Source organism: Streptomyces sp. NPDC050674, assembly GCF_040654575.1.
GTDB lineage: Bacteria > Actinomycetota > Actinomycetes > Streptomycetales > Streptomycetaceae > Streptomyces.
The window spans coordinates 167,826-223,319 of record NZ_JBFAIG010000012.1 but is presented as its reverse complement, the minus strand read 5'-3'; the positions used below and the strand labels follow the sequence as shown (position 1 = coordinate 223,319).

Below are 55,494 nucleotides of genomic sequence, written 5' to 3'. Positions count from 1 at the left end.
CCGACCGGACCTCCTTCACGGCGTACCAGCGGTCGCGCCAGTAGTGCTCCGTGAAGACGTCCCCGGGCTCGAAGCGGACGAACCCGAAGTCGCGGACGCCGGAGCCCGCCCAGGGCGCGCGCAGGGCGACGCGCGTGCCGTCGTCGGCCAGCAGCTCGCCGGTGTAACGGATCTTCGTACGGCCCGCCTTGACGAGGACGACGTCCAGTCGGGCGGACGCGTCAGCGGAGTTCGCGGACATAACGCACCTCCTTCGCGCAGAACTCGTAGCCGAACCACTTGTTGATGGCGATCATCGGCTCGTTCCCGGTGTCGTTGCCGGTGAAAGCCTCCGTGTACCCCGCGGCGCGGGCGCGGTGCAAGGAGTCGTTCTTGGCGAGCTTCGCCAGGCCCCGGCCGCGGAAGGCGCGGGCGGTGCCGGTCATGGCGGTGCCGTAGCGCCAGGCGCCGTCGGTGTGCGCCACGCTGAAGGCGGCCGGGCGGCCGTCGACGAGCACGACGGTGGTCAGGTCGCGGTTCAGCAGTGGGTGCTTCCAGTGCTCGTCGAGCCAGGCCTCGTAGTCCGTGAACGCCACGTCGATGTCGCTCGGTTCGTCCGACGAGGTCTCCGCGTCCAGTTCGAACAGCGGGCGCGGGTCGTCCGCGAAGCCGGCGGCCGTGCGCAGTTCGACGCCCGCCGGGGGGTCCTGGCGGGGCGGCAGGGTGCCGGCCGCCAGGTCGAGACGCAGGAACCAGGCGGAGCGGCTGGCCCGGAAGCCGTGCCGCTCGGCGAAGGCGCGGTTGTCCGGCTCGTCCAGCACCCAGGCGAACAGCTTCGTGACACCCAGGCGTCCCAGGCGCTCCTCGGCGGTGCGCAGCAGCAGCGAACCGGCGCCGCGGCCCCGGTGGCCGGGGCGCACATAGATGTTGGCGGAGCCCTGGCCGGGTTCCGGGCTGTCGTGGGCGACGGAGACCTGGGCCGTGCCGATGATCTCACCGGCCTCCTCGGCGACGAGCTGCCCGAAGTGGGCGTCCGGATGTGCGTGCGTCAGAGTGTGCACCACGGACTCGGGTGTGGAGAGCATGTACGGAAGGGCGAGCCGGCGGGTGGTCGAGAAGCCCTCGGCGTCGGCTCGGACGCCGGGGCGGAGGTCGCGCACGATCACGGTCATGGAGGCGCACGTTACGCGGGGACCCGTCCCGGGTGCCTCTCATTTTCCGTCGGGTGCGCGACAATCGGCCTGTGACCTTGAAGATCGACATCGACGACAGCGCTCCGCCCTACGAGCAGGTGCGGGCGCGGATCTCCGAGCAGGCGCGGTCCGGCGCGCTGCCGGTGGGGTACCGGCTGCCGACCGTGCGGGGGCTGGCCGAGTCGCTGGGCCTCGCCGCCAATACGGTCGCCAAGGCCTACCGGGCGCTGGAGGCGGACGGGGTGATCGAGACGCGCGGCCGCAACGGCACCTTCGTGGCCGCCGCCGGCTCGGCGGCGGACCGCGAGCTGGCCACGGCCGCACAGGCCTACGCGGAGCGGGCCAGACGGCTCGGGCTGGGGGAGGACGTGGCGCTCGCCGCGGTCCGCGACGCCCTGCGGGCGGCTCACGCCGAGTAGGGGGCCCCGGCCCGGCGCCTCAACCGGAGGGCTGCGTAAGGCGCTGCGGTGTCCGGGTGATGTCCAGCCCCGCCGACCTTCCCGCCCGTGCGAAGGCCATCGCGTCCTCCACCGCGGCCCCGCCCGGGTCGTTGTTGAAGTACGTGTAGACGTCCTCGCCGCCGGGCCAGGTCGTGGCGATGCGGTCGAGCCAGGTGGCCAGGGAGCGCCGGCCGTAGCGGGGCCAGGGCCGGGCGCGGCCCTGGTGGAAGCGGACATAGCCCCAGTCGGCGGTGCGCCACAGCGGCGTGACCGGGCGGGCCAGTACGTCGGCCCAGCACAGGGCGGCGCGCCGGGACTCCAGGACCCGGCGGACCTGCGGCGTCCACCACGAGTCGTGGCGCGGCTCGACCGCGACCCGGGTCGAGGCCGGGAAGCAGGCCAGACACGCGTCCAGCAGGCCCGGGTCGGCGCGCAGGGTGGGCGGCAGCTGGAGGAGGACCGGGCCCAGGCGGTCGCCGAGGCCCGCCGCGTGGCTCATCAGCCGGTGCACCGGCTCCTCGGGGTCCTTGAGCCGTTTGATGTGGGTCAGATAGCGGCTCGCCTTGACCGCGACGACGAAGTCCCCGGGCACCCGCCCCCGCCAGTCCTCGAAGGTCTCGCGGGCCGGCAGCCGGTAGAAGGCGTTGTTGATCTCGACGGTGGCGAAGTGCCCCGCGTACTCCTCCAGCCAGAGCCGCATCGGCAGCCCGGACGGGTACAGGACGTCCCGCCAGTCCTTGTACTGCCACCCGGACGTGCCGACGAACAGGGTCATATCCCCATCAAAGCACCACGCGCCCCGAAGGGCGGCAGGAGCGGCCCGGTCCTCCGGGCCCCCGCTACGCGTCCCTACGCGTGTGGAAGCGGTAGAACAGCAGCAGGAAGACGCCTGCCGTGACCAGCAGCGTCGTGATGACCACCGGACGCGGGTCGTCGCCCGTCTGGCTGTAGAGGAAGCCCAGAGCGGCGCCGGCGAAGACGGCCCGGAGCAGAGCGTGCAGGGCGTGCAGCTCGCGCCTCAGGCGCCGGGTCACCTGCACCAGGGCGACGCAGACCGCCACGAAGGCGAACGCGCTCCACACCCCCCACGCCAGATCCGAACCGGTGATCGGGCCGCCGTGACGCCGGTTCACCGCCACCCAGTTGCCGTAGACGACACCGAGGACGACGGGCAGGACCCACCGCGCGAGGCGGTGGGCGGGTTCGCTGAACACGGTGGGTGCCGTATGTGCCATCAGGCCTCCTCAGTCCCGGCGCAGCGCGGTGCCGCCGCCGCGCACACCCTGGCACGCCCGGGTAACAGGGAGGTGAGAGGCGGTTGTGTGCGCACCGGGCTACAGGTACAGCCCCGCGTCCGCACCCTCACGCGGCTCCGGCAGGGCCGTCGGGGACGTGCCCCGGCGCAGCGCGTACAGCTCCGCAAGGGTCGCGCCCTCGCGGCCGACGCCCTCCTCGTGCCCCAGCCAGTTCACCGCCTCCCGGCGGGTCAGCGGGCCGACCTCGATCCGGGCGAGGCAGCGGCCGGGACGGACCACGGCCGGGTGCAGGCGCTCCAGGTCCTCGTTGGTCGTGACCCCGACCAGGACGTTGCGGCCCTGGCCGAGCAGGCCGTCCGTCAGGTTCAGCAGCCTCGACAGGGCTTGGCCGGCGGTGTGTTTGGCCTCGCCGCGGATCAGCTCGTCACAGTCCTCGAGGAGCAGCAGCCGCCAGCGGCCCTTGCCCGTCCCGTCCTCCTCGCCGATGGCGATGTCCATGAGGTAGCCGACGTCCGAGAACAGCCGCTCGGGGTCCAGGACGCAGTCCACCTGGCACCAGTCCCGCCAGGAGCGGGCCAGCGTCCGCAGCGCCGAGGTCTTGCCGGTGCCCGGCGGGCCGTGCAGCAGCAGGAGACGGCCCGCGATGTCCTCGGGGGTCGTCTTCATCAGGCGGTCCATGGCGTCCGCCACCGGCGCGGTGTAGTTGGGGCGGACCTCGTCCCAGGTGCCCGCCGCGATCTGGCGGGTGGTGCGGTGCGGGCCGCGGCGCGGGGAGACGTACCAGAAGCCCATCGTGACGTTCTCCGGCTGCGGTTCGGGCTCGTCCGCCGCGCCGTCCGTGGCCTGGTCGAGGATCTTCTTCGCCAGTTCCTCGCCGGTCGCCGTCACCGTGACGTCGGCACCCCGGTTCCAGCGGGAGACCAGCAGCGTCCAGCCGTCGCCCTCGGCGAGGGTAGCGCTGCGGTCGTCGTCCCGGGCGGCGCGCAGCACCCGGGCTCCGGCCGGGATCAGGGTCGCCCCGGAGCGGACGCGGTCGATGTTCACCGCGTGGGAGTACGGCTGCTCGCCCGTCGCGAAGCGGCCGAGGAACAGCGCGTCGATGACATCGGACGGGGAGTCGGAGTCGTCGACGTTGAGCCGGATCGGCAGCGCCTCGTGCGGGTTACCAGACATGCCGCCATGATCCGGCACGGGAGCGCCGCGTGCACCCGGTTTCCGGGTGCACGCGGCAGGGAACTCCCGCGCAGGTCAGCCCGCGGAGCGAACGACCAGCCGACGTGCCTGCCGGGCCCTGCGCAGCACGGCGTACCCCTTGGTCAGGGCACGGTCCCCGGCGAACGAACGGGCGAGGGCACGGCCTTCGATCAGCCGCTCGAACTCCTCGGCGTCCGTGCTGCGGCGCACCGTAACCCGCCGCAGGGCGTACGGCCCCTGCGCCCGGCGTGCGAGGCCGTTGCCGACCGCGAGGGCCTGGGCCCAGCCCGTCTCGCGCACCGCCTGCCGGACCCGGCGGCTGGAGTAGCCGTAGGGGTAGGCGAACGAGGCCGGCACAGGCCCCAGTTGGTCCGAGATGATCTCCTTGCAGTGGATCAGCTCGAACCGCAGCGTGGCGTCGGAGACCTGGTCGAGCTGCGGATGGCTGTGGCTGTGCCCGCCGATCTCGACGCCCGCCGCCGCGAGTTCGCGGACCTGGTCCCAGTCCAGCATGGTGTCCAGACCGCCCCCGGTGTCGTACGGGCCCCTGAGCCACCCGGTCGAGACGAACAGGGTGGCCGGGAAACCGTGCTTGGCGAGCGCGGGGAGGGCGTGCCGGTGCACGCCCTCGTAGCCGTCGTCGAAGGTGATGAGGACCGGCCGCCCGGGCAGCGCGCGGCCGGAACGCCAGCACGCCGCCAGTTCGGCCGTGGTCACCGGTGTGAACCCCCGGTCGGCGAGGACCGTCAGCTGCTCGGCGAACGCCTCCGGGGTCACCGACAGGGCGCGCGTCGCCTCGTTCGGGTCGGTCGCCACCGCGTGGTACATGAGGATCGGGACGCGCACGTCACTCACGGGCCGTCACCTCCACCTCCGGCACCCGGAACGTGGTCCCGCCGCGGCGCGCCCGGACACTGCCGACGACGTAGCCACCCGCCGCCGTCAGCACCCCGGCCACGATCGCGCCCGCCCGTCCCGCACCGCCCGGCCTGGCCAGCAGGGCGTCCCGCAGCCCCCGGGCCACTCCGGCCGGCAGGACCCGGGTGGCGTACCGGCGCTCGGACTCCAGTCCCTTGCCGGCTCCGACGCTGCGCGCCACCAGAGCCTTGGACAGGCCCTCGGCGTAGGCGCGGGTGCGGAAGTAGCGGAAGTGCTCCCGGATCTCGGGCACCCGGTGGTGGATGACCGCCCGGTCGTCGATCAGCAGGACCGCGTCGGGCCTGGCGCGGCCGAGGCGGATGCACAGTTCCGTCTCCTCGCAGCCCAGCGGGCGTTTGTCGCCGTCCCGGCCGATGCCGGTGGCGAAGCCGCCCGCCGCGTCGAAGGCACTGCGGCGGAACGAGGCGTTGCCGCCGAGCACGTTGCGCACGCGCACGCGGCCGCGGGGCAGGCCCCGGTAGGTGCAGCCCACCACCCAGTCGAACTCCTCCGGGAACCATGGCGGCCGCCGCCCCGACGCCCAGACCGGCACCGTACGCCCGCCGACCGCCATCACCCGCGGATCGTCGTACGCCTGGGCGAAGTGCCGCAGCCAGTCGCGCTCGGCCACGGCGTCGTCGTCGAGGAAGGCCACGATCTCGCCGCGGGCCGCGGCGATGCCGGTGTTGCGGCCCGCGGACAGGCCGCGCGGGCCCGCGTTGGCCAGCACCCGCACGTCACCGGCCTCCTTGTACTCCTTGCCCAGGCGGTCCAGGAGCGTCTCGTTGTGGTCGACCACCAGCAGCGTCTCCAGCGCGGGCCGCGACTGCGCCCGCACCGAGGAGACCGCCGCGAGGATGTCCTCCCAGCGGTCCTCGGTGTACGCGCAGATCACGACGGAGATGCCGGGACCGCTCAAGACACCTCTCCCCGCATCGCGGCCGGCATCCCCGACCGGGACGAACGCCGGCGCAGCGCACGGCGGTTGGAGCGCTCCTGGAGGATCACCCGCAGCACGCGCAGCCCGTCCCGCACCGCCCGCAGATTGCTGACGCCGTGGATGCGCAGGTACTCGTGGCTCGGGATCTCCTGCACCTTGAGCCCGGCCTTGACGACCCGGATGTTCATCAGGGTCTCGACCTCGAAGCCGGTGCAGTCGAGGTCGATCTTGTCGAGGCAGTGCCGCCAGAACGCGTTGTAGCCGTAGCACAGGTCGGTGTAGCGGGCGCCGAACTTGCGGTTGACGGCCGTGCACAGGGCCCAGTTGCCGAGCTTGCGGATGAACGTCATGTCGTCGGTGCCGCCGCCGTTGGCGAAGCGGGAGCCCTTGGCGAAGTCCGCGCCGGAGACCAGCGCGGAGACGTAGGACAGGATCTCCCCGCCGTCCGCCGAGCCGTCCGCGTCGATCATCACGATGATGTCGCCGGTGCAGGCCTGGAAGCCGGTGATCAGAGCGTCGCCCTTGCCCTTGCCGCGCTGCTCGACGACCTTGACCTCGGGCCACAGCTCGCGGGCCACGGCGACGGTGTTGTCGGTGGAGTTGCCGTCGACGAGAACCACTTCGTGGATCCAGTCGGGCAGGGTCTTGAAGACGTACGGAAGGTTCTCCGCCTCGTTCATGGCCGGGATGACCACGCTCACCGGTGGCGCTATGGCCAGGTGCGAGGAGACGGGCCGGTACTTCCCGGCGGTCGGCGGATGCGGGTCCGTCGCGGCCGGCTGCAGTACGGAACTCATGAGTCTGGTCCCTCTCGTCCGGTGGACCGCCCCCCCAGGGCAGTCCGGATCCAGTCCGGTTCGAAAGGGGGGTTCTCACCCGGGGCAGGCCGAGATGGAGCTTCGGCACGCCGGGTGAGCTGGCAAAGCTGACCGGCCGCGGAAAAACGGCAGCCGACCGCGCGGCACGGCCCGGAGACAGTTGCGGTCACCGAGCACGGCACCCCCCTACCGCGCCCCGCGCCGGTTCGTCGCGGTCCTTGAGCCCTCCCCTAGAGCCGCGTACTGACGGACCGATGCGGGTGAGATGTACGACGGTATTGATGATTGAACCCGTATGGCAAGACCTGGAACGGCCTCTCACGTTTTTGTTGGTTTGGTCGTTGTGGCAGACATTTTGTGTGACGCAAGTTGCGAGTTCCCGTCACATAAACATGCGTTCCCCGGAGGCGATCAGGGCCTCCGGGGAACGCGTGTTCAAGTGCTGGTGCGGGCGTCGGTCACTGCACGATCTGAAGCAGCCGGTTCGGCGAGCCCGAACCCGCGCTGGTGACCTTGCCGGTGACGGCGCCGTTCACCAGGGCCGTGGCGACCTGGGCCGGGGTGGACGAGGTGTGGCCCGCCAGGTAGACCGCCGCCGCGCCCGCGACGTGCGGGGTCGCCATCGAGGTGCCGGAGATGGTGTTGGTCGCGGTGTCGCTGGTGTACCAGCCGGCCGTGATGGAGGAGCCGGGCGCGAAGATGTCCAGGGCGGAGCCGTAGTTGGAGTAGCTCGCCTTGGCGTCGGTGCTGGTGGTGGCGCCGACCGTGATCGCCTCGGAGACCCGGGCGGGGGAGGACGAGGAGGCGGTGGTGCTGCTGTTGCCCGCGGCGACGGCGTACGTGACGCCGCTGGCTATGGAGTTGCGGACGGCCGTGTCCAGGGTGGCGGAGGCGCCGCCGCCGAGCGACATGTTGGCGACCGAGGGGCCGGAGTGGTTCTGCGTCACCCAGTCGATGCCCGCGATCACGCCGGCCGTGGTGCCGGAGCCGCTGTTGTTCAGCACTCGGACGCCCACGATCTTCGCCTTCTTGGCGACGCCGTAGGTCGAGCCCGCGATCGTGGTGGCCACATGGGTGCCGTGGCCGTTGCCGTCGGAGGCGGTGATGTCGCCGTCGACGGCGTCGTAGCCGTACGAGGCACGGCCGCTGATCTGCTGGTGGGTGATGCGCACACCGGTGTCGATCACATAGACCGTCACACCGCTGCCCGCGCTGTCCGGATAGGTGTAGGTGCCGGACAGCGGGAGCGAGGCCTGGTCGACGCGGTCCAGGCCCCAGGGGGCGTTCGTCTGGGTGGCGGCGAGCGTGACGCGCTGGTTCTGCTCGACGGTGGCCACCGCCGGGTCGGCGGCGAGTTGCCTGGCCTCGGTGGCGGAGAGGGTGGCGGAATAGCCGTTCAGCGCCTTGCCGAACGTCTTGTCGACCGAGCCGCCGTACTCCTTCACCAGGTCCTTGCCCGCGGCCGAGGACGCCTTCAGGCCCGCGCTCTTCTTGAGCGTGACGAGGTAGCTGTCCTTGATCGCGGTCGGTGAGTCCGCAGCGAGCACCCGGCCCTCGGCGGGTGCGGCCTGGGCGGGAAGCGTGGTGAGCCCGCCCATGAGGGCGGCGGTCGCCAGTGAGGTGAGTGCGGCGAACCCGAGTCTCTTGCTACGCAGTTGTGCCATTACGAGGGAGTCCTCCTCTAGGCGGCGCGCGCCTGGGTGGGGCGCGCGTCAAGTGGGGGATGTGCGCGTGGCCGCGCACACAGGCCGGGGAGCGTCGCGTTCCGCTCCCGGCCGGAGTAAAGCGTCGGCCAACTACCGGCGTGGAACAAGAGAGTTGAGCATCAGTCAACAAACCTGTCATGGGCACGTAACAAGAGGGTCCGTCGCGTAACAAGAGGCGTGGGGAACGCGCCAGGAATCCGGGGAGGGGCCGAAAAAGCTTGGCATGGACACTTCCTGTCAACACGCGTAGCTGCTACGACGGTTACGGCAGAGATCCTGCTAAAGGGAGGTTCCATGAGACGTTCCCGACTTGTCGTCCTCGTGAGCTCGCTCCTCCTCGCCGTCGGCACCGCCCTCACCGGGGCCGCGACGGCGCAGGCGTCCTCACTCGCCGCAACTGGCGGCTATGTGGCCCTCGGTGACTCCTACTCCTCCGGAGTCGGAGCCGGCAGCTACATCGCTTCCAGCGGCGACTGCAAGCGCAGCACCAAGGCCTATCCCTACCTCTGGGCCGCCGCCCACTCACCCTCCACCTTCGACTTCACGGCCTGCTCGGGCGCCCGAACGGGTGATGTTCTGGCGAGTCAGCTCGCCCCGCTCAGCGCCTCCACCGCCCTCGTCTCCCTCAGCATCGGCGGCAACGACGCCGGCTTCGCCGACGTCATGACGACCTGCGTGACCCAGTCCGACAGCTCCTGCGTCTCCCGCATCAACACCGCCCGGGCGTACGTCGACTCCACGCTGCCCGGCAAACTCGACAGCGTGTACACGGCGATCCGCTCCAAGGCCCCCACGGCCCGGGTCGTCGTCCTCGGCTACCCCCGCTTCTACAAGCTCGGCACCACCTGCCTCGGCCTGTCCGAGACCAAGCGCAAGGCCATCAACGACGCCTCCGACCACCTCAACACCGTCATCGCGGGGCGGGCCGCCAACCACGGCTTCGCCTTCGGTGACGTCCGCACCACCTTCACCGGCCACGAGATCTGCTCCGGCGACTCCTGGCTGCACAGCGTCAGCTGGCTCAACATCGGCGAGTCGTACCACCCGAAGGCCCCCGGCCAGTCGGGCGGCTATCTGCCGGTGCTCAACAACAACGACTGACCGCTCAGCCGGAGCCCGACTCCGAGTTCGATTCAGAGTTCGACTCGGAGTCCGACTCCGGATCCGTGCCGGAAGGAGAAGGGGAGGCCCCGCCCGACGGGGTCTCCGTCTCGCAGGTCACCGAGAACGGCACCGACTCGGACGTCGTCCGCACCGGCTCGCGCACCTCGACGCTGATCTCGTTCTCGAACCTTCCGGTCTTCTCCTGGGTCGTCACCCGGATCGTGTCCCGCTTCGCACGGCCACCGCCCTCTGCGAACGACAGCGTCTTCCAGCCCCCGTCCAGTACCTGGCCGTCCCGCGTCACCCAGCGGTAGCTCACCTCGGCCGGCAGCCGCCCCACCGTGAGCGTCGCGGTGAACTCGGGCGCCTGGGCGTTCGGTGGCGGGCACGTCCCCGCGTAGTCCGTGCGCCGCCCCTGGAGGGTGACCCGCACCGACTGCGCCGGCGCACTGCTCTGCTTCGACTCGCTCGGCGTCGGCGACGGGCTGGACTTCTCCGTCCCGGTGTTCCGGGGCGGGCTCTTGGTCGCGGTGGGCGTACTCTCCCCGGCGCCCTGGTCATTGCCGTCGGAGCCGTCCCCGTTGTTCAGCAGCGCGTACGTCAGTCCGCCCACCGCGAGCGCCAGCGCGATCACGCCCGCGACCAGCACCCGGCCGGGCCGGCGGTCCCGGTGGTCCCGGTGGTCCCGGTCGGGTCCGGTGGCGGGCGTGGCCGCGCCCGTGCCCTCGCCGAAGGCCGCCGAGCGCCCCGGGAACGGCATCGGGGGCGTCGGCGCGGGTTCGTGACGACCCGCGACCGGCGGCGGGAAGGGAACCGCCCGTGTGGTGTCCGCGCTCGGCGCGCCGCCCGCGGCGACGACCCGCAGGTCCTGCTCGGCCCGCTCGGGCGGCAGCCGCTGCTCCGGGTCCTTGCGCAGCAGCCCCTCGATCACCGGGGCGAGCGGACCGGCCCGGTACGGCGGCGGCAGTTCCTCGTCGACGATGGCCCGCAGCGTGCTCAGCGGGGTGTCGTGACGGAAGGGCGAGTGGCCCTCGACCGCCGCGTACAGCAGCACCCCGAGCGACCACAGGTCGGACTCCGGCCCCGGTGTACGGCCCAGCGCCCGCTCCGGGGCGAGGAACTCGGGCGAGCCGATGACCTCCCCGGTCATGGTCAGCGCCGAACTGCCCTCGACCATGGCGATGCCGAAGTCGGTGAGCACGACCCGGCCGTCGTTCGAGATCAGGACGTTGGCCGGCTTCACGTCGCGGTGCAGCACCCCGGCCTCGTGCGCGGACCGCAGCGCGGCCAGCACCTCGGCGCCGACGTGCGCGGCACGCTGGGGTGCCATCGGGCCCTCGGCGTCCAGGATCTCGGCCAGGGAGAGGCCGCGGACCAGTTCCATGACGATCCACGGCCGTCCGTCGTCCGTCGCCACGTCGTACACCGTCACGACATTGCGGTTGGTGACCCGGGCCGCCGCCCAGGCCTCCCGCTCCAGCCGCGCGTACATCCGCCGCACGTCGTCGCCCGCCAGCCCGGCCGGCGCACGCACCTCCTTGACGGCGACCTCGCGGTGCAGCACCTCGTCGCGGGCGCGCCACACCGTGCCCATACCGCCCTCGCCGAGCGGTGCCAGGAGCCGGTAGCGGCCCGCGATCACACGCTCATGGCCCGGTTCTTCGAACACGGCGCCCCCATTCGCAGCCGGGCGAAATCTCCATGAGTGGTCTTTTCCCCATGAGGTCGGTTTTCCTCACGACGTCCGCCGTTCGTCGCGTCCGCTGCTTCTCGAACGTAACTCAGCCGAGTGCGGATGCCGCCCCCTTGAACACGAGTCCGGCTCCGAGGACCACCACGGCGAAGGCCGAGCCGAGGGGTGCGGTCCGGCGCACCAGGGCCGCCACCGGGCCCGCCGTCCAGCGCGGGCGACGGTCCAGCAGCCGGGTCATGCCGCTGCCCGCCTTGACGACGGCGTACCCGGCGGCCGTGAGGGTGAGCGCCAGTCCGACGCCGTAGGCGACGACGAGCAGCAGACCGAACCAGGCCTGCCCGAGTGCCGCCGCCCCGACCAGCACCACCACGGCGGACGGGCTGGGCACGAGCCCGCCGGCGAACCCCATGAGGACGGTGCCGCGCAGGGTGGGGGCGACGGGGTGGCTGTGGGTGGAACCGCCGTGGGTGTGCTCGACGGTGTGGGGGTGGGAGTGGGAGTGATCGTGCGGGTGGTCGTGGTCGTGGTCGTGGTCGTGGTCGTGGGCGTGGTGGTGATCGTGACTGTGCTCGTGCTCGTGCTTGTCGTGGGTGTGGCTTCCGTGGCTGTCATGGTGGCCGTGATGATGACCGTGCGGGTGGTGGCCGTGCGCCCGGTTGCGCAGGGCCCGGCGGAGCAGGCTCGCGCCCGCCAGGGTCACCAGCAGACCGCTGGCGACACCGAGCCAGGCGATCACCGAGGGCGCCGCCGCCGAGCCGGCCGTGACCAGCAGGCCCAGGGCGACCACGCCCAGGGTGTGGGTGACCGTCACCGACGCCGCCATGGGCAGGACGTCCTTCATCCGGGCCTGACCGCCCCGGGCCGCCGCCGTCGCGGCCATGATGGTCTTGCCGTGGCCCGGGGCGAGCGCGTGCATGGCACCCAGGACGACGGCGATGAGGAGGGCCAGCGCGGCGAAGCCGGCCGTGAGGTCCTGGCGGGCGACCAGGTCGTCCAGGGCACGCGTCCAGCGGTCCGCGCCGCGCGGCAGCACGGAGGCCGCGGGGGCGTCCGACTCCTCCTCGGCGAGGGCGGCGCCGCCGGGGCGCACCCGCAGCGCGGCCGACGCGGTGTCGGCCGGTGAGGACAGCAACTCCTCCGGGTAAAGCGTCAGTTCGCCCGATACCGACTTCTCCGGCACATCGGAAGCGGCGAGCGTCATACGGTCGCCCCGAGCCGTGATCTCCCGCCAGCCCGGGCCACCGGAGGCACCGGCGCCACGGAAGCCCAGGCTCAGGGTCTTCTCGTCCGAGGGGAGAGGAGCGGTCAGCTCGCACTCCACCCGCAGGGTGTCGAGCCCCGCCTGCCCGGGCCGCACGCGCGCGTGGCCGCGCTCGGCGGTGAGGGCGACCCGGCGTCCGCCGACGCTCGCACGGCTGTCCTCGGCGGCCGTGGCGCACCGTTCGCGGGCCCAGCGGTCGATGCCCAGCCGCTCGATGTCCGGCTTCGCCTGCGTCGCCGGGATCTCGGCGAGGTCCTCCACATGGTGGACCCGCAGTTCACCGGGGGCGGCGACCAGGCCGTCGTAGCGGTTGACGGTGAAGTTGCCCAGCGGGTGGGCGCTCGCCGTGGCGGCGGGCAGCAGGGTGAGCGCGCAGGCGGCCGTGAGGACGGCGGCGCCGGACGCGAACAGCCGGCGCAGGGTCACCGGTTGCCCTCCAGGTCCTTGAGTGCGGCACGGGCCTCGCGCGCGCCGAGGGGCGAGAAGCCGGGGTTCAGGTCCAGCGCGGCCTTCAGGTGCGTGCGCGCCGCGCCTTCGTCACCGGTGGCGCGCTCGATGACGCCCCGGTGGTAGAGGAAGACGGCGTTGCGGTAGCCGGTGGCGGTCGCCCGGCGGGCGTACGGCAGGGCCTCCTCGTCGCGGCCGTTGACGTGCAGGGCCCACGCGAGGGCGTCGGCGGTGTGCACGGTGTGGCGGCGGTCCCACTCGGCGCGGGCGGCGCGCAGGGCCTCCTTCTCGTCGCCGTGGTCGGCGGCGGCCATCGCCGTGTCGAGGTCGACGTTGACCCCACCGGCGCGGGCGAGGGCGGTCCAGGCGTCGACGAGGGCGTACTGGTCGCCGGCCTTCGCCCGGTCGCCGTGGTCCTCGTACAGCTCCCCGAGGGCGACGAGCGGGCCGGGCAGCGGGAACCGGGTGACGACCTGCTCCAGCCCCTGCACGGCGGCGGTCCGGTCACCCCCGGCCGCCTGGGCGCGGGCACGGCCCTCCAGGGCGGGCAGATACGTGTCGTCGGCCGCGAGGGCACGGGCGTAGTGGCCGAGGGCGGTCTTGTACTCACCCTGGTTCCACGCGAGTTGGCCCAGGGCGGTGGCGACGTACGCGATGTCGGCGGGCGCGTTCGCCGAGTCCAGGGCGCGCTCCAGCACGGCACGCGCCGTGCGGACGTCGCCGCGCAGCTCGCGCACGTACGCGTACCGCGTGAAGGCGGGGACGCCCGGGCGGCGGTCGTCGGCGGTGTCGGCGGCCTCGGCGGCGTCGTCGTACCGGCCGAGTTCGACGAGGGCGTCGATACGGGTGCACAGGGCGCGTTCGTTGTAGGGGTTCTGCCCGAGCGCGCGGTCGGCGTACGCCAGGGCGCCCGGGAAGTCGTGCCGGGCGGCGGCGAGGGCGGCCCGGCCGGCCAGGGCCTGGTCGTTTGCGGGCTTCAGCGCCAGGGAGCGCTTCAGGGCGCGTTCGGCCTGCGGGTAGCGGGAGGGGTCGCCCTTCGTCCGGGCCTGCTCGACGTAGGCGACGCCGAGCGTGGCCCAGCTGCCGAAGTCCCTCGGCTGGGCGCGCAGATGCTTCTGCAGGGACGCGATGCCGGCGTCGAGGTCCCCCCGGGCCAGATCGCCGGGCGAGAGTGCCCCGGCCGCGGACACGGCGGCGACGCCGGTCCCGCGGTCCCGCACGCCCCCGACGGCGATGGCCCCGCCCGTGACGGCGACCGCCAGCAGCACGGCGCACCCGGCCAGATGCAGCCCCCGCCAGCGCCGGCCCCCGTCGGCGGCCCGCCGCAGCGCGGCGACCCGCTGAGCAACGCCGGGCCCGAGGCCGGAGTCGCTCCCGGTGTCACCTTCCCGCTCCCCGGTGCACCGGGGTTCCGGGTCCGTCGACGGCGCGCGGTCGTCGTCGCGCCTCTCCGGTGTGCTGTCGGTCGTACGCGCAGGCATGACCTCTCCTCGTCGGATGGGGTGGGTGCGGCGGAGGGGGGCGCGGCCCGTCGCCGTGGGGGCCGGGGGACGGGCCGCGCCGGTCGGGGGAGCGGAGCGGGTCAGTACGCCCGGTTCCGCATGCGGCGCCACCACATCAGGGCCGCGCCGATCAGGACGATGCCGCCGGCACCGGCCCCCGCGGAGGCGGCCATCAGGCCCATGTCGTCCGAACCCTCGGCGCCTGCGGGCTGGAGCGCGTCGCCGAGCTGGCTGCGGACGTCGTTGCCGCCGTCCACGCCCTTGGCGAGCGGGCCGCGTGAGCCTTCCGTCGGCAGGGCGACGTACGGGAAGTACTTCTCGAACTTCTTGTCGTTCTTGTCGACCGCGTCACCGAGGTCGTTCTTCGCGCCCAGCAGCTCACCCTCGACGACCTGGAGCGAGGCGTCGATGACGTCGTCGGTCAGGCGACGGCCGTTCGGGAAGCCCGCGTTGTCACCGTCCAGGACACCGAGCCGCTTGGGCTTCGCGGCCGGCTTGATGGACGTGTTGAGCCGCAGCTGCTCCGACGGCGTCACGTGCGGGGGCTGGTTGAGGTCCTTGACGCCCTTGAGGAAGACGTCGACCAGGTCGTTGCGCGGCTCGGCCGGCGCCGGGATCTTGTAGATCGCCTCGATGAGCTTGGGCAGCTCCGGGTTGGTGACGTTCTTCAGGAACTGCGCGTCGTCCCGCGGCGCGGACGCGTTGAACTTGTCCTTGTCCTTCAGCGGGTTGACGACCTCGTTGACCAGCGGGTTGCCCAGGCGCGAGACCTGCGAGAAGTAGCCGCGGGCGTTCTTGCGCTGCGTCGTCGACCAGACGCCGACGACCGGCTGCTCGTGGGACTCGGTGATGAAGCTGTTGGGGACCTGGAGGGCGATCGAGTTGACGTTGTAGCCCTTGAGGGTGTCGTTGCCGACCTCGGAGAGGTTCCCGCCGTACAGCAGGTCGAAGACGCGCAGGTCCAGGAAGAACGGGTCGTCGGCCTGCCCGGCGAACGTCTGGGCGCCACCGGCGAGTTTGTGCACCGCCTGCGCGCGCAGGGCGCCGTAGTCGGGCATCGACGCCTTGCCGACGTTCGACGGCGCCACCGGCACGTCGTCGGCGACCTTGGTCTTCGACACGGCCTTCAGGTGCCTGAGCTTGATGAGCTCGAGGTCGTACGTCTGCGTGATGTTGAGATCGGGGTCGTCGAGGCTCTCGACCGGGCCCGTGTTGTAGAGGAACGTCTTGTCGTTCTTCGTGTGCGTCTTGAAGGTGTACCGGAACACCAGGTCTTCCTGCGCGTCGCCGTTGCTGTCGATGCGCAGGTCGTACTGGGCGTCCTCGGCGAACGGGAAGAAGTTGGGCCCGCCGGCCGGCTCCTCGAAGGGGATCCAGTTCGCGACGATGGTCGTCGTGTCCGGCTTGTCCGGGCTGACGAACGCGTACACGTCCGTGTTGTCGTACTGCGGGGTCCCCGAGATGAGCGGGGCCTCGCGGTGGCTGGAGGCGGAGGCCGCCTCAGGTTCCAGCGCTGTCACACCGGCGGCCGCGAGCCCGCCGGTGGCCAGCGCGCCACAGATCACGGTCGCGATGCTCGCGCGTCCCGCACCGGTCCTGGAGATAGGTGTCATGCCGTCCGTCCTCCGTGCCAACTTGCCTGACACACGCCATTCGGAGCGGTCGGCGAAGCGGATTGGTCGAATCTCAAACGTTCTTACGGCGAGCAGGGGAAGTTGTTTCATCGCCGGGCCACCCGCGTTTTCGGCGCGCCGATCCGTAACTCCTGCCGGAGGTGTGTGCGTTGCGAATGCCTCGTGTGAGGGGACAGGCCCGGTGCGGCCTCGGGAAGGGGGACCGAGTGGAGGCGGACGAGCTGCTGCTGCGCGTGGCGGGCGGGGACCAGCAGGCCTTCGAGGACTTGTACGGACTGGTGTCCGGCCCCGTGTTCGGACTCGTACGGCGTGTGGTGCGCGACCCCGCCCAGTCGGAGGAGGTGGCGCAGGAGGTGCTGCTCGAACTGTGGCGGTCGGCGGCGAGGTTCGACCCGGGACGGGGCAGCGCGATGTCGTGGATCCTCACCCTCACCCACCGCCGTGCCGTCGACCGGGTGCGCAGCGCCCGCGCGGCCGGGGAGCGCGAGCAGCGCGAGGCCCTGCGCGCGAACCAGCCCGCCTTCGACCAGGTCACCGAGGAGGTCGAGGCCGGACTCGAACGCGAGTGGGTGCGCCGCTGCCTGGACCGGCTCACCGTCCTGCAACGCCAGTCGGTCACCCTCGCCTACTACGAGGGCTACACGTACCGTGAGGTGGCCGAGCAGCTCTCCCTGCCGCTCGGCACCGTCAAGACCCGCATGCGCGACGGGCTGACCCGCATGCGCGAGTGCCTGGGAGGTGTGGCATGAGCCTCTTCCGCCGCGAGGATCCGCACTCGCTCGCCGCGCCCTACGCGCTCGACGCCCTGGAGCCCCCCGAGCGGGTCCGCTTCGAAAGGCACCTGAGGAGCTGCGGCCGGTGCGCCGCCGAGGTGCGCGCCCTGGGCGAGGACGCCGTCCGGCTGGCCTGGTCGACGGCCGCCCCGGCCCCCGCCGCCCTGCGTGACCGGGTCATGCTCGCCGTACGGACGACGCCGCAGGACCCGGCGCCGCAGGGCGCGGCGCGTGAGCCGGCCCCGGCGCGTGCGACGCAGCTGCCGCCGCACGTGTGGGGCGCGCAGCCGCCGCCCCGGCAGCGGCAGCGGCGCCGCGTCCCGCTGTTCGTGCCCTTCGCGACGGCCACCGCCGCCGCGGCCCTGGTCGTCGCCTCGCTGTTCGCCGTGCAGGCCGACCGGGCGCAGGACCGGCTGACCGCCGAGCAAGATCGGTCACGTGAGATCGCACACGTTCTGGCGGCTCCGGACGCCCGCGCGAGCAGCGGCCGGGACGTGCGGGGCCGGACCATCGGAGTGGTCGCTTCCGCCACGGAGGGGAGTGCGGTGGTCACCCTCGGCGGATACGGTGCCCCGCCGGGCGGCCGCGTACACCAGTTGTGGCTCATGCGTCCGGGCGCGCAACCGCGCTCCCTGGGCCTCTTCGAGGGCGACACGCCCCTGGTCGCGACGGATCTCGGAACCTCGTCGACGTCACTGGCCGTGACCGTCGAGCCCGCCGGGGGATCGCCGCGGCCCACTACACAGCCGATCGTCCAACTCGCCCTGAAATCTGTTGGATTCGGAGAGTAGTCGAAGACACATCGTCAACCCCCTTGTGGGGAAGGTGAATCCTGTGACCGCGATACACGCGTGCCCGGACGGGGCGATAGGGTTAACCTGCCCGGGCCGGGTGGACTCGTACGGGTGGGGAGTGACATGGATCAGATAACAGTGCGCAGCAGGGCGAGGGTCCCTGCGATCACCTGCGGGAGCAGCGCGACCAGTTCGCGCCTCGACCGCCACCTCTCGGTGCTGGGCGGTCCCGCCGTCCCTCAGCGGGAGACGGTCGAGGCGACATCGCTGATGCGGGAACTGACCGCGCGTCAGCCGCACGACCGCAGTGGCAGGGGTGCCCGCGTGCGTCGCGTCTCGCTCTTCGCGCCGCTGCGCCGGCTGCGCCGCTCGCTGTTCGGCAGCAGGTAGGGGCCCGCGCTCGGGCGGTCACACCGCCCTTCGGCGCAGCGCTGCGACACCCGTCGTCCGTCACCCCGCGGCACGCAGCGGCGCCAGGTGTGTTCCCGAGCGCGGCACGCCCTCTGTCGGTGCCTCATCCCCGCCCGGCAGTGACCGGGGGCGTACGTCCGCTCACCGCTCCCCGTGCGCGTACCGGCGCACGGCCAGTGGTACGAACACCCCGAGCAGCACGGCGCACCACATGAGCGATCCCGCGACGGGATGGGCCACCGGCCAGGCCGCCCCGTCCGGCACGGGCGCGTTGCCCAGAAGGTCACGCAGGGCCGTGGCCACCGCGCTGATCGGATTCCACTCGGCGACCGTCCGCAGCCAGCCCGGCAGCCCGCTCGTCGGGATGTACGCGCTGGACAGCAGCGGCAGCAGGAACGTCGCCCCGCCCAGCTGGCCGGCCGCCTCCTCGTTGCGGGTGAGCAGGCCGAGGTAGATCCCGGCCCAGGTGCACGCGAACCGGAACAGCAGCAGCAGCGCGAACGCCCCCACCGCCGCCGGCGGGCTCCCTTCGACCCGCCAGCCCACGGCGAGCCCCACCAGCAGGAACGGCACCGTCCCCACGGCCGTGGCCACCAGGTCCGCCGCGGCCTGCCCCAGCGGAACGGCCGCCCGGCTCATCGGCAGTGTCCGGAAGCGGTTCATCACGCCCCGGTGCGTGTCCACGGCCGCCTGGAACATGCCGGTCATGATCCCGCCCGAGGCGGTCGCCACCAGCAGGCCCGGCACCAGGAAGGACCGGTAGGCCTCGCCCGGCACCGCCAGCGCGCTGCCGAAGACATAGCCGAAGAACAGCAGCATGCTGATCGGCATCGTCTGGGTGAGGATCAGCAGCCCCGGGTTGTTCCGCATCCGCAGCAGCTGGCGTCCCAGCATCGCGGTCCCGTCGTACGCCAGCATGCTCATGCGGCACGCTCCTTCTCGTCGGTCGTCCGGGTCGTGGTCCCCGTCAGACGCAGGAACACGTCGTCGAGGGTCGGTCGGCGCAGGCTCACGTCCAGCAGCGGCACCCCCGCCGTGTCCAGGGCGCGCACCAGCAGCGGGATCGTGAGCGTCGGGTCCTTGCTGACCGCGGCGACGGCGTGGCGCTCGTGGTCGAACGACGGCTGCGCGCCCGTCAGCCGGTCGAGCACGGCCGCGGCCTCCGTGAGGGCGTCCCCGTGCGCCACCACGACCTCGGCGTGCGCCCCGACCAGGGACTTGAGCTGCTCCGGGGACCCGGTGTGCGCGACCCTGCCCCGGTCCACCAGGGCGATGTCGTCGGCCAGCTGGTCGGCTTCCTCCAGGTACTGGGTGGTGAGCAGCACGGTCGTGCCCTCGGCGGTCAGGCCGCGCACCACGTCCCGGATGAGGGTGCGGCTGGCGGGGTCGAGGCCGGTCGTCGGCTCGTCCAGGAACAGCACGTCCGGGCGGCGGATGAGGCTCGCGGCGAGGTCCAGGCGGCGGCGCATGCCTCCGGAGTAGGTGGACGCGGGGCGGTCGGCCGCCTCGGTCAGGCCGAAGCGGTCCAGGAGCTCCGCGGTCCGGCCGGCCGGGCCGCGCACCCGGTGCAGCCGGCCGAACAGCTTCAGGTTCTGCCGTCCGGTGAGGTCCCCGTCGATCGAGGTGTCCTGCCCGGTGACGCCGATCCGGTCGCGCACGGCGGCGGCCTCGCGGACGAGGTCGTGCCCCGCGACCCGGGCGGATCCCGCGTCCGGCCGCAACAGCGTCGTCAACAGCCGTACGGCCGTGGTCTTTCCCGCGCCGTTCGGTCCGAGGACCGCGCAGACCGTCCCCTCGGCGACGGCCAGGTCCAGCCCGCGCAGGGCGTGCACCCGACCGAACCGCTTCTCCAGACCTTCACTAAGTACAGCGTACGTAGAAGTCATGGCAGGACCATAGCGCACTACGTACGCTGTACGTAACTAGGATGGTGGCCGAGGTGATGATCGATGGCGGGCCGAGCGGCCGTACCCGAAGTGATCTGGGCGCGCCCCGAGCGCACCGGCCGAGGGCCGAAACCGGCGTTCACCCGTGCCGACATCGCGGCGGCGGCCGTGCGGATCGCCGACGCGTCGGGGCTCGAAGGGGTCACCATGCGCCACGTCGCCGCGGAGCTGGGCTGCGGCACGATGTCGCTGTACAACTACGTCCCCCGCAAGGAGGACCTGTACGAGCTGATGATCGACGCCGTCGGCGCCGAGCACGAGATGTTCGAGCCCACGGGCGACTGGCGCGCCGACATGCTCCGCAACGCGGAGGAGACGCGCGCCATCATGTACCGCCACACCTGGGTGCCGCGCCTGATGCCCGGGGTGTTCGGCTTCAGCCCCAACACCTTGCGCTACCTGGAGCACTGCCTGGCCTGCCTGGAACCGCTTGACGCGCCGGGCGGCACGAAGACCGAGCTGATCGCCCTGCTCAACGGTGTCGTGACGACGTACACCGGCAACGAGATCGCGACCGCCGAACGCGCCCGCTCCACGCCCTGGTCGGCGGAGGAGGAGACCGCGGTCCGCATGGCCTACCTGGGCGGCCGGATCGCCACCGGCGCGTATCCGCGGCTGGCCGCGGCCTTCATGGAGCAGAGCGGGCCGGTCGATCTGGAGGCGGTGTTCCGGCGGGCGCTCGAACGCGTCCTGGACGCGTTCGATCCCGACCTTCGCTAGAGCAGCGCCAGTTGCCCCTCGGGGCCCTCCTCGGGCTCCTCCAGCACCGACGCCGGCCGGCGGGCCGTGTCCGGTACCGGCAGGACGCCCGCCGCGCGCAGCTCCGCCGAGGTGACCGGGTCGGGGATCTCCGGCTCCGCCAGGGGGCCGAGTTCGGCCAGGAGTGTGAGGACGGTGATCAGCTCCAGCAGCTCCGACGTCCAGGGCTGGGGCCAGCTCACCGGCCGGATCGCCGCCAGCGTGCCCGGCTCGGGGACGGCCACGCGGGCGGCGAACCACTGCTCCAGGACGCGGACTCCGCCCACCTCGAAGTCCCAGGCCTGCGGCGGCACCGGCGAGATGCGCCCGTCGTCCAGGAACAGCGCCTCCTCGTCCCGGTCGTAGCGCAGCGCCACGGGCCGGGAGGGCAGCGGGGCGCGGACGTAGGGGCGTCGGCCGCCGGGCAGTTTCGGGCGCTCGCCGTCGCGGCGCATCAGCCACAGCAGCCGGTGGCCCACCTCCAGACCCTGCTCCCACGCACCGGCGTCCCCGGTGAGCGGGACGCCGAGGTCCGGGCGGGCCGTGGCGACGATCCAGGCCAGTACGTCCAGCGGCTCCGGAGTGCCGCCCAGGCGCGTGCCGAGGTGTTCCAGCAGGCCCGGGGCCAGGTTCGGCTCGCGACCGCCCGGGCGGCGGAACAACGGCCGGACACGGCCGGGGCGGAGCAACGGGAGCAGCGAGGTGACCAGCAGGGGCGGCTCGGTCACGGGCGCTTCCACCAGGAAGACCTGCCGCTCGTCCGCCACCCGCCACAGTTCCGGGCGGGCCGCGTCGATCAGCCGCTGGTCGGGGATCAGCCACTGCTCGTCGTAGGGCGCGAGCAGGACGCGCACCGGCTCCGGGCAGGGTCCCGAGGCGCGCGCCAGCCTCTCCGTGCCGCTGTCCGCCCGGCCCGGCAGGCGGCCGACGGCCGTGTGCAGCGTGCGGGAGCGGGTCGGCTCGAACAGGGCGGCGCGGTCGGGTCCCTCGGCCTTCACCAGGGCGTCCCAGCGGGCCTTCAGGGACGCCGAGTCGGGCGCCGCCGGCCAGCTCCGGCCGAGCCGCGGAGGTGCCACGGACCACGGCATGAGGTCCGCCAGCGCCGGAGCGTCGTCGTGCGTCACGCAGGGCATCGTACGACCTGCCGGCCGGGGGCGGGTCAGGTGGCGTCCAGGGTCACCGTGAAGGAGAACCGGTCCCCGCGGTAGTGGATGACGGCCACGTCCAGGGGGCGCCCCTCGGCGTCGTACGTCACTCCGGTGTAGTGCAGGATCGGGCTGAGCAGGGGGACTTGGAGCAGCTTCGCGGTCTCCGGGTCGGCCAGCCGCGCCTCCACCGTGTCCGTGATGCGGCTGATGTCCGCACCCACCACGTCCCGCAGCACCTTCGTCATGGGCCAGCGGACGAGGTCGTCCAGGTCGATCCGCGCGGCCAGTTCGGGCCGGACGTAGTTGCGGGCGTGGTTCGTCGGCTCGCCGGTCTTCTCGTCGCTGCGCAGCCGGTGGTACGTCGCGACCTCCCGTACGTCCGGGAAGAACTCGGCGAGTTCGCCCGGCACCGGGACGGAGCCGTGATCCAGCAGGTCGGTCGTCATGCCCGACTGCTGGGCCACGATCGCGTCCACCGAGCCGAGCAGGCGCACGGGGGAGCCCCGGCGCGCGTCCGGCTCGATGAACGTGCCCCGCCGGCGGTGGCGCGAGATCAGCCCCTCGTCCTCCAGCTCCTTCAGCGCCTGCCGCATCGTGAGCACGCTCACGCCGTAGTGCCCCGCCAGCTGCTCCTCGGTGGGCAGCCGCAGCGGGTCCCGGGGCGAGCGGCCGAGGATCGAGGCGCGCAGCGACTGCGACACCTGGTACCAGAGCGGCAGCTTGCGGTTCAGGACGATGGAGTCCGGGGCGAAGGAGGTCACGGGCCATCCGTACCGGTAGGAAATGATCGCTGCAAGGGGGTGCCGGCGGAACTCCGGGGGAGGAGGAGCGGCGCTCCGCCGACCGACCGCTAGGGGCGGAAGTGCCGCTCCAGGCCCTGCCAGACGTCGTCGTAGCGCTGCTGGAGGTGTTCGGCGCGGGCCGCGTGCGGGGTGAGGGTGAGCGGCCAGCGCGTCTCGAACATGAACGCCAGCCCGTCGTCGATCTTCTGCGGCTTCAGCTCGGCGGCGCTCGCCCGGTCGAAGGTCTCCCGGTCCGGGCCGTGGGCCGACATCATGTTGTGCAGCGAACCGCCGCCCGGCACGAAGCCCTCGGCCTTGGCGTCGTAGGCGCCCTCGATCAGCCCCATGTACTCGCTCATCACGTTCCGGTGGAAGTACGGCGGCCGGAAGGTGTCCTCGCCCACCAGCCAGCGCGGCGCGAACACCACGAAGTCCACACCGGCCAGCCCCGGGGTGTCCGACGGGGACGTCAGCACCGTGAAGATCGACGGGTCCGGGTGGTCGTAGGTGATGGTGCCGAGCGCGTTGAAGCGGCGCAGGTCGTAGACGTAGGGCACGTGGTTGCCGTGCCAGGCCACGACATCGAGGGGGGAGTGGTCGTAGGTGGCCGTCCACAGGTTGCCGCAGAACTTGTTCACCACCTCCACCGGGCCCTCGACGTCCTCGTACGCGGCGACCGGGGCGCGGAAGTCCCGGGGGTTGGCGAGCCCGTTGGCGCCGATCGGGCCGAGGTCGGGGAGGCGGAAGGGCGCGCCGTAGTTCTCGCACACATAGCCGCAGGCGGACTCGTCGAGCAGTTCCACACGGAAGCGGACACCACGCGGGATCAGCGCCACATGTCCCGGCTCCACATGCAGCAGCCCGAACTCGGTGCGCAGCAGCAGCCCCCCGCGCTCCGGCACGATCAGCAGCTCCCCGTCCGCGTCGCTGAACACCCGGTCCATGGAGGCGTTGGCGGTGTACAGGTGGACCGCGATGCCGGTGCGCTGGGTGGCGTCGCCGTTGCCGCCCAGGGTCCACAGGCCGGCCAGGAAGTCGGTCTCGGGCGCCGGGTCGGGCAGCGGGTTCCAGCGCAGGCGGTTGGGGTCGGGCACGGTCTGGGTGAAGGGGGCGGTGCGCACCGAGCCGTTGTGGGTGCGGGTGAACGCCGGGTGCGCGGCCGACGGCCGGATCCGGTACAGCCAGGAGCGGCGGTTGTGCGCCCGGGGCTCGGTGAACGCCGAACCGCTCAACTGCTCCGCGTACAGCCCGAGCGGGGCCCGCTGGGGTGAGTTGCGGCCCTCGGGCAGTGCGCCCGGGACGGCCTGCGAGCTGTGCTCGTTGCCGAAGCCGGAGAGGTAGGTCAGCCCTTCGGCGGTCTTCCGCGCGTTCTCACGCTCGAACCCGCTCGCGCGGGACGTGTCCCCGTCGCCCATGTGTGCCGCTCCCTTGCGATCCGATTCCTATGCATCACCGTAGGATTGCGATTTCCCCGACGCAAGAGGGGCGCGCCCCTCCTCTTGACGGATGACGCGAACCCGACTTGAGGACGATCCGCCGGGCCGGACGTGTGTTCTACGCTCACCGGCATGTCGTGGACACGGAGACCTTTCGCCGCGCTCGCGGTCTGTGTCCTCCTTCTGACCGGATCCGCGGGCTGCGGCTCCGATGACGCCGGGCGGGGTGCCGCGTCGCCCTCCCCGGTCGGCAAGCTCCTGGAGGACCGGGACCCCGAGGGCCGGCCCTACCGCGAGGTCGCGCCGGAGGAGGCGCCCGACGTCGGGATCGAGGTGCAGCCCGACGCGGCCGGCGGCTGGGACGTACGCCTGACCGTGCGGAACTTCCGCTTCTCGCCGGCCGGCGCGGCGGCCCGGGCGGTGGCCGGGCGCGGTCTGGCGCACCTCTACGTCGACGGCCGTCCCGTCGCCCGGCTCCGCGCCCCGGCCTACCGGCTCGACGCGCGCCTCGTACCGCGCGGCACGCACCGCGTCACGGCCCGCCTCTACGCCGACGACGCCACCGTCTGGGCCGTGGACGGCAAGCCCGTGGAGAGCACGGCCGACATCACCGCCTCGGAGCCCGGCCCGGACCTGACGCCGGACGCCGCCTCCCGGCGCAAGGCCCGGGCGATGGGGACGGACCCCGGGGGGCGAGGTTCACCGGACCACGCCGGAACGGCATCATGATGCCCGTGCCCCACGCGACCTCGCTCCGCCGTGCGCCCGTGCAGCGGCGCAGTGCCGAACGCCTGACCAGGATCCTCGACGCCTGCGCCGACCTCCTCGACGAGGTCGGCTACGAGGCCCTGAGCACCCGTGCCGTGGCCCAGCGGGCCGAGGTGCCGATCGGCTCCGTCTACCGCTTCTTCGGCAACAAGCGCCAGATGGCCGACGCCCTCGCCCAGCGCAACCTGGAGCGGTACTCGGCGCGCGTCACCGAGCGCCTCCAGCGGGCCGGCGGGGACGGGGGCTGGCGCACCGCCATGGACGCCGTGCTCGACGAGTACCTGGAGATGAAGCGCACCGCGCCCGGGTTCTCCCTGGTCGACTTCGGCAACCAGATCCCGGTCGGGGCCCGCCACGCCGAACCCAACCACCGCGTCGCCGACCGTCTCACCGAGCTCCTCTCCGGCCATCTCGACCGCGAGCCCGACGAGGACCTGCGCCGCGTCTTCCTCGTCGCCGTCGAGACCGCCGACACCCTCGTCCACCTGGCGTTCCGGGTCGCGCCCGAGGGGGACCGGCGGATCATCGACGAGGCCCGGGAGATGCTGCGGGCCTACTTGGCCCGGGCGCTCGACTGACTCCGCTCCCCACAAGGCCTCCCCGCCGTCCATACCGGTCGGTATGCTCGGGCGCGTCAGCGCGTCACCGTAGCCGCCGCCCCCGGGAGGACCCGTGTCCCGCACCGCCCTGCGTATCTGTCCCCTGTGTGAGGCCACCTGCGGCCTGACCCTCACCATCGAGGGGACGCGCGTCACCCACGCCCGCGGGGACCGCGACGACGTGTTCAGCCGGGGGTTCATCTGCCCCAAGGGGGCCTCCTTCGGTGCCCTCGACTCCGACCCCGACCGGCTGCGCACGCCGCTGGTGCGCCGGGACGGCGAGCTGCGCGAGGCCACCTGGGAGGAGGCCTTCGACGCGGTCGCCGCCGGTATCCGGCCCGTCGTGGAGCGCCACGGCCCGAACTCCGTCGGGGTCGTCCTCGGCAACCCCAACGTGCACACCATGGCCGGTGCCCTCTACCCGCCGGTCCTGCTCGCCGGGCTCGGCACCCGCAGCGTCTTCACCGCCTCCACGGTCGACCAGATGCCCAAGCACGTCTCCAGCGGCCTGCTCTTCGGCGACGCGAACGCCATCCCCGTGCCCGACCTCGACCACACCGACCACCTGCTCCTGATCGGCGCCAACCCCCTGGAGTCCAACGGCAGTCTGTGCACCGCCGCCGACTTCCCGGGCAAACTCAAGGCGCTCAAGGCCCGGGGCGGCAGGCTCGTCGTGATCGACCCGCGGCGCACCCGCACCGCCGGGCTCGCCGACCGGCACATCGCGATCCGGCCCGGCACCGACGCGCTGCTGCTGGCGGCGATGGCACGGGTGCTCTTCGACGAAGACCTCGTCGCCCCCACCCCGCACGTCCAAGACGTCGAGGAACTGTCCGATGCCCTCAGGGAGTTCACCCCCGAGGCCGTCGCCGAGGCCTGCGACGTCGAGGCGGGCGTCATCCGCGCCCTCGCCCGTGACCTCGCCGCCGCCCCGACCGCCGCCGTCTACGGCCGGATCGGCAGCTGCACCGTCGCGCACGGCACCCTCGCCAGCTGGCTCGTCGACGTGCTGAACATCCTCACCGGCAACCTCGACCGGCCCGGCGGCGCGCTCTTCCCGCAGGCCGCCACCGACAAGACCCCCCGCCCCGCCGGACCCGGACGCGGCTTCGCCCTCGGGCGCTGGCACTCCCGGGTGAGCCGGCACCCCGAGGCCAAGGGCGAACTGCCGTTGTCGGCCCTGGCGGAGGAGATCGACACCGCCACCGAAGAGGGCGAGCCGGTCCGCGCGCTCATCGCCGTCGCCGCCAACCCCGTGCTCTCCGCGCCCGACGGCGACCGGCTCGACAAGGCGCTCGCCTCGCTCGACTTCATGGTCAGCGTCGACCCGTACCTCAACGAGACCTCGCGCCACGCCCACGTGGTCCTGCCCCCGCCGCCGCCCTCCCAGAGCCCGCACCACGACTTCGCCTTCAACACCCTCGCCGTCCGCAACCAGGTCCGCTACACCCGCCCCGCCGTCCCCCTGGAGCCGGGCCGCATGGCCGAGACGGAGATCCTGGCCCGGCTGATCCTCGCCGTGACCGGCATGGCCGGGGCCGACCCCGGAGCCGTCGACGAGATGGTCATCGGCCAGACGCTCGGCAAGGCGGTCCGGGAGCCCCACTCGCCCGTGCACGGCCGCGATCCGCAGGAGCTGGCCGCCGCGCTCACCGGCGACACCGGCCCCGAGCGACGGCTCGACATGATGCTGCGCCTCGGCCCCTACGGCGACGGCTTCGGCGCCCGGCCGGACGGACTCGGTCTGGACAAGCTCCTCGCGCACCCGCACGGCATCGACCTCGGCCCGCTCGCAGCCCGCCTGCCGCAACCGCTGAAGACCCGCAGCGGAAAGGTGGAGCTGCTGCCCGAGCCGATCGCCGCCGACCTGCCCCGCCTGCGCGCGGCCCTCGCCGACCGCCCCGGGGGACTCGTCCTGGTCGGCCGCCGCCATCTGCGCTCCAACAACAGCTGGATGCACAACGTGCCCGCCCTCACCGGCGGCTCCAACCGCTGCACCCTGCACCTCCACCCCGAGGACGCCGAGCGGCTGGGCGTCGAGGACGGGGCCGCCGTGCGCGTCAAGGGCGCCGGGGGAGAGGTCACCGCACCCGCCGAGGTCACGGACGCGATCCGTCCCGGGGTCGTGAGCCTGCCGCACGGATGGGGCCACAACCGTCCCGGCACCCGTCTGAGCCACGCCTCCACCGACCCCGGGGTCAACGTCAACCAGCTCCTCGACGGCCGGCTGCTCGACCCGCTGTCGGGCAACGCGGTCCTCAACGCAGTGCCGGTCGAGGTGACCCCCGCGACGGCCCCGGAAGGTGCCTCCATGACCGAAAAGCTCACCGCTCTGACCTGAGCAAAGCTGTGACCAGCAGTTTTGCGCTTATTGCTCGCACGTCAACGTCTTGTTAACGCTGCTTGAACGGACCTAACGTCTCGGACACCGCCGGCCCTGGTGGGAGTTCAAGGGCGAACGTTAGGTATCCACTCATGCTGACCATCCTCGGCTTCGCCATGATCGCGACCTTCCTGGTCCTGATCATGATGAAGAAGATGTCGCCGATCGCGGCGCTCGTGCTGATTCCCGCATTGTTCTGCGTGTTCGTCGGCAAGGGCGCCAAGCTCGGCGACTACGTCATCGACGGCGTGACCAGCCTCGCCCCCACCGCGGCGATGCTCATGTTCGCGATCGTCTACTTCGGCGTGATGATCGACGTCGGTCTCTTCGACCCGATCGTCCGCGGCATCCTCAAGTTCTGCAAAGCAGACCCGATGCGGATCGTCGTCGGCACCGCCGTGCTCGCCGCGATCGTGTCGCTGGACGGCGACGGCTCGACGACCTTCATGATCACCGTCTCGGCGATGTACCCGCTGTACAAGCGCCTGAAGATGAGCCTGGTCGTGATGACCGGTGTCGCCGCCATGGCCAACGGCGTGATGAACACCCTCCCCTGGGGCGGCCCGACCGCCCGCGCCGCGACCGCGCTGAAGCTCGACGCCAGCGACATCTTCGTCCCGATGATCCCGGCGCTCCTGGTCGGCCTGCTCTTCGTCTTCGTCCTGTCCTACGTGCTGGGTGTGCGCGAGCGCCGGCGCCTGGGCGTGCTGACCCTCGACGAGGTGCTGGTGGAGGAGAAGGAGACCGAGACGGTCCTCGTCGGCGCCGGCGGCTCCGGCGACGGCAAGGTCTCGATGCGCAAGGGCGGCACGGCCGCCGCGGGTGGCGCGGGCTCCGGCACGGACGCCCCCGCGGGGACCACCGGCCCGGAGAGCTCCGCCGAGGACGACGGCTTCCAGGGCCTCGACCCGAACCGGGCCACCCTGCGCCCCAAGCTCTACTGGTTCAACGCGCTGCTCACGGTCACCCTGCTCACCGCCATGATCATGGAGTGGCTGCCGATCCCGGTGCTGTTCCTGATCGGCGCCGCGCTCGTCCTCTCGGTGAACTTCCCCCACATCCCCGACCAGAGGGCCCGCCTGGCCGCCCACGCCGACAACGTCCTGAACGTCTCCGGCATGGTCTTCGCCGCCGCCGTCTTCACCGGCGTCCTCCAGGGCACCGGCATGGTCGACCACATGGCCAAGTGGATGGTGGACGTCATCCCCGGCAGCATGGGCCCGCACATGGCCCTGGTCACCGGCATCCTGAGCCTGCCGCTCACCTACTTCATGTCCAACGACGGCTTCTACTTCGGTGTCCTGCCCGTCCTCGCCGAGGCCGGTGCCGCGCACGGCGTCACCCCGCTGGAGATGGCCCGCGCCTCGCTGGTCGGCCAGCCGCTGCACATGTCCAGCCCGCTCGTCCCGGCCGTCTACGTCCTGGTCGGCATGGCGAAGGTGGAGTTCGGCGACCACACGAGGTTCGTCGTGAAGTGGGCCGCCCTCACCTGCCTGGTCATCCTCGGCGCGGGCATGCTCTCCGGGATCATCTGAGCCACCTCATGGAGGACGTCAATGTGAGGCCCGGTGGGAACCGCGGCTGGCTGCTCCGCCTCGTCATCGCCTTCTCCTTCGCGCAGGGGGCGGTGTCGATGGCCCGGCCCGCCGTCTCCTACCGGGCCCTCGCGCTGGGCGCGGACGAACGCGCGATCGGTGTGATCGCCGGTGTGTACGCGCTGCTGCCCCTGTTCGCCGCCGTGCCGCTGGGCCGTCGCACCGACCACGGCCGCTGCGCGCCCCTGCTGCCGGTCGGCGTGGTCCTGATATCCGGCGGCTGCGCCCTCAGCGGGATCGCCGGCTCCCTGTGGACGATGGCCGTGTGGAGCGGGGTGATGGGCCTCGGGCACCTGTGCTTCGTCATCGGCTCCCAGTCCCTCGTCGCCCGCCAGTCCGCGCCGCACGAACAGGACCTCAACTTCGGCCACTTCACCATCGGGGCCGCACTCGGCCAGCTGGTCGGCCCGGTCGCCGCGGGCGCGCTGATCGGCGGCGAGGACATGGCCGGCAGCAGCACCCTCGCCCTGATCGTGGCCGGCGCCACCGCGGCCGTGGCGTTCACCTCGCTGTGGCGCATCGAGCACCGCCGCACGGCCTCCACGGCCCGGCCGGACAAGGGCGACCGCATCCCGGTCGGGGGCATCCTGCGCGCCCGGGGGGTACCGGCGGGCATCTTCATCAGCCTCGCCGTGCTGTCCGCCACCGACATCCTCACCGCCTACCTTCCGGTGGTCGGCGAACACCGGGGCATCGCGCCGTCGGTGATCGGCCTCCTGCTCAGTCTGCGCGCGGCGGCGACGATCGCCTGCCGCATGGTGCTGACGCCCCTGCTGCGGCTGCTCGGCCGGACCCTGCTGCTGACGCTCACCTGCCTGCTGGCGGCACTGCTGTGCACGGGCATCGCGCTGCCGCTGCCGGTGTGGGCGCTCGCACTGCTGCTGGCCGTGCTCGGCTTCTGCCTCGGGGTCGGTCAGCCGCTGTCCATGACGACGGTCGTCCAGGCCGCCCCCGACGACGCCCGCTCCACGGCCCTGGCCCTGCGTCTGACCGGCAACCGGCTCGGTCAGGTCGCCGCACCAGCCGGGGCCGGGCTGATCGCCGGAGTCGCGGGCGCGGCGGCGCCGTTCGTGATGCTCGGCGGGCTGTTGCTGCTGTCGTCCGCGGTCGCCGTGCGGTCGCGACGACGGGAGCCGCCGGAGTCTGAGGATGAGGCAGAGGTGGAGGCAGAGCTGGAGGAGGCGGAGGACGGCTCCAAGACGCCCGAGGACGAGGCCCGCGGGGCGCGAAAAGGCCTGCCGAGTGCGGGGGCGCTGCGCCGGAAGAGCGATATCTGACGCGTCTTAGGGCGGTGCTGCCGCCTTTTCGGTGGTCGGGTGACAGAGAGTCAGATGACGAGGTGTTTGTATGTAAATCATCTGACTGGGAGGCATGTTCATGCCCGTCGTACCCCTCGCGCGCAGTGCCGGCGCCCGCACCGCCGTCGTCGCCGCCCTCACCCTCGCAGGGACCGCCCTGAGCGGGGTGTCCGCCGTCGCCGCTCCCATCCCGGGGGACAACGGAGACGTCAAGATCCACGCCAGCACGACGGCCGCGGCCAATCAGCGCAACGACCCGAAGGTCTGCGACTTCTACCTCGCCGCGTTCAACTTCGACGCGGGCGAGAAGGTCAACTGGACCATCCAGACCCAGCCCGAGGTCCCGGGCGGGGCCACGCGCACCGGCACCTTCACCGCCGACGCGACCGGCAAGGGCCGCACCACGGCCGTCGACCTGCCCAACGGGCAGTACAAGCTGACCTGGCTCACCGACCAGGCCCACGGCGCCGGCAAGTTCAAGGTGTTCAAGGTCGACTGCCCGACCTCCAAGCCGACGACACCGGTCGGCGGCCCGCCGGCCGGCGGTGGCGGCATCGCCCGTGGTGAGGCTTTCACACCGGTCACCGGCGCGGCCGCGGTCGGCCTGGCAGCCGTCGCCGGGACGGTCTGGTTCCGGCTCCGTCGCCGCCCCGATGGCGCCGCGTAGGCCGGGTTCCACGGATCGCTCCGCCCGGGCGGGTCAGGGCGGTGGCGCGCTCGGGCCGGACGCCGGGCCGGTGAGGCGCAGGGGCGGTGCCGCAGCCGGCGCCGCCCCTGCGGCGCGGCGTGGGGCCGGTGACGGTTCGGGCGACGCGCCCTCGGAGCGACGCGGGAAGGGTTCCGGTTCCGCCCGTGCGCTGTCGGGGCGGCGCACGGGCGGAACCGGGGCCGCCCCGGATCCCGTGGGGCCACGGGGAGCTGCCGCCGGAGCCGGGGTGAGGCGCGGGGGCGATTCCGGATTCGCCGCGCCTCCAGTGGCCCGGCGAGGTGCCGGTGCCGCTCGCGTGCCGTCGGGGCGGCGTGGGGCAGGGAGGGCCGCGGAGGCCGGGTTCCGGCGTGGGGCAGGGACGGTCGCGGCGACGCGGTTTCGGCATGGGGCCGGGACGGTCGCGGAGGCCGGGTTCCGGCGCGGCGCCGGGGCTGCGGCCGTCCCCGTGGTCCGGCGTGGTTCCGGCTCCGGCTCCGGCAACGGCACCGTTCCTCCCGGACGTTCCTCCCTGTCCGCCGACGTCCCCGGGGCGTGGTCCGGGCGGTCCCGCAGGCCCTGGTACAGGAGGCGTGCCTTCCGGCTGACGCGGACGATCGTGATGGCCGTCTCGCTGCTGCTGGTGGTGGGGGTCTGCTGGAACCGGGGCGACGAGCCGAGCGGCACGGTCACGGCCCTCCCACCCGACTTCACCACGGCCGCCCATCCGGCCGGTTCCGGCACGGGTACCGCCGCCCTGGCGGGAGCCCCCGGCGCAGGTGCCCGGCCGGGAATCCCCGACGCGGGCGAGGGCGCCGCGTCCGGAACCCCCGGTACGGGCAAGGGCGCCGCATCCGGAACCCCCGGTACGGGCAAGGCTGCCGCGTCCGGAACCCCCGGTACGGGCAAGGGCGCCGCATCCGGAGCCCCCGGCAGAACCGTCCCGCCGGGAACCTCCGGCGCAACCAAGGCCGCCCCACCGGGCGCCCCCGCCCCCCGCGTCGCCACCCCTCCACCCCGCTCGACCGCACCCGGCTCCCACCCCCGCACGCCCCCACCCCAGGCACCCGCGACCCCCAAGGCCGACGCCCCTGCCACCGCGCCTCGTGCCCAGGGACCCCGGCCGCCCCGGTCCTCCACCCCCGGGCTCCGTAAGGGCAGCCCCGCGCACGCCGACCGCCCCGCAGCCGCCGCCCCGCGCCCCGCCCCCCGGCGTGCCGCCCCCGCCGCCCGCAAGCCCCGCCCCCCGGCAGGCCTCCGGCCGCTGCCCCGTTCCCGGGCCACCCGCCTCCTCATCCCCTACCTCCGTCTCGACGCCCCGGTCATGGACCTCGGCCTCGACCGCGACCGGCGCCTCACCGCGCCCCCGGACGACGACCCCGAGCTCGTCGGCTGGTACCGGCACGGTCCCTCGCCCGGGGAACAGGGCACCGCCGTGGCCGTCGGGCATCTGGACACGGACAGCGGGCCCGCGGTCTTCGCCGGGCTGACCGAACTGAGACGAGGCCGCCTCATCAAGGCCCGCCGCGCCGACGGACGGACCGCCGTCTACACGGTCGACAAGATCAAGTCGTACGAGAAGGCCGACTTCCCGAGCCAGGAGGTGTACGGCGCCCGGGGACGCCCCGAGCTGCGCCTGATCACCTGCGGCGGCAGCTACGACCGCAGGAAGGGTTACTCCGGGAACTTGGTCGTCTTCGCCCACCTCACCGGCGTCCGCTGACCCCCGGCCGGCCCCGGACGACGGCTGAACGGAGCCGTCCGCTTTCTCACCAGCTGGACCGAAGCCCTCGATCACGCCCGGCGTCTTCCCCGCGCCGCACACATTCCGTTAACTTCCGTGACGCACAGCCCCGTACGGCCCGTACGGGGCTTCCGACCGCGGAGCACCAGCGCCCTGATGACCCCTCGGGGGCCCCTCATGACACGCGCCATCTCCCTCCAGGACGTGAGCAAGTCCTACACGCGGGGTGTCCGCGTCGTGGACCGCCTGTCGCTGGACATCGCGCCCGGCGAGTTCCTCGTGCTGCTCGGTCCGTCCGGCTGCGGCAAGTCGACCGTGCTCCGAATGATCGCCGGGCTGGAGGAGATCGACGAGGGCCGGCTGCTGCTCGACGGCGAGTACGCCAACGATCTGCCGCCGTCCGGCCGGGACATGGCGATGGTCTTCCAGAACTTCGCCCTCTACCCGAACATGACCGGCCGCGCCAACATCGGCTTCCCGCTGCGCTTCGAGGACCCGGCCGCGGATCCCCGCCCCCGTGTCGACGCCACCGCCCGCATGCTCGGCATCGAGGAGCTCCTCGACCGCCTCCCCGCTCAGCTCTCCGGCGGCGAACGCCAGCGCGTGGCCATGGGCCGGGCCATCGCCCGCCACCCCTCCGCCTTCCTCATGGACGAGCCGCTGTCCAACCTCGACGCCAAGCTCCGCACCCATCTGCGGGCCGAGATCTCGCGGCTGACGAAGGAACTGGGCGTCACGACGATCTACGTCACCCACGACCAGGCCGAGGCGATGTCGCTGGGCGACCGGGTCGCCGTGCTGCGCGGCGGGGTGCTCCAGCAGGTCGACACCCCCCGCGCGGTCTACGCGCTGCCCAGCAACGTCTTCGTCGCCACCTTCATCGGCACCCCGCGCATCAACCTGCTGCGCGGCCTGGTCCGCGCCCCGCTCGACGGGGCGATGACCATCAGCCTGGGCAAGCAGTTCCTGCGCCTGCCCGAACCGCTCTCCCCGGACCATCAGTTGCTGCGTGTGCAGCAGGGCCGCGAGGTCATCGTCGGGCTGCGCTCGGAGGCGGTGCGGATCGCGCCCAAGTTCTGGGCTTCGCTCGGACAGGGGGCGCCCCCCTGGCACAGTGCGGTCCGCCCCTGGGAGGTGCCGATCACCGGCCTGGTCGAGCACGTGGAGTTCCAGGGGCACGAGATCCTCGTCCACTTCGACACCGGCTCCAGCCCCGCGGTCGTCCCGGAGCTGGAGGCCCCGCGCCCGCGTCCCGGCCGTCCGGCCCGGCGGCGCCGCCGCGAGGTCTCCGCCCTCACCCGTCTGCGGGAGCGGACCGGAGCCGGCCGGGCCGGGCCCGTGGTGGAGCTGGAGCACCCCGGCGACGCCGATCCCCGTCCCGCGGCCGCCGAACCCCGGCTGCCCGGCGACCTCATCGTCCGCACCACCCCGGACCTGGCCCTCCGGCACGGCATGCAGGTGCCGCTCCTGGTCGACCTCGCCCACCTGTTCGTCTTCGACCAGCGCGGCGACCGCATCTGCCCGAGCCCGGCGCATCTGCCCGACCTCGAGGAGTGAGCAGCCGCACACCCGGGCCGGGCCCCGGCCGTGCTGTGATGACCGGGACCGGGTGCGCCCGGCACCCCGCGATGTCTGGCGCCATAAAACTATCGCCGCTAGTTTATGTGTCGGACGACGACGCCCCGCCCCGGAGGAAGCGCGATGAAGGCACACGACGGCATGTACATCGGGGGCGCCTGGCGCCCCGCCGCCGGCCAGGACGTGATCGAGGTCGTGAACCCGGTCGACGAGCAGATCATCGGCACGGTCCCGGCGGGCACCGCCGAGGACGTCGACGCCGCCGTACGGGCCGCCCGCGCCGCCCTGCCGGCCTGGGCCGCCACCCCGCCCGCCGAGCGCGCGGCGCGCCTGTCCGCACTGCGGGACGTGCTGGCCGCCCGCGCGGACGAGATCGCCGAGACCGTCACGGCCGAACTCGGCTCGCCGCTGAAGTTCTCGCAGGCCGTCCACGCGGCCGTGCCGATCGCGGTCGCGGGCTCCTACGCCGAGCTGGCGGGCACGTACGCCTTCGAGGAGAAGACCGGCAACTCCGTCGTGCACCACGAGCCGATCGGCGTCGTGGCCGCGATCACCCCCTGGAACTACCCGCTTCACCAGATCGTCGCCAAGGTCGCGCCGGCCCTCGCGGCCGGCTGCACGGTCGTGGTGAAGCCCGCCGAGGACACCCCGCTCGTCGCCCGGCTCTTCGCCGGCGCCGTGCACGAGGCCGGGGTCCCGGCGGGCGTCTTCAACCTGGTCACCGGCCTCGGCCCGGTCGCCGGCCAGGCCCTCGCCGAGCACCCCGGCGTCGACCTGGTCTCCTTCACCGGCTCGACCGCCGTCGGCCGCCGGATCGCCGCGATCGCCGCCGGACAGATCAAGAAGGTCGCCCTCGAACTGGGCGGCAAGTCCGCCAACGTCATCCTGCCGACCGCCGACCTGGCCAAGGCCGTCAACGTCGGCGTCGCCAACGTCATGTCCAACTCCGGGCAGACGTGCAGCGCCTGGACGCGGATGCTGGTCCACCGCGAGCAGTACGACGAGGCCGTCGAGCTCGCCGCCGCCGCGGCGGCCAAGTACGGCGAGCGCATCGGCCCGGTCGTCAACGCCACGCAGCTCGACCGGGTGCGCGGCTACATCGACAAGGGCGTCGCCGAGGGCGCCCGCCTGGTCGCCGGCGGTTCCGAGGCACCGCGCGAGAAGGGCTACTTCGTCAGCCCCACCGTCTTCGCCGACGTCACGCCGGACATGACCATCGCCCAGGAGGAGATCTTCGGCCCGGTCCTGTCGATCCTCGCCTACGAGGACGAGGAGGACGCCCTGCGCATCGCCAACGGCACGGTCTACGGCCTGGCCGGCGCGGTCTGGGCCGGGGACGAGGCCGAGGCCGTGGCCTTCGCGCGCCGGATGGAGACCGGCCAGGTCGACATCAACGGCGGCCGCTTCAACCCCCTCGCCCCCTTCGGCGGCTACAAGCAGTCCGGCGTGGGCCGCGAACTCGGCGTCCACGGCCTGGCCGAGTACCTCCAGACCAAGTCCCTCCAGTTCTAGTCAGGGGAGTCCCTTCCGTCATGGCTGTCCGCGCCGCCGTCCTGCCCGCCGTCGGCTCCCCGCTGGAGATCACCGGCATCGAGCTGCCCGACCCCGGACCCGGCCAGGTCCGCGTCCGGCTCGCCGCCGCCGGGGTCTGCCACTCCGACCTGTCCCTGTCCGACGGCACCATGCGCCTGCCCGTCCCCGCCGTGCTCGGCCACGAGGGCGCCGGCACGGTCGTCAGCGTCGGCGAGGGCGTCACCCACGTCGCGCCCGGCGACGGGGTCGTCCTCAACTGGGCCCCGTCCTGCGGCTCCTGCCACGCCTGCTCGCTCGGCGAGGTGTGGCTGTGCGCCAACGCCCTGGGCGGTGCCGCCGAGGTCTACGCCCGCACCACCGGGGGCACCGACCTCCACCCCGGCCTCAACGTCGCCGCGTTCGCCGAGGAGACCGTCGTTTCCACGTCCTGCGTGCTGCCCGTCCCGGACGGCGTCCCGCTCACCGACGCGGCCCTGCTCGGCTGCGCGGTCCTCACCGGCTACGGCGCCGTCCACCACTCGGCCCGTGTCCGGCGGGGCGAGACGGTGGCGGTGTTCGGGGTCGGGGGAGTGGGCCTCTCCGCGATCCAGGCGGCCCGGATCGCGGGGGCCTCGAAGATCGTCGCGGTGGACGTGTCCGCCGGGAAGGAGGAGCTGGCCCGGGCGGCCGGTGCCACCGACTACCTGGTCGCCTCCGACACCACCGCCCGCGAGATCCGGGGCCTGACCGGCAAGCAGGGCGTCGACGTCGCCGTGGAGTGCGCCGGACGCGCCGTCAGCATCCGCGCCGCCTGGGACTCCACCCGGCGCGGCGGCCGCACCACGGTCGTCGGCATCGGCGGCAAGGACCAGCAGGTCACCTTCAACGCCCTGGAGATCTTCCACTGGGGCCGCACCCTCTCCGGCTGCGTCTACGGCAACTCGAACCCGGCCGAGGACCTCCCGGTGCTGGCCGAACACGTCCGGGCCGGCCGCCTCGACCTCTCCGCCCTGGTGACGGAGCGCATCTCCCTGGACGGCATCCCGGCGGCCTTCGAGAACATGCTGGCGGGCAAGGGCGGCCGGTCCCTGGTCGTCTTCTAGCCCTCTCTCCCGGTGCCCCGGCCTCCTCGCGAGGCCGGGGCCTTCGGCATGCCCGGACCCGCGGTCGATGCCATGTACAGGCAAAAGTCCTGGTGCGCGACCCGTTGACGCACATACCGTCCGGTCAGTACGTTCCCCGGAACCCGCGCCACCCCCCGTTCCGTCCCCCGCACCCCCGGAGCGTGCACCGCATGGACACGGCACCTTCCGCTCAGCCCGTCATCACCACGCCCGCCGTCGGCAACCGCCGCCGGGTGGCCACGGCCGCGGCGCTCGCCTCGGCCGTCGAGTGGTACGACTACTTCGTCTTCGGCATCGCCGCCGCCCTCGTGCTCGGCGACCTCTACTTCCCCGCCGGCAGCTCCACCGCGGGCGTCCTCGCCTCGTTCGCGACCTTCGCCGTCGGCTTCCTCGCCCGGCCCATCGGCGGCATCGTCGCAGGCCACCTCGGCGACCGGCGCGGCCGCAAGCCGATGCTGGTCCTCGCGCTCACGCTGATGGGCGTGGCCACCACCGGCATCGGCCTGCTGCCGACGTACGACACGATCGGCGTGGCAGCGCCGGTCCTGCTCGTCCTGCTGCGGGTGGTGCAGGGCGTCGCCGTCGGCGCCCAGTGGGGCGGCGCGATGCTCCTGGCCACCGAGTACGCCCCGGAGGGCAAACGCGGTGTCTACGGCAGTGTCGTCCAACTCGGCGTCCCCATCGGCGTGGTCACCGCCAACACCGTCTTCCTGCTGGCCGGTGCCCTCACCACCGACTCGGCGTTCGCGGCCTGGGGCTGGCGCGTGCCGTTCCTGGTCGGCCTGCTGGTGCTCGGCCTGGCCTGGTACATCCACACCCGCGTCGAGGAGACCCCGGCGTTCCGCGAGGCCGAGCGGGCGCTGGCCGAGAAGGAGAAGTCCGAGCAGAGCTCGCCGCTGCGCACCGTCCTGCGCGGCCACCTGGGCACGGTGTTCCTGGCCGGGGGCTCCTTCGCCGTGAACACCGCCACCTTCTACATCCTGATCACCGGAGTCCTCGACTACACGACCCGCGAGCTCGACATGGACAAGGGCGCGGTGCTCACGGTCTCGCTCTGCGTCAGCCTCACCCAGCTCGTGCTGATCCCGGCCTCCGCCGCCCTGTCCGACCGCGTCGGACGCATCCGGATCTACGCCCTCGGCGCGACCGGCATCGCCCTGTGGGCCGTCCCTCTCTTCCTCCTGATCGACACCGGTTCGCTGTTGTGGCTGGCCGTGGGCACGTTCGTCGCCAGCTGCTTCCTGAGCATCATGTACGGCCCCCAGGCCGCCCTGTTCGCCGAGCTGTTCACGCCCGAGATGCGCTACACCGGCGCCTCCCTCGGCTACCAGATCGCGGCCGTCGCGGGAGGTGGGCTCGCGCCCTTCGTGATGGTGCTGCTGCTGGAGACGACGGGCACGTCGATGGCCGTGTCCGGGTACATCGTCCTGCTCTCGGTGATCGCCCTGGTGTCGATCAAGATCCTCGCGGACCGGGCGCGGGCGGCCGAGACGAAGACGCCGCCGGACGCCGAGCCCGGCCCGTGGACGGATGCGGGGTCAGCGGGCTGAGTCCGGGGTGTGCTCGGGCCGTGGCTCCGCGACCGCTCCCGGATCCACGGCCCGGGCCGCCGCCCGCGACCGCGACCGGGACACCGCCACGCCCGCCAGGCACAGCGCGCCACCGGCCAGCGTGAGCAGCCCCGGCACCTCGCCGAGGAACAGCCAGGACATCAGGACGACCAGCGCGGGAGCCGCGTAGGTCGTCGCGCCCATCCGGCTCGCGGTCGTCCTGGACAGGGCGTACGCCCATGTCGTGAAGGCGAGGGCGGTCGGGAAGACGCCCAGGTAGAGCATGTTGAGCGTCGCGGAGACCGGCGCGTCACCGGCCTGCCGGACGAGCTGTCCGGCGAACGGCAGGCACAGCACCGCACCGACCAGGCACCCGAACGTCGTCACCTGCAACGGGCTCGCCGTGCCCAGGGCCGGCTTCTGCGCCACGACGCCACCGGCGTAGGCGATCGCCGCCAGCAGGCACAGCACCACCCCGAGCACCGAGGAACCGCCCTCGCCCGACATCGACAGCCCCACCGTCACGGCGCCGGCGAACGACACCGCCATCCCCGCCAGCAGCCGCGGCGGCATGGGGTCGCCGAGCAGCCGGGCACCGAGCAGCGCGATCAGGATCGGACCGGTGTTCACGACCAGGGCGGCCGTCCCCGCGTCGACCTGCTGCTCGCCCCAGTTGAGGGCCACCATGTAGAAGCCGAACCAGAGCAGGCCCGAGATCGCGATCCCGCGCCAGGCCGAGCGCGGCGGCAGCCCCTCCCGCCGCAGCAGGCAGATCACCCCCAGCGTCAGCGATCCGGCCAGCAGCCGTCCGAGCGCCAGGGCACCCGGCGCGTAGGCGTCGCCCGCGCTGCGGATCGAGACGAAGGCGGACGCCCACAGCACGACGGTGACCGCGGCCGCCCCTGCGGCCAGCAGCTCCGCCCTGCGTTCGGGGCGGGTGGGGGAGGTGTTCGACATCATGCTCCCGAGGCTAGGAGGGAAAAGGGCCAGAATGCTCGCGGATTTCGGACGGTGCACGGCGCGCGGCCGGAACGGCGCCGTGGGTGATCGGGGGGCGTGGGTCGGGATGGGGTGTGTGCGGTCGAATGGCGCCGTGCGTGATCGGAGGGGCGTCGGGCGCCGCGCGGCCGGAACGGCGCCGTGGGCAATCGGAGGGGCGTCAGGTCGGGCGGGGCGCCGCAGCCGGAACGGCGCCGTGGGCGATCGGGGGGCGTCGGGTCGGATGGGCGCCGCGCGGCCGGAACGGCGCCATGGGCGATCGGACAGGTGTCAGGTCGGGCGGTGCACGGCGCGCGGCCGGAACGGCGCCGTGGGTGATCGGAGGGCGTCGGGTCGCATGGGGTGCCGTGCCGTGCCGTGGCGGGTCGGATGCGGTGCCGTGCGCCGCTACCGGAGCGTCGCCGGCTGTACGCCCAGCAGGTCGGAGAGGGCGCGTTCACCGGCCGCCGTCACTTTCACGGCCCGCTCGGAGCCGATGCGCACGCACCACCCGGTGTCCAGGGCGTGCCGGCACAGCGCCGCGCCCGCGACACCCGCGAGATGGGGACGGCGCTCGGTCCAGTCGAGACAGGCCCGGGCCAGAGGACGCCGGCCCCGCCGCTGGAGCCCGATGCCGGCCGACGCGAACCACGCCAGCCCCGCGTCGGTGAGCGCGAACCCCGTCTCCTGCTCCAGCAGCCCGCGCACCGTCAGCGCGTCGGTGACCGCGATGCCGAGCCGCCCGGCGAGATGGTCGTAGCAGGTGCGGCCCCGGGCCATGGCCGAACCGGCGCTCGACTCCCGCAGGTTGCGCGGTCCGGCGGCCGCGGAAGGCGCGACCTGGGCGGCCAGGTCCTCCACGAGCTGGGCGACCCGGGCGTCGGCCAGCCGGACGTAGCGGTGCCGGCCCTGCCGTTCCTCAGCGAGCAGCCCGCCCGCGACGAGGCGGCTCAGGTGCTCGCTCAGGGTCGACGCGGCGACCCCCGCGTGCCGGGCGAGTTCGCTCGCGGTCCAGGCCCGCCCGTCGAGCAGCGCCAGCAGGCACGCCGCCCGGGTCTCGTCCGCGAAGAGCGCGGCGAGCCGGGCCAGTGCCGTGGCCTGCGGATCCCTCGTCGTCATGCCCCCAGCATGGAACACGGACCGTTCGGCCGTCGCCGAAGTGTCGCTACGCCCTGCGGCGCACCTGCTCGTACTGGCGTGCCAGCCCGTCCAGCAGGGCCGTCAGCCCCGTCTCGAAGGCGCGCTCGTCGATCTTCTCCTGCTGTTCGGCGAGGAGGTGGGCCTGCTGGAGGTGGGGGTAGTCGGCGGGGTCGTAGGCGCTCGCGTCGTCCACGAAGCCGCCGGCGAAGGAGCCGAGCGCGGAGCCCATCACGAAGTACCGCATCAGCGCGCCGATGGAGGTGGCCTGCGCGGGCGGCCAGCCCGCGGCGACCATCGCGCCGTAGACGGCGTCCGCGAGGCGCAGTCCGGCCGGGCGGCGGCCGGGACCGCGGGCCAGCACGGGGACGATGTTCGGGTGCTCGCGCAGGGCGGCCCGGTAGGAGACGGCCCAGTCGTGCAGCGCGCCGCGCCAGTCCCGGCCGTCCTGGAACATCGACAGGTCCACCTGGCCGCTCACCGAGTCAGCGACCGCCTCGAGGATCTCGTCCTTGGTGCGGAAGTGGTTGTACAGCGAGGGCCCGCTGACCCCCAGTTCGGCGGCGAGCCGCCGCGTGGAGACGGCGGCCAGGCCCTCCGCGTCCACGAGCGCGCGGGCCGTCTCGACGATCCGGTCGGTGCTGAGCAAGGGCTTGCGCGGTCGGGCCATGGCGCACATAGTAGGGCTGCGCACAGAAACTAGCAGTGCTAATTTAAATGTACGGCTTTCAATGGGGTGACCTGTGGTGAATCTGGAGCTCAGCGAGGAGCAGAGCGCGGTCCGGCAGCTCGCGCGGGACTTCACGGAGCGCGAGATCACCCCGCACGTCGTCGCCTGGGACCGCGCCGAGGAGGTCGACCGGGCGATCGTCAAGAAGCTCGGGGAGGTCGGCTTCCTGGGCCTGACGATCGACGAGGAGTACGGCGGCTCCGGCGGCGACCACCTCGCGTACTGCCTGGTCACGGAGGAGCTGGGCCGGGGGGACTCGTCCGTGCGCGGCATCGTCTCCGTCTCCCTCGGGCTCGTCGCCAAGACCGTCGCGGCCTGGGGGAGCGAGGAGCAGAAGCGGCGCTGGCTGCCGGGGCTGACCTCCGGCGAGTCGGTCGGCTGCTTCGGCCTGACCGAGCCCGGCACCGGCTCGGACGCGGGCAGTCTCACGACCCGGGCGGTGCGGGACGGCGACGACTACGTCATCAACGGCCACAAGATGTTCATCACCAACGGCACCTGGGCCGATGTCGTCCTGCTCTTCGCCCGCTCCACCGACGCCCCCGGCCACAAGGGCGTCTCCGCCTTCCTCGTCCCGGCGGACACGCCCGGCCTGACCCGCCGCACCGTCCACGGCAAGCTCGGGCTGCGTGGCCAGGCCACCGCCGAACTCGCCCTGGAGGACGTGCGCGTCCCGGCCTCCGCGCTGCTGGGGGAGGAGGGCAAGGGCTTCTCGATCGCCATGTCGGCCCTCGCCAAGGGCCGGATGTCGGTCGCCGCCGGTTGTGTCGGCATAGCCCAGGCGGCACTGGACGCGGCCGTGCGGTACGCGGGGGAGCGCGAGCAGTTCGGCAGGACCATCGCCCACCACCAGCTCGTCCAGGAACTGCTCAGTGACATCGCCCTGGACGTCGACGCGGCCCGGCTGCTGACCTGGCGGGTCGCCGATCTGATCGACCGGGGCCGGCCGTTCGCCGTCGAGTCCTCCAAGGCCAAGCTGTTCGCCTCGGAAGCCGCCGTCCGCGCCGCGAACAACGCGCTCCAGGTCTTCGGCGGCTACGGCTACATCGACGAGTACCCGGCGGGCAAGCTGCTGCGGGACGCCCGTGTGATGACCCTCTACGAGGGCACGAGCCAGATCCAGAAGCTGGTCATCGGGCGGGCGCTGACCGGGGTCTCGGCGTTCTGAGTACCTCTCTGAGTACCTCGGCGGATGTGGCGCGGGCCACGTCCGCCGATGCTTGCCCCCATGAGTGAGACACCGGGCAAGCAGCAGAACACGGCCGCCTTCTACGGCCAGGCCGTCGCCTCCTTCGCCGTCGCCATGGCGGCCACCGCCGTCGGCATCTACCAGCTGAGCGCCGACGCCTGGGTGCGGGGCTTCCTCGCCATCGCCGTCCTGTACCTGGTCACCTCGTCCTTCACGCTGGCCAAGGTGATCCGGGACCGGCAGGAGGGCGCGACTGCCTCGTACGCCCCGTTCGAGAAGCGCTGAGCGGCCTCGCTAAGCGCTCGCTCACCTTCGGCGGTATGGTGTTCCTCCTGCCAGTGGAGAGGGGCGAGCGATGAGTACGGCGGAGGAGACGGCCGGCGGCGAGGCGCAGGCGTGGGGCGAGGTCACGCCCGACGCGGCGCGGCGGCTGCTGGTCGCCGCGGTGGAGGCCTTCGCCGAGCGTGGCTACCACGCCACGACGACCCGTGACATCGCGGGCCGTGCCGGGATGAGCCCGGCCGCGCTCTACATCCACTACAAGACCAAGGAAGAGCTGCTGCACCGCATCAGCAGGATCGGGCACGAGAAGGCCCTGGAGATCCTGCGGACGGCGTCCCGGCGCGAGGGCAGCCCCACCGAGCGGCTCGCCGACGCGGTCAGCTCCTTCGTGCGCTGGCACGCGGGCGGGCGCACCACCGCGCGGGTCGTGCAGTACGAACTCGACTCGCTGGGGCCCGACGCCCGCGCCGAGATCCTCGCGCTGCGGCGCAAGGTCGACGCGGAGGTGCGCGGGATCATCGAGGAGGGCGCCCGGTCGGGCGAGTTCGAGGTCATCGACGTGCACGGCACGACGCTGGCCGTGCTGTCGCTCTGCATCGACGTGGCGCGGTGGTTCAACGTCGACGGGCCGCGCACGCCGGACGAGGTCGGCGAGCTGTACGCCGACCTCGTGCTGCGGATGGTGGGGGCCCGGACCCGCGAGGCGTGAGCCCGGCGCGGTTCTCAGAAGTAGTAGCGCGCCACCGACTCGGCGACGCAGACCGGCTTGTCGCCGCCCTCGCGCTCGACGCTGAAGGCGACGGCCACCTGGACGCCGCCGGGCACCTCGTCGACGGCGCTGATCGTCGCGGTGGCGCGCAGGCGTGAGCCGACGGGGACCGGTGCGGGGAAACGCACCTTGTTCGTGCCGTAGTTGACGCCCATCTTCACGCCCTCGACGGTGATCAGCTGCGGTCCGAACAGGGGCAGCAGCGACAGGGTCAGATAGCCGTGCGCGATGGTGGTGCCGAAGGGGCCCGCGGCGGCCTTCTCCGGGTCGACGTGGATCCACTGGTGGTCGCCGGTGGCCTCCGCGAAGAGGTCGATCCGCTTCTGGTCGATGTCGAGCCAGTCCGTGTACCCCAGTTGCTCGCCCACCGCCGACTTCAGGTCGTCGACGGACGTGAAGATCCTCGGCTCTGCCATGTCTTCCAGGCCTCTCGTGTGCAGGGGGTCTGCGCGCTCATCTCTAAGCGACTGCTTAGCATGGTCGGCCGCACCGGCTGTGTCAACGGACTCGGTAGGGTTCGAGGGGTGCCCCAGATCCCAGAGAAGATCCATGAGCTCACGGTCGGCCAGCTCGCGGCGCGCAGCGGCGCCGCCGTCTCCGCCCTGCACTTCTACGAGTCCAAGGGCCTGATCAGCAGCCGCCGGACCGCGGGCAACCAGCGCCGCTACTCCCGTGACACGCTCCGCCGGGTCGCCTTCATCCGGGCCGCGCAGCGCGTCGGCATCCCCCTGGCCACGATCCGCGACGCGCTCTCGGAACTCCCCGAGGAGCGCACGCCCACCCGGGAGGACTGGGCGCACCTGTCGGAGACCTGGCGCACCGAACTGGAGGAGCGCATCAAGCAGCTGAACCGTCTGCGGGATCACCTCGCCGACTGCATCGGTTGCGGCTGCCTCTCCCTCGACACCTGCGTGCTGTCCAACCCGGACGACGTCTTCGGTGAGCGGCTCACGGGGTCCCGCCTGATGGCCGACAAGGGCCGCCGCGGCTGACCGCCGCTCCGGCTCGCCGCGCCCGGTCAGACCGGAGGCGGGTCCTGCGGCGTGCTCGGGCCCCCGCTTCGGTGCCCGGCCGGCATCCCTCCGTTCCGCCCCCCGCCCAGCCCGTGCTCCGTCAGCCCGGCCGCCACCAACTGCGCGTTGGACCGCGCCCGTCGGCCGTCCGGCAGGGTGAGGACGTCCTCCAGCCCGATCCGTGTGGCCAGCCCCAGCCGGCCCGCGAGGCGCAGCACCGGCCAGGCGCCGCCGTCCTCGCCGTGCAACAGGACCGGGCGTCCGTGCGCGCTCCCGAGGGCGGACAGCAGGGTCCGCGCGGACGCGGCGGCGCTCGGCGGGTCGGTGTCCGTCACCTCCGCCAGCACCCTCAGCACCCTCGGCCCGAGCGGGGAGGCGGCGAACCGCTCCGCCCCGTCGGTCCCGGACCAGATCCCGGCCTCCACGCCCACACCGAGGTCCATGAGCAGGGCGGCCGTCTCCTCGGCGCCCGGCTCGTGCCAGTTGACGGAGGCGTGGTCGGGCAGGACGTCCCACGCGCGGATCCGCGCCAGGCGGGCGGCGGGGTCGGGCTCCGCCCACGCGCCGGTGGTCACACCGACCGGCACCGGTGCCCTCGCCCGGATCGCCGACAGGGTCGGCGCCAGCACCCGCGGCGACAACGTGTCCTGTCCGCAGGGGGTCTTGGGGTGGACATGGATGTCCGTCGCCCCGGCGGCGACGGCCTCGGCGGCCGAGTCGGCCATCGACTCGGGCGTCAGTGGCACGGCCGCGCCGTCAGCGGCCGTCCGTGAACCGTTCAGGCACACCTGCATCATGCCGTCGATGGTGCCAGGCACCACCGGCAGTGGGGGTGCGGCATCCCCGGCGCACCCCCCGCGCACCCGCATCCGTCAAGCCGACACCAGCAACCTCGCCCGCCGGGCGTACGCCAGCGACTCGGGCGTGAGCACGGGGCGCGGCACCAGGATCCCGCAGTCCGCGCAGACCGGACCGGACGAGGGTTCGTGGTCCAGGTCGTACCTCCAGACGAGCTGCTCCCCGCCGCACACCGGGCAGTCCGAGCCCGGTTCACGCTCCAGCGCGGCGATCAGCCGGCGCAGCACCTCGGCCAGCGGTTCACGGGGATGGACCGCCGGGTCGTCGCACCACGCCACGCCGAAACCGCCCCAGGTCAGCCGGTGCCAGTCGTCCACACTGCCCGGCCTGCGCAGTCCGTCGTGCTTCTCCTTCTTGCGGCGCTCGGCGAACTCGACCTCGTAGGCCAGCCAGACCGCCCGCGCCTCCTCCAGCTCGTCCAGCGCGGCCACGAGCCGCACCGGATCGGGGGAGCGGTCCTCGGGACCGAACCCCGCGCGGGAGCACAGGTGGTCCCAGGTCGCCCTGTGTCCGTAAGGAGCGAACCTCTCAAGGCACTTGCGCAGCGAATACCGCCGCAAGGCCAGATCGCACCGCGGATCGCGGACCTGTCTCGCCAGACTTCGGAAACCGGCCATCGTCCTGCACCTCCGTCACACCTGCACCTGTAATCCGGTCACTTCGGCGTCGTCGTACGGACGTCGCCGAATAGACGTATCGACAAGCGAATCGGCTCCATCCGATTTCAAATGGCCTCCATAAGCCGCCCGACGGGACTCGCGAGTCGACTGCCGTGATCCGTGTGCCTGTTGTGCTGACTCCGAAAAGTGACGCCTGTTCATCTTTCAGCCGGGGGATACCGGCGGTAACATCCCGCCCACCCCCGTCGGGAGGAGCCCCCCATGCCACGGCGTGCCCCACGCACCGTTCTCGACAGAATGAGAACTCCCAGCGGAATCCACGGGTTCCTGAAGACAGCATCGGTATGCGCCCTGATCGCAGGTCTCTTGTCGCCGCTTGCCCCGGCTGCCGCCTCGGAAACGGCTTTTCCGCAGGCCACAGCGGCGGTGAACGACCACTGCGGGAAACAGTGTTCGGACATCCTCCCGCCCGGTCAGAACGGCAACGCCACCCTCGCCCAGATCCTCCTCAACCAGGCCTTCGGCACCCAGCCCGAGCACGCCGAGGACCAGCTCGGGCCCTATGCCGACCTGGCCAAGGGTCATGCCGGCCTCACCAACGACAAGATCAACACCTTCTTCAACGACGCCTCCTTCGGGGTCCCCGCCGACCAGGTCGCCTCCACCGTCAAACCCGCCGGGCGCGCTGACGTGACGATCGTCCGGGACAAGAAGACCGGTGTGCCGCACATCACCGGCACCACCCGGTACGGCACCGAGTTCGGGGCCGGCTACGCGGCGGCCCAGGACCGGCTGTGGCTGATGGACGTCTTCCGGCACGTCGGGCGCGGTCAGCTGACCTCCTTCGCGGGCGGAGCGCCCTCCAACCAGGGTCTGGAGCAGCAGTTCTGGCGGCACGCCCCGTACAGCGAGGCCGATCTCCAGGCACAGATCGACAACGCCGTCGCCACCAACGGCGAACGCGGACAGCAAGCCCTCGCCGATGCCAAGGCCTACCTCGACGGCATCAACTCCTACATCGACGCCTCCGACAGCGGGCGCACCTTCCCCGGTGAGTACGTGCTCACCGGGCACAAGGACTCAGTCACCAACGCCGGGACCATCGCGCACTTCAAGATCACCGACCTGGTCGCGCTGGCCTCCGTCATCGGGGCGCTGTTCGGCTCCGGCGGGGGCGGCGAGGTGAACAACGCCCTCTCGCTGCTGGCCGCCCAGGAGAGGTACGGCGTCGCCGAGGGCACCAAGGTCTGGGAGTCCTTCCGGATGCGCAACGACCCGGAGGCCGTCCTCACCCAGCACGACGGCAGCTTCCCCTACGGCACCAAGCCGGCGGACCCGCAGGGCACCGCACTGCCCGACGCCGGCACGGTGGAACCCGAACCGCTCGTGTACGACCGCACCGGCAGCGCCACCACGGCCGGTGCGAAGGACGCGTCCGGAAAAGCGGCGAAGACCGCCCTCTCCTCGGCCAGACGCGGCATGTCCAACGCCCTCGTGGTGAGCGGCAAGCACACCGCGAGCGGCCACCCCGTCGCCGTCTTCGGCCCGCAGACCGGCTACTTCGCCCCCCAGCTGCTGCTGCTCCAGGAGATCCAGGGCCCGGGCATCAGCGCCCGCGGCGCCTCGTTCGCCGGCCTGAGCATGTACGTCGAGCTCGGCCGCGGCCAGGACTACGCCTGGAGCGCCACGACCTCAGGCCAGGACATCATCGACTCCTACGCCGTCGAACTGTGCCAGGACGACTACCACTACCTGTACCGCGGCACCTGCACGCCGATGGAGAAGATCGAGCAGAAGAACGCCTGGAAGCCCACGGTCGCCGACGGCACCGCGGCCGGCTCGTACACCATGCGCGTGTGGCGCACGAAGTACGGCCCCGTCGAGTACCGCGCGACGGTCGGCGGCAAGAAGGTCGCCTACACCACCCTGCGCTCCTCCTTCCTGCACGAGGCCGACTCCATCATCGGCTTCCAGATGCTGAACGACCCCGGCTACGTCAAGGGCCCGGACTCCTTCCAGAAGGCCGTGCAGCACATCAACTACACCTTCAACTGGTTCTACGCCGACTCCGAGCACACCGCGTACTACAACAGCGGTGACAACCCGGTCCGCGCGCCCGGTGTCGACACCGAGTTCCCGGCATGGGCGCGGCCCGCCCACGAGTGGCGCGGCTGGCAGCCGGAGACCAACACGGCCGACTACACCCCGCCTTCCGCCCACCCCCACTCCACCGACCAGGACTACTACGTCTCCTGGAACAACAAGCAGGCCAGGGACTACACGACCGCGCCCTGGGGCAACGGGCCGGTGCACCGCGGCAACCTCCTGGAGGACCGGGTGAAGAAGCTGGTCCAGCAGGGCGGCGTGACCCGGGCCGCCCTGGTGAAGGCCATGGCCGACGCCGCACTGGCCGACCTGCGCGCCGAGGACGTCCTGCCCAGGCTGCTCAAGGTCGTCACGAGCTCGCCCGTCGCCGACCCGGCCGCCGCGGCCGCGGTGAGCAAGCTCCAGGCCTGGGTCGCCGCGGGAGGCAAGCGCACGGAGACCGCCGCCGGTTCGAAGAAGTACGCCGACGCCGACGCGATCCGCATCCTCGACGCCTGGTGGCCTCTGCTGGTCAAGGCCGAGTTCGAACCCGGCCTCGGCAGCGGGCTCTACGGGGCCATGACCGCCAACCTCCCCGTCGACGAGTCCCCGTCGGCCGGGCACGGCCCGACCGGCTCGCACGCCGGAAGCTCCTTCCAGTACGGCTGGTGGAGCTACGTCGACAAGGACCTGCGGGCCGTCCTCGGTGAGCAGGTGAAGGGGCCGCTGGCCCGGAAGTACTGCGGCGACGGCAGCCTCGGCGCATGCCGGGACACCCTCGTCAGCACCCTCAAGGAGGCGGCGGGCAGGACCGCCGCCCAGGTCTACCCCGGCGACGACGTGTGCGCGGCGGGCGACCAGTGGTGTGCCGACTCCATCAACCACCGCACCCTCGGCGGCATCAAGCACGGCAGGATCAGCTGGCAGAACCGGCCCACCTACCAGCAGGTCGTGGAGTTCACCTCACACCGCTGACGCGCCTTCTGACGGCGGGTCGGCGCAACCGGCCCGCCGCCAGGACCAGCCGGGCCGGTTCCGCGTGCAGGACGTCGCTGCGCGCACCGGCCGGCGGACCGCCGCGTCCGACCACCGCCGCCGCGTCCAGCTCCCGGCAGGGAGTCACACTCATCGCCGGTTCCGCCATGACAGGCCCCAGCCCCGGTGCCGCCCCGTGCGGGCTCAGCGGTAGAGGAGGTACCTCCGCCGCATCCCGCGGAAGGCCGCCAGATCCTCCTGCCACCCGGCCACCACCTCGTCGGTGTCCGCGCCCGCGTCGATCATCGTGCGCACCCGCGTGGAGCCGGTGAGCTTGTCGATCCAGTGGTCCGGGCGCCAGGCGAAGCCGCTCCAGACCCGCTTGGCGGTGACGAGCAGGGCGATCCCCGTCCGTACGGGATCGAACACGGCCCGGTCGTGCACATGCACCTGCACACCGCCGATCGTCTTCCCCTGGAACTTCGAGAAGACGGGGGCGAAGTACGCCTCCCTGAACCGTACACCGGGCAGGGCGAGTTCGTTCGCGGCGGCCGCCCAGCGCCGGTCGACGCCCTCCGCGCCCAGCAGCTCGAACGGGCGGGTCGTGCCGCGCCCCTCCGACAGGTTGGTGCCCTCGAACAGACACGTCCCGGAGTACACCAGGGCCGTCTCCGGCGTCGGCATGTTCGGGCTGGGCGGCACCCAGGGCAGCCCGCAGGCGTCGTAGAAGTCCGACCGCTTCCAGCCCGACATCGCCACCGTCTCCAGCGGTACGGGCTCGGTGAGGAACTCCTCGTTGAACAGCCGTGCCAGCTCCGCGACGGTCATCCCGTGGGCCTGGGCGATGGGCTGCCGTCCGACGAACGTCGCGAACTCCTTGTGCAGGACCGGGCCGAGGGCCGCGCGGCCGGTCACCGGGTTCGGCCGGTCCAGCACCACGAACCGCTTGCCGGCGAGCTGGGCGGCCTCCATGCAGTCGTACAGCGTCCAGATGTAGGTGTAGAAGCGGGCGCCGACGTCCTGGATGTCGAAGACGACCGTGTCGACGCCGGACGCGGTGAAGACGTCGGCGAGCGGGCGGCCGCTCTTGAGGTAGGTGTCGTAGACGGGCAGGCCGGTCGCCGGGTCGTCGTGGCGGCCCTCGGAACCGCCGGCCTGGGCGGTGCCGCGGAAGCCGTGCTCCGGGCCGAAGACGGCCCTCAGCTCCACCCGGCTGTCCGCGTGCATCACGTCCACGATGTGGCGGGCGTCGCGGGTGATGCCGGTGGGGTTGGTGACGATGCCGACGCGCTGTCCGCGAAGGGGTTCGTAACCGGACGCGGCGAGGTTCTCGAAGCCGGTCCGCCGGTGACGCCGGGCCTCGGCCGTGCCGGGGGCGAGCGATGCGGCTGCCCCGGTGGTGGCCGTGAGCAGCATTCGTCTGGAAAGGCGCATGGGGTGACCTCCGTGATCCGTTCCGTGCCGCTTTCGTGTGGCTGGTCGCGCGGTTCCTCGCGCCCCTTAGGTGCTGCGCCACCCCCTTCCTTGAAACATACCGACCGGTTAGTCTGACGCCATTGCCGATCCGCGACTGAGGAGACCGATGGTGGGAGCCTTTCAAGAGGCCGGAGTCGTTGTCACGGGGGCCGGCGGCGGAATCGGAGCCGCGCTCGCCCGGCGATTCGCCGCGGAAGGGGCCCGGGTCGTCGTCAACGACCTGGACGCCGAGCGGGCCAAGCAGGTCGCGGACGAAGTAGGCGGCATCGCCGTGCCCGGGGACGCCTCGGCGATCGTCCCCGAGGCCCGTGACGCGCTCGGCGGGACCGTCGACGTCTACTGTGCCAACGCCGGCGTCGCCGCCGACGGCATCGAGCCCGGGCAGCCGCTGAACGAGAAGGCCTGGACCCTGTCCTGGGACGTGAACGTGATGGCGCACGTACGGGCGGCCCACGCGCTGCTGCCCGCCTGGCTGGAGCGCGGCAGCGGACGCTTCGTCTCCACCGTGTCCGCCGCCGGGCTGCTCACCATGATCGGAGCCGCTCCCTACGCCGTCACCAAGCACGGTGCGCTCGCCTTCGCCGAGTGGCTGTCGCTGACGTACCGGCACAGGGGAGTGAAGGTTCACGCCATCTGCCCGCAGGGCGTGCGCACCGACATGCTGGCCGCCACCGGCAGCGCCGGCGACCTGGTGCTCCAGCCGACCGCGATCGAGCCGCAGGCCGTGGCGGACGCGCTCATGGAGGGCATCGAAGCGGACCGGTTCCTGATCCTGCCGCACCCCGAGGTCGCCGCCTACCACCAGGCCCGGGCCGGTGACCCCGACCGGTGGCTGTCCGGCATGAACCGCATCCAGCAGCAGTGGGAGGCGACCCGGTGACCGAGTCCCGTTACGCGGCCAAGCCCTGGCTCGACCTGCTCAGCGACGCCCAGAAGGGCGCGATCGGCCCGGCCGACTCCCTCGTGCACGCCCTGCGCGGGGTCGTGGCCAAGACGCCCGACAGCGACTTCCTGGCCTACTTCGACGGCCGTCTGACCTACCGGGAGGCCGACGAGCTCAGCGACTCCGTCGCCGGGCACCTCGCGGCGCGCGGTCTGCGGCGCGGCGACCGGGTCGCGGTGCTGCTCCAGAACTCCCCGCACTTCGTGCTCGCCGTGCTCGGCGCCTGGAAGGCCGGCGCGGTCGTCGTGCCCGTCAACCCGATGTACAAGTCGGGCGAGGTGTCCCACGTCCTGCGGGACGGCGAGGTCACCGCCCTCATCTGCTCCGACCGGGCCTGGGAGTCGTACCTGCGCGAGACGGCCGCCGACTCGCCGGTGCGGATCGTGCTCACCGGGTGCGAGCTGGACTTCCAGACCCGGGGCGACACGCGGGTGCTGACCTTCGAGCGGCTGCCGCAGGCCCCGGACGCCGACGACCTGGTGACCGTGGCCCGGGCCGGCCACCAGGCGCCCGAGGACCGTGATCCCGGACCCTCCGACATCGCGCTGATCAGCTACACCTCCGGCACGAGCGGCACGCCCAAGGGCGCCACCAACACGCACGGCAACATCATGTACAACGCCGAGCGGCAGCGGACCGGGCTCGGGCTGCCCGAGCGGCCGGTGTACTTCGCGCTCGCGCCGCTGTTCCACATCACCGGCATGGTCTGCCAGTTCGGCGCCTGCCTGAACAGCGGCGGCACGCTCGTGCTGGCCTACCGCTTCGAGTCGGGCGTGGTGCTGGACGCGTTCGCCGAGCACCGCCCGCACTACACGGTCGGCCCGTCCACGGCCTTCATGGCGCTCGCCGCCCACCCCGCCGTCACCCGCGACCACTTCTCCTCCTTCCGGGTGATCTCCTCCGGCGGCGCCCCGCTGCCGCCCGCGCTGGTGGAGAAGTTCCGGGCCGGTTTCGGCCCCTACATCCGCAACGGCTACGGGCTGACCGAGTGCACCGCGCCCTGCGCGTCCGTGCCGCCCGGCCTGGAGGCCCCGGTCGACCCGGTCTCCGGGACCCTCGCCGTGGGACTGCCCGGCCCCGACACGGTCGTACGGATCGTCGACGACGCCGGTGAGGAGGTGCCCTTCGGCGAGCAGGGCGAGATCGTCGTCAGCGGTCCGCAGGTCGTGCCCGGCTACTGGCGCCGCCCCGACGCCACCGCCCAGACCTTCCCCGGCGCCGAACTGCGCACCGGCGACATCGGCTTCATGGACGAGCGGGGCTGGCTGTACGTCGTCGACCGCAAGAAGGACATGATCAACGCGTCCGGCTTCAAGGTGTGGCCGCGCGAGGTCGAGGACGTCCTCTACACGCACCCGGCAGTGCGCGAGGCCGCCGTGGTCGGGGTGCCCGACGGGTACCGCGGAGAGACTGTCAAGGCGTACATCAGCCTGCGTCCGGACGCCGACACGGACCCGGATGCACTCGCCGCCTACTGCAAGGAGAGACTGGCCGCCTACAAATATCCGCGCCAGGTGGAGATCCTTCCGGAGTTGCCGAAGACGGCCAGTGGGAAGATCCTCCGGCGGGAACTGCGTTCCCGTACGCAAGGCAACTGACAGCAGAACGGAAAGGCAGGTGGCGGCAGTGCCCAGGACCACGGACTCGGACGGCACGCCCGTGCCCCAGCGGCTCCTGGCCGCCGCCACCCGGCTCTTCGCCGAGCAGGGGTACGACCGCACCTCGGTGCAGGAGATCGTCGAGGCGGCCGGCGTCACCAAGGGGGCGCTGTACCACTACTTCGGTTCCAAGGACGACCTGCTGCACGAGGTGTACGCGCGCGTGCTGCGCATCCAGCAGGAGCGGCTGGACGCGGTGGCGGGCGCCGACGAGCCGGTCGAGAAGCGGCTGCGGGCCGCGGCCGCCGACGTCGTGGTGACGACCATCGACAACCTCGACGACGCGATGATCTTCTGGCGCTCCATGCACCACCTCAGCCCCGAGAAGAACAAGCAGGTCCGCTCCGAGCGCCGCCGCTACCACGAACGCTTCCGCGCGCTCGTGGAGGAGGGGCAGGAGTCGGGCGTCTTCTCCAAGGCGACCCCGGCCGACCTCGTGGTCGACTACCACTTCGGCTCGGTCCACCACCTGTCGACCTGGTACCGCCCCGACGGCCCCCTCACGCCCCAGCAGGTGGCGGACCACCTCGCCGATCTGCTGCTGCGCGCCCTGCGCCCGTAACCGCAGCGGAGTCGTCAGGGCACGGGCCCGTCCGGCGTCCTACCCCGAACGACGGTCACGGGACAGTGCGAAGTTTCAGATCCAGCCCACACCCGGGCGGCAGGGGCGCCGGGAGACTCCCGCCGCCCTGCCGCCCGTAGGTGTCACAGGTACCGCTTCAACTCCCGCCGCGCCAGCGACCTCTGGTGCACCTCGTCCGGCCCGTCCGCGATCATCAGCGTCCGCGCCCCGGCGTACAGCTCCGCCAGCGGGAAGTCCTGGCTCACCCCGCCCGCGCCGTGCAGCTGGATCGCCCGGTCGAGGATGTCCACCACCGCCCGGGGCGTGGCGATCTTGATGGACTGGATCTCGGTGTGCGCCCCCCGGTTCCCGACCGTGTCCATCAGCCAGGCGGTCTTGAGCACCAGCAGCCGCAGCTGCTCCACCGTCACCCGCGCGTCCGCGATCCAGTTGTGCACCACGCCCTGCTGCGCCAGCGCCTTGCCGAACGCGGTCCGGGACACGGCCCGCCGGCACATCAGCTCGATCGCCCGCTCGGCCATGCCGATCAGCCGCATGCAGTGATGGATGCGCCCGGGCCCGAGCCGCGCCTGCGCGATGGCGAAGCCGCCGCCCTCCTCGCCGACCAGGTTCGACACCGGCACGCGCGCGTGGTCGAAGATCACCTCGGCGTGACCGCCGTGGTAGTGGTCCTCGTACCCGAACACCTGCATGGCCCGCTTGATGGTGACGCCGGGGGTGTCACGCGGCACCAGCACCATCGACTGCTGACGGCGGATGTCCTCCCCGTCCGGGTCGGTCTTGCCCATCACGATGAAGATCGCGCAGTCCGGGTGCATCGCCCCGGAGATGTACCACTTGCGGCCGGTGATGACGTACTCGTCGCCGTCCCGCTCGATGTGCGTGGTGATGTTGGTGGCGTCGGAGGAGGCCACGTCCGGCTCGGTCATCGCGAACGCCGAGCGGATCTCACCGGCCAGCAGCGGCTCCAGCCACTGCTTGCGCTGCCGTTCGTCGCCGAACTGGGTGAGCACCTCCATGTTCCCGGTGTCGGGCGCCGCGCAGTTCGTCACCGTCGGCGCCAGCTGCGGGGAGCGGCCCATGATCTCCGCCAGCGGCGCGTACTGGAGGTTGGTCAGCCCCGCCCCGTACTCGGAGTCCGGCAGGAAGAGGTTCCACAGGCCCTGCCTGCGGGCCTCGGCCTTGAGCTCCTCGACCACGGGCACGGTCTCCCACGGCGAGTCCAGCCGCTCGCGCTGCTCGTGCGCGA

At 72.6% G+C, this 55,494-nt stretch carries 52 protein-coding genes (2 of these 52 running past the window's edge); 25 read left to right on the top strand and 27 right to left on the bottom strand.

Annotated elements, in window-relative coordinates; genetic code table 11:
* On the bottom strand, positions 1-241 hold the 5' end (the start) of the coding sequence (locus tag AB0I06_RS21535) for a DUF402 domain-containing protein (protein WP_363120419.1). It extends 260 nt beyond the left edge of the window; the window shows 241 of its 501 coding nt (coding positions 1-241); its start codon is at positions 239-241; its stop codon lies beyond the left edge, outside the window.
* Positions 222-1,151, bottom strand: a complete 930-nt coding sequence (locus tag AB0I06_RS21530; RefSeq protein WP_363120418.1) for a GNAT family N-acetyltransferase — start codon at positions 1,149-1,151, stop codon at positions 222-224. The genes AB0I06_RS21535 and AB0I06_RS21530 overlap by 20 nt, the downstream gene beginning before the upstream one ends.
* Positions 1,152-1,222: 71 nt before the next feature.
* Between AB0I06_RS21530 and AB0I06_RS21525 the strand changes: the two genes are divergently transcribed.
* Positions 1,223-1,591 (top strand): GntR family transcriptional regulator, encoded by a 369-nt coding sequence (locus AB0I06_RS21525; protein ID WP_363120417.1) that lies wholly within the window; start codon positions 1,223-1,225, stop codon positions 1,589-1,591.
* A 19-nt stretch (positions 1,592-1,610) separates the two neighbouring features.
* Here AB0I06_RS21525 and AB0I06_RS21520 read toward each other — a convergent pair whose 3' ends face one another.
* From AB0I06_RS21520 to AB0I06_RS21490, 7 genes are all read right to left on the bottom strand, one after another.
* Positions 1,611-2,387: a DUF72 domain-containing protein gene (locus tag AB0I06_RS21520; RefSeq protein WP_363120416.1), complete on the bottom strand. Its 777-nt coding sequence runs from the start codon at positions 2,385-2,387 to the stop codon at positions 1,611-1,613.
* A 64-nt stretch (positions 2,388-2,451) separates the two neighbouring features.
* Positions 2,452-2,847, bottom strand: a complete 396-nt coding sequence (locus AB0I06_RS21515) for a hypothetical protein (RefSeq protein ID WP_363120415.1) — start codon at positions 2,845-2,847, stop codon at positions 2,452-2,454.
* 99 nt (positions 2,848-2,946) lie between these two features.
* A complete protein-coding gene (locus AB0I06_RS21510; RefSeq protein ID WP_363120413.1) occupies positions 2,947-4,041 on the bottom strand; it encodes a DUF5925 domain-containing protein in 1,095 nt (364 codons plus the stop codon).
* A gap of 75 nt (positions 4,042-4,116) precedes the next feature.
* Complete coding sequence (locus tag AB0I06_RS21505; protein WP_363120412.1) at positions 4,117-4,917, bottom strand: polysaccharide deacetylase family protein; 801 nt, start codon at positions 4,915-4,917, stop codon at positions 4,117-4,119.
* Entirely contained in the window at positions 4,910-5,899 is a 990-nt protein-coding gene (locus AB0I06_RS21500; protein WP_363120411.1) for a glycosyltransferase family 2 protein, read from the bottom strand. The genes AB0I06_RS21505 and AB0I06_RS21500 overlap by 8 nt, the downstream gene beginning before the upstream one ends.
* Positions 5,896-6,717, bottom strand: coding sequence for a glycosyltransferase family 2 protein (locus AB0I06_RS21495; RefSeq protein WP_363120410.1), 822 nt, complete (start codon positions 6,715-6,717; stop codon positions 5,896-5,898). Before AB0I06_RS21495 ends, AB0I06_RS21500 begins: the two co-directional genes overlap by 4 nt.
* A gap of 479 nt (positions 6,718-7,196) precedes the next feature.
* The gene (locus AB0I06_RS21490; protein WP_363120409.1) at positions 7,197-8,402 is read right to left on the bottom strand and encodes a S8 family peptidase; all 1,206 of its coding nucleotides are present in this window, start codon (positions 8,400-8,402) and stop codon (positions 7,197-7,199) included.
* A gap of 336 nt (positions 8,403-8,738) precedes the next feature.
* Here AB0I06_RS21490 and AB0I06_RS21485 point away from each other — a divergent pair, with 336 nt between their 5' ends.
* Positions 8,739-9,545 (top strand): SGNH/GDSL hydrolase family protein, encoded by an 807-nt coding sequence (locus AB0I06_RS21485; protein ID WP_363120408.1) that lies wholly within the window; start codon positions 8,739-8,741, stop codon positions 9,543-9,545.
* A 4-nt stretch (positions 9,546-9,549) separates the two neighbouring features.
* Here the strand turns inward: AB0I06_RS21485 and AB0I06_RS21480 are convergent, their stop codons facing one another.
* The 4 genes from AB0I06_RS21480 to AB0I06_RS21465 all read right to left on the bottom strand — a co-directional run bounded on the left by AB0I06_RS21480 (position 9,550) and on the right by AB0I06_RS21465 (position 16,064).
* A complete protein-coding gene (locus AB0I06_RS21480; protein WP_363120407.1) occupies positions 9,550-11,217 on the bottom strand; it encodes a serine/threonine-protein kinase in 1,668 nt (555 codons plus the stop codon).
* A gap of 112 nt (positions 11,218-11,329) precedes the next feature.
* Positions 11,330-12,928 carry a nickel transporter gene (locus AB0I06_RS21475; protein ID WP_363120406.1) on the bottom strand — a complete coding sequence of 533 codons (1,599 nt, stop codon included), beginning with the start codon at positions 12,926-12,928 and terminating at the stop codon, positions 11,330-11,332.
* Positions 12,925-14,430 carry a tetratricopeptide repeat protein gene (locus AB0I06_RS21470; RefSeq protein WP_363120405.1) on the bottom strand — a complete coding sequence of 502 codons (1,506 nt, stop codon included), beginning with the start codon at positions 14,428-14,430 and terminating at the stop codon, positions 12,925-12,927. Before AB0I06_RS21470 ends, AB0I06_RS21475 begins: the two co-directional genes overlap by 4 nt.
* 101 nt (positions 14,431-14,531) lie before the next feature.
* Complete coding sequence (locus AB0I06_RS21465) at positions 14,532-16,064, bottom strand: DUF4331 domain-containing protein (RefSeq protein WP_363120404.1); 1,533 nt, start codon at positions 16,062-16,064, stop codon at positions 14,532-14,534.
* A gap of 227 nt (positions 16,065-16,291) precedes the next feature.
* Between AB0I06_RS21465 and AB0I06_RS21460 the strand changes: the two genes are divergently transcribed.
* The 3 genes from AB0I06_RS21460 to AB0I06_RS21450 all read left to right on the top strand — a co-directional run bounded on the left by AB0I06_RS21460 (position 16,292) and on the right by AB0I06_RS21450 (position 18,042).
* A complete protein-coding gene (locus AB0I06_RS21460; RefSeq protein ID WP_363120403.1) occupies positions 16,292-16,834 on the top strand; it encodes a sigma-70 family RNA polymerase sigma factor in 543 nt (180 codons plus the stop codon).
* Entirely contained in the window at positions 16,831-17,649 is an 819-nt protein-coding gene (locus AB0I06_RS21455; RefSeq protein WP_363120402.1) for an anti-sigma factor, read from the top strand. The genes AB0I06_RS21460 and AB0I06_RS21455 overlap by 4 nt, the downstream gene beginning before the upstream one ends.
* 126 nt (positions 17,650-17,775) lie before the next feature.
* Positions 17,776-18,042 carry a hypothetical protein gene (locus tag AB0I06_RS21450; RefSeq protein WP_030850794.1) on the top strand — a complete coding sequence of 89 codons (267 nt, stop codon included), beginning with the start codon at positions 17,776-17,778 and terminating at the stop codon, positions 18,040-18,042.
* Positions 18,043-18,204: 162 nt separating this feature from the next.
* On the opposite strand, the gene AB0I06_RS21445 is transcribed toward AB0I06_RS21450, so the two are convergent.
* Both AB0I06_RS21445 and AB0I06_RS21440 read right to left on the bottom strand, forming a co-directional pair.
* A complete protein-coding gene (locus tag AB0I06_RS21445) occupies positions 18,205-18,987 on the bottom strand; it encodes an ABC transporter permease (RefSeq protein ID WP_363120401.1) in 783 nt (260 codons plus the stop codon).
* Positions 18,984-19,949 carry an ATP-binding cassette domain-containing protein gene (locus AB0I06_RS21440; protein ID WP_363120400.1) on the bottom strand — a complete coding sequence of 322 codons (966 nt, stop codon included), beginning with the start codon at positions 19,947-19,949 and terminating at the stop codon, positions 18,984-18,986. The genes AB0I06_RS21445 and AB0I06_RS21440 overlap by 4 nt, the downstream gene beginning before the upstream one ends.
* 63 nt (positions 19,950-20,012) lie before the next feature.
* Between AB0I06_RS21440 and AB0I06_RS21435 the strand changes: the two genes are divergently transcribed.
* Positions 20,013-20,729 (top strand): TetR/AcrR family transcriptional regulator, encoded by a 717-nt coding sequence (locus AB0I06_RS21435; RefSeq protein ID WP_363120399.1) that lies wholly within the window; start codon positions 20,013-20,015, stop codon positions 20,727-20,729.
* Here the strand turns inward: AB0I06_RS21435 and AB0I06_RS21430 are convergent.
* The 3 genes from AB0I06_RS21430 to hmgA all read right to left on the bottom strand — a co-directional run bounded on the left by AB0I06_RS21430 (position 20,726) and on the right by hmgA (position 24,092).
* Positions 20,726-21,880, bottom strand: coding sequence for a type ISP restriction/modification enzyme (locus tag AB0I06_RS21430; RefSeq protein WP_363120398.1), 1,155 nt, complete (start codon positions 21,878-21,880; stop codon positions 20,726-20,728). The two genes, AB0I06_RS21435 and AB0I06_RS21430, sit on opposite strands and share 4 nt — an antisense overlap.
* Before the next feature lie 26 nt (positions 21,881-21,906).
* The gene (locus tag AB0I06_RS21425; protein ID WP_363120397.1) at positions 21,907-22,656 is read right to left on the bottom strand and encodes a GntR family transcriptional regulator; all 750 of its coding nucleotides are present in this window, start codon (positions 22,654-22,656) and stop codon (positions 21,907-21,909) included.
* A gap of 89 nt (positions 22,657-22,745) precedes the next feature.
* The gene (gene hmgA / locus AB0I06_RS21420) at positions 22,746-24,092 is read right to left on the bottom strand and encodes a homogentisate 1,2-dioxygenase (RefSeq protein WP_363120396.1); all 1,347 of its coding nucleotides are present in this window, start codon (positions 24,090-24,092) and stop codon (positions 22,746-22,748) included.
* Positions 24,093-24,245: 153 nt separating this feature from the next.
* On the opposite strand from hmgA, the gene AB0I06_RS21415 reads away from it, so the two are divergent.
* From AB0I06_RS21415 to AB0I06_RS21365, 11 genes are all read left to right on the top strand, one after another.
* Entirely contained in the window at positions 24,246-24,842 is a 597-nt protein-coding gene (locus tag AB0I06_RS21415; protein WP_363120395.1) for a hypothetical protein, read from the top strand.
* Positions 24,839-25,459, top strand: a complete 621-nt coding sequence (locus tag AB0I06_RS21410; protein WP_363120394.1) for a TetR/AcrR family transcriptional regulator — start codon at positions 24,839-24,841, stop codon at positions 25,457-25,459. The genes AB0I06_RS21415 and AB0I06_RS21410 overlap by 4 nt, the downstream gene beginning before the upstream one ends.
* Positions 25,460-25,553: 94 nt before the next feature.
* The gene (locus AB0I06_RS21405; protein ID WP_363120393.1) at positions 25,554-27,821 is read left to right on the top strand and encodes a molybdopterin oxidoreductase family protein; all 2,268 of its coding nucleotides are present in this window, start codon (positions 25,554-25,556) and stop codon (positions 27,819-27,821) included.
* Between the two features lie 134 nt (positions 27,822-27,955).
* On the top strand, positions 27,956-29,398 hold the full coding sequence (locus AB0I06_RS21400) for a citrate:proton symporter (RefSeq protein WP_363120392.1): 1,443 nt from the start codon (positions 27,956-27,958) through the stop codon (positions 29,396-29,398).
* Positions 29,399-29,421: 23 nt separating this feature from the next.
* Entirely contained in the window at positions 29,422-30,735 is a 1,314-nt protein-coding gene (locus tag AB0I06_RS21395) for an MFS transporter (protein WP_363120391.1), read from the top strand.
* Positions 30,736-30,835: 100 nt separating this feature from the next.
* On the top strand, positions 30,836-31,423 hold the full coding sequence (locus AB0I06_RS21390; protein WP_363120390.1) for a hypothetical protein: 588 nt from the start codon (positions 30,836-30,838) through the stop codon (positions 31,421-31,423).
* A 640-nt stretch (positions 31,424-32,063) separates the two neighbouring features.
* Positions 32,064-33,164, top strand: coding sequence for a class F sortase (locus tag AB0I06_RS21385; protein WP_363120389.1), 1,101 nt, complete (start codon positions 32,064-32,066; stop codon positions 33,162-33,164).
* Between the two features lie 198 nt (positions 33,165-33,362).
* Positions 33,363-34,742: an ABC transporter ATP-binding protein gene (locus AB0I06_RS21380; protein WP_363120388.1), complete on the top strand. Its 1,380-nt coding sequence runs from the start codon at positions 33,363-33,365 to the stop codon at positions 34,740-34,742.
* 144 nt (positions 34,743-34,886) lie between these two features.
* Positions 34,887-36,275 carry an aldehyde dehydrogenase family protein gene (locus tag AB0I06_RS21375; RefSeq protein ID WP_363120387.1) on the top strand — a complete coding sequence of 463 codons (1,389 nt, stop codon included), beginning with the start codon at positions 34,887-34,889 and terminating at the stop codon, positions 36,273-36,275.
* Between the two features lie 20 nt (positions 36,276-36,295).
* Entirely contained in the window at positions 36,296-37,378 is a 1,083-nt protein-coding gene (locus tag AB0I06_RS21370; protein WP_363120386.1) for a Zn-dependent alcohol dehydrogenase, read from the top strand.
* Positions 37,379-37,569: 191 nt separating this feature from the next.
* Positions 37,570-38,949, top strand: coding sequence for an MFS transporter (locus tag AB0I06_RS21365; protein ID WP_363120385.1), 1,380 nt, complete (start codon positions 37,570-37,572; stop codon positions 38,947-38,949).
* Here the strand turns inward: AB0I06_RS21365 and AB0I06_RS21360 are convergent.
* The 3 genes from AB0I06_RS21360 to AB0I06_RS21350 form a co-directional block, all read right to left on the bottom strand.
* The gene (locus tag AB0I06_RS21360; protein ID WP_363120460.1) at positions 38,938-39,906 is read right to left on the bottom strand and encodes a DMT family transporter; all 969 of its coding nucleotides are present in this window, start codon (positions 39,904-39,906) and stop codon (positions 38,938-38,940) included. The genes AB0I06_RS21365 and AB0I06_RS21360 overlap by 12 nt on opposite strands.
* A 429-nt stretch (positions 39,907-40,335) precedes the next feature.
* Positions 40,336-41,046, bottom strand: a complete 711-nt coding sequence (locus AB0I06_RS21355) for a winged helix-turn-helix domain-containing protein (protein ID WP_363120384.1) — start codon at positions 41,044-41,046, stop codon at positions 40,336-40,338.
* A 46-nt stretch (positions 41,047-41,092) separates the two neighbouring features.
* On the bottom strand, positions 41,093-41,743 hold the full coding sequence (locus AB0I06_RS21350) for a TetR/AcrR family transcriptional regulator (RefSeq protein ID WP_363120459.1): 651 nt from the start codon (positions 41,741-41,743) through the stop codon (positions 41,093-41,095).
* Between the two features lie 67 nt (positions 41,744-41,810).
* Here AB0I06_RS21350 and AB0I06_RS21345 point away from each other — a divergent pair, with 67 nt between their 5' ends.
* The 3 genes from AB0I06_RS21345 (at position 41,811) to AB0I06_RS21335 (ending at position 43,974) form a co-directional block, all read left to right on the top strand.
* The gene (locus AB0I06_RS21345; protein WP_363120383.1) at positions 41,811-42,962 is read left to right on the top strand and encodes an acyl-CoA dehydrogenase family protein; all 1,152 of its coding nucleotides are present in this window, start codon (positions 41,811-41,813) and stop codon (positions 42,960-42,962) included.
* 60 nt (positions 42,963-43,022) lie between these two features.
* On the top strand, positions 43,023-43,268 hold the full coding sequence (locus tag AB0I06_RS21340) for a YiaA/YiaB family inner membrane protein (RefSeq protein WP_363120382.1): 246 nt from the start codon (positions 43,023-43,025) through the stop codon (positions 43,266-43,268).
* A 70-nt stretch (positions 43,269-43,338) separates the two neighbouring features.
* Entirely contained in the window at positions 43,339-43,974 is a 636-nt protein-coding gene (locus AB0I06_RS21335) for a TetR/AcrR family transcriptional regulator (RefSeq protein ID WP_363120381.1), read from the top strand.
* Between the two features lie 14 nt (positions 43,975-43,988).
* Here the strand turns inward: AB0I06_RS21335 and AB0I06_RS21330 are convergent, their stop codons facing one another.
* On the bottom strand, positions 43,989-44,450 hold the full coding sequence (locus AB0I06_RS21330) for a MaoC family dehydratase (RefSeq protein WP_363120380.1): 462 nt from the start codon (positions 44,448-44,450) through the stop codon (positions 43,989-43,991).
* Between the two features lie 108 nt (positions 44,451-44,558).
* On the opposite strand from AB0I06_RS21330, the gene soxR reads away from it, so the two are divergent.
* Complete coding sequence (gene soxR, locus AB0I06_RS21325) at positions 44,559-45,026, top strand: redox-sensitive transcriptional activator SoxR (RefSeq protein ID WP_363120379.1); 468 nt, start codon at positions 44,559-44,561, stop codon at positions 45,024-45,026.
* A gap of 26 nt (positions 45,027-45,052) precedes the next feature.
* Here soxR and AB0I06_RS21320 read toward each other — a convergent pair whose 3' ends face one another.
* On the bottom strand, positions 45,053-45,844 hold the full coding sequence (locus AB0I06_RS21320) for a 3-keto-5-aminohexanoate cleavage protein (RefSeq protein ID WP_363120458.1): 792 nt from the start codon (positions 45,842-45,844) through the stop codon (positions 45,053-45,055).
* Positions 45,845-45,919: 75 nt separating this feature from the next.
* Entirely contained in the window at positions 45,920-46,522 is a 603-nt protein-coding gene (locus tag AB0I06_RS21315) for a hypothetical protein (RefSeq protein ID WP_363120378.1), read from the bottom strand.
* 264 nt (positions 46,523-46,786) lie between these two features.
* On the opposite strand from AB0I06_RS21315, the gene AB0I06_RS21310 reads away from it, so the two are divergent.
* A complete protein-coding gene (locus tag AB0I06_RS21310) occupies positions 46,787-49,585 on the top strand; it encodes a penicillin acylase family protein (protein ID WP_363120377.1) in 2,799 nt (932 codons plus the stop codon).
* Here the strand turns inward: AB0I06_RS21310 and AB0I06_RS21305 are convergent.
* Positions 49,569-49,739, bottom strand: a complete 171-nt coding sequence (locus tag AB0I06_RS21305) for a hypothetical protein (RefSeq protein WP_363120462.1) — start codon at positions 49,737-49,739, stop codon at positions 49,569-49,571. The genes AB0I06_RS21310 and AB0I06_RS21305 overlap by 17 nt on opposite strands.
* A gap of 50 nt (positions 49,740-49,789) precedes the next feature.
* On the bottom strand, positions 49,790-51,019 hold the full coding sequence (locus AB0I06_RS21300; RefSeq protein WP_363120376.1) for a DUF1343 domain-containing protein: 1,230 nt from the start codon (positions 51,017-51,019) through the stop codon (positions 49,790-49,792).
* 148 nt (positions 51,020-51,167) lie between these two features.
* On the opposite strand from AB0I06_RS21300, the gene AB0I06_RS21295 reads away from it, so the two are divergent.
* From AB0I06_RS21295 to AB0I06_RS21285, 3 genes are read left to right on the top strand one after another with little or no spacing between them, the layout of a single operon-like run.
* Entirely contained in the window at positions 51,168-51,941 is a 774-nt protein-coding gene (locus tag AB0I06_RS21295; RefSeq protein WP_363120375.1) for an SDR family oxidoreductase, read from the top strand.
* Entirely contained in the window at positions 51,938-53,602 is a 1,665-nt protein-coding gene (locus tag AB0I06_RS21290; protein WP_363120374.1) for an AMP-binding protein, read from the top strand. The genes AB0I06_RS21295 and AB0I06_RS21290 overlap by 4 nt, the downstream gene beginning before the upstream one ends.
* Positions 53,603-53,630: 28 nt before the next feature.
* Entirely contained in the window at positions 53,631-54,224 is a 594-nt protein-coding gene (locus AB0I06_RS21285) for a TetR/AcrR family transcriptional regulator (RefSeq protein ID WP_363120373.1), read from the top strand.
* A gap of 143 nt (positions 54,225-54,367) precedes the next feature.
* Here AB0I06_RS21285 and AB0I06_RS21280 read toward each other — a convergent pair whose 3' ends face one another.
* Positions 54,368-55,494 carry the 3' portion of an acyl-CoA dehydrogenase gene (locus AB0I06_RS21280; RefSeq protein ID WP_363120372.1) on the bottom strand. 88 nt of this gene lie beyond the right edge of the window, so 1,127 of the gene's 1,215 nt are visible here — the last part of the coding sequence; its start codon lies beyond the right edge, outside the window; it ends in the stop codon at positions 54,368-54,370.

What these genes read in the sequence shown, in the direction of transcription:
- hmgA (WP_363120396.1), bottom strand. Translation starts at nt 24,092, where the DNA reads ATGGGCGACGGGGACACGTCCCGCGCGAGCGGGTTCGAGCGTGAGAAC.
- AB0I06_RS21430 (WP_363120398.1), bottom strand. Translation starts at nt 21,880, where the DNA reads ATGCCCTGCGTGACGCACGACGACGCTCCGGCGCTGGCGGACCTCATG.
- AB0I06_RS21320 (WP_363120458.1), bottom strand. Translation starts at nt 45,844, where the DNA reads ATGATGCAGGTGTGCCTGAACGGTTCACGGACGGCCGCTGACGGCGCG.
- AB0I06_RS21355 (WP_363120384.1), bottom strand. Translation starts at nt 41,046, where the DNA reads ATGACGACGAGGGATCCGCAGGCCACGGCACTGGCCCGGCTCGCCGCG.
- AB0I06_RS21510 (WP_363120413.1), bottom strand. Translation starts at nt 4,041, where the DNA reads ATGTCTGGTAACCCGCACGAGGCGCTGCCGATCCGGCTCAACGTCGAC.
- AB0I06_RS21330 (WP_363120380.1), bottom strand. Translation starts at nt 44,450, where the DNA reads ATGGCAGAGCCGAGGATCTTCACGTCCGTCGACGACCTGAAGTCGGCG.
- AB0I06_RS21520 (WP_363120416.1), bottom strand. Translation starts at nt 2,387, where the DNA reads ATGACCCTGTTCGTCGGCACGTCCGGGTGGCAGTACAAGGACTGGCGG.
- AB0I06_RS21495 (WP_363120410.1), bottom strand. Translation starts at nt 6,717, where the DNA reads ATGAGTTCCGTACTGCAGCCGGCCGCGACGGACCCGCATCCGCCGACC.
- AB0I06_RS21470 (WP_363120405.1), bottom strand. Translation starts at nt 14,430, where the DNA reads ATGCCTGCGCGTACGACCGACAGCACACCGGAGAGGCGCGACGACGAC.
- AB0I06_RS21385 (WP_363120389.1), top strand. Translation starts at nt 32,064, where the DNA reads ATGGCCGTCTCGCTGCTGCTGGTGGTGGGGGTCTGCTGGAACCGGGGC.
- AB0I06_RS21440 (WP_363120400.1), bottom strand. Translation starts at nt 19,949, where the DNA reads ATGACTTCTACGTACGCTGTACTTAGTGAAGGTCTGGAGAAGCGGTTC.
- AB0I06_RS21530 (WP_363120418.1), bottom strand. Translation starts at nt 1,151, where the DNA reads ATGACCGTGATCGTGCGCGACCTCCGCCCCGGCGTCCGAGCCGACGCC.
- AB0I06_RS21340 (WP_363120382.1), top strand. Translation starts at nt 43,023, where the DNA reads ATGAGTGAGACACCGGGCAAGCAGCAGAACACGGCCGCCTTCTACGGC.
- AB0I06_RS21515 (WP_363120415.1), bottom strand. Translation starts at nt 2,847, where the DNA reads ATGGCACATACGGCACCCACCGTGTTCAGCGAACCCGCCCACCGCCTC.
- AB0I06_RS21445 (WP_363120401.1), bottom strand. Translation starts at nt 18,987, where the DNA reads ATGAGCATGCTGGCGTACGACGGGACCGCGATGCTGGGACGCCAGCTG.
- AB0I06_RS21305 (WP_363120462.1), bottom strand. Translation starts at nt 49,739, where the DNA reads ATGAGTGTGACTCCCTGCCGGGAGCTGGACGCGGCGGCGGTGGTCGGA.
- AB0I06_RS21410 (WP_363120394.1), top strand. Translation starts at nt 24,839, where the DNA reads ATGATGCCCGTGCCCCACGCGACCTCGCTCCGCCGTGCGCCCGTGCAG.
- AB0I06_RS21350 (WP_363120459.1), bottom strand. Translation starts at nt 41,743, where the DNA reads ATGTGCGCCATGGCCCGACCGCGCAAGCCCTTGCTCAGCACCGACCGG.
- AB0I06_RS21455 (WP_363120402.1), top strand. Translation starts at nt 16,831, where the DNA reads ATGAGCCTCTTCCGCCGCGAGGATCCGCACTCGCTCGCCGCGCCCTAC.
- AB0I06_RS21310 (WP_363120377.1), top strand. Translation starts at nt 46,787, where the DNA reads ATGCCACGGCGTGCCCCACGCACCGTTCTCGACAGAATGAGAACTCCC.
- AB0I06_RS21300 (WP_363120376.1), bottom strand. Translation starts at nt 51,019, where the DNA reads ATGCGCCTTTCCAGACGAATGCTGCTCACGGCCACCACCGGGGCAGCC.
- AB0I06_RS21465 (WP_363120404.1), bottom strand. Translation starts at nt 16,064, where the DNA reads ATGACACCTATCTCCAGGACCGGTGCGGGACGCGCGAGCATCGCGACC.
- AB0I06_RS21360 (WP_363120460.1), bottom strand. Translation starts at nt 39,906, where the DNA reads ATGTCGAACACCTCCCCCACCCGCCCCGAACGCAGGGCGGAGCTGCTG.
- AB0I06_RS21315 (WP_363120378.1), bottom strand. Translation starts at nt 46,522, where the DNA reads ATGGCCGGTTTCCGAAGTCTGGCGAGACAGGTCCGCGATCCGCGGTGC.
- AB0I06_RS21370 (WP_363120386.1), top strand. Translation starts at nt 36,296, where the DNA reads ATGGCTGTCCGCGCCGCCGTCCTGCCCGCCGTCGGCTCCCCGCTGGAG.
- AB0I06_RS21335 (WP_363120381.1), top strand. Translation starts at nt 43,339, where the DNA reads ATGAGTACGGCGGAGGAGACGGCCGGCGGCGAGGCGCAGGCGTGGGGC.
- AB0I06_RS21400 (WP_363120392.1), top strand. Translation starts at nt 27,956, where the DNA reads ATGCTGACCATCCTCGGCTTCGCCATGATCGCGACCTTCCTGGTCCTG.
- AB0I06_RS21295 (WP_363120375.1), top strand. Translation starts at nt 51,168, where the DNA reads ATGGTGGGAGCCTTTCAAGAGGCCGGAGTCGTTGTCACGGGGGCCGGC.
- AB0I06_RS21380 (WP_363120388.1), top strand. Translation starts at nt 33,363, where the DNA reads ATGACACGCGCCATCTCCCTCCAGGACGTGAGCAAGTCCTACACGCGG.
- AB0I06_RS21365 (WP_363120385.1), top strand. Translation starts at nt 37,570, where the DNA reads ATGGACACGGCACCTTCCGCTCAGCCCGTCATCACCACGCCCGCCGTC.
- AB0I06_RS21435 (WP_363120399.1), top strand. Translation starts at nt 20,013, where the DNA reads ATGGCGGGCCGAGCGGCCGTACCCGAAGTGATCTGGGCGCGCCCCGAG.
- AB0I06_RS21485 (WP_363120408.1), top strand. Translation starts at nt 8,739, where the DNA reads ATGAGACGTTCCCGACTTGTCGTCCTCGTGAGCTCGCTCCTCCTCGCC.
- AB0I06_RS21415 (WP_363120395.1), top strand. Translation starts at nt 24,246, where the DNA reads ATGTCGTGGACACGGAGACCTTTCGCCGCGCTCGCGGTCTGTGTCCTC.
- AB0I06_RS21390 (WP_363120390.1), top strand. Translation starts at nt 30,836, where the DNA reads ATGCCCGTCGTACCCCTCGCGCGCAGTGCCGGCGCCCGCACCGCCGTC.
- AB0I06_RS21450 (WP_030850794.1), top strand. Translation starts at nt 17,776, where the DNA reads ATGGATCAGATAACAGTGCGCAGCAGGGCGAGGGTCCCTGCGATCACC.
- AB0I06_RS21375 (WP_363120387.1), top strand. Translation starts at nt 34,887, where the DNA reads ATGAAGGCACACGACGGCATGTACATCGGGGGCGCCTGGCGCCCCGCC.
- AB0I06_RS21490 (WP_363120409.1), bottom strand. Translation starts at nt 8,402, where the DNA reads ATGGCACAACTGCGTAGCAAGAGACTCGGGTTCGCCGCACTCACCTCA.